47 protein-coding genes (2 of these 47 only partly in view) are annotated in these 57,671 nt (G+C 55.5%); 26 read left to right on the plus strand and 21 right to left on the minus strand.

Annotation, left to right across the window (positions count from 1 at the left end; translation table 11 throughout):
* The 3 genes from ACY1JZ_RS15200 to ACY1JZ_RS15210 form a co-directional block, all read right to left on the minus strand.
* Positions 1-436: the 5' portion of a carbohydrate ABC transporter permease gene (locus ACY1JZ_RS15200; RefSeq protein WP_270169502.1), read on the minus strand. It extends 398 nt beyond the left edge of the window; the window shows 436 of its 834 coding nt (coding positions 1-436); it begins with the start codon at positions 434-436; its stop codon lies off the left edge, out of view.
* Entirely contained in the window at positions 433-1,323 is an 891-nt protein-coding gene (locus tag ACY1JZ_RS15205; protein ID WP_462629910.1) for a carbohydrate ABC transporter permease, read from the minus strand. The genes ACY1JZ_RS15200 and ACY1JZ_RS15205 overlap by 4 nt, the downstream gene beginning before the upstream one ends.
* A 67-nt stretch (positions 1,324-1,390) precedes the next feature.
* Positions 1,391-2,767 carry a type 2 periplasmic-binding domain-containing protein gene (locus ACY1JZ_RS15210; RefSeq protein ID WP_462629911.1) on the minus strand — a complete coding sequence of 459 codons (1,377 nt, stop codon included), beginning with the start codon at positions 2,765-2,767 and terminating at the stop codon, positions 1,391-1,393.
* A 340-nt stretch (positions 2,768-3,107) separates the two neighbouring features.
* Here ACY1JZ_RS15210 and ACY1JZ_RS15215 point away from each other — a divergent pair, with 340 nt between their 5' ends.
* Positions 3,108-4,121: a LacI family DNA-binding transcriptional regulator gene (locus tag ACY1JZ_RS15215; protein ID WP_462629913.1), complete on the plus strand. Its 1,014-nt coding sequence runs from the start codon at positions 3,108-3,110 to the stop codon at positions 4,119-4,121.
* A 154-nt stretch (positions 4,122-4,275) separates the two neighbouring features.
* Here the strand turns inward: ACY1JZ_RS15215 and ACY1JZ_RS15220 are convergent, their stop codons facing one another.
* Both ACY1JZ_RS15220 and ACY1JZ_RS15225 read right to left on the minus strand, forming a co-directional pair.
* Positions 4,276-5,025, minus strand: a complete 750-nt coding sequence (locus ACY1JZ_RS15220; RefSeq protein ID WP_462629914.1) for a YwaF family protein — start codon at positions 5,023-5,025, stop codon at positions 4,276-4,278.
* 226 nt (positions 5,026-5,251) lie between these two features.
* Complete coding sequence (locus tag ACY1JZ_RS15225; RefSeq protein WP_270169525.1) at positions 5,252-5,569, minus strand: acetyl-CoA acetyltransferase; 318 nt, start codon at positions 5,567-5,569, stop codon at positions 5,252-5,254.
* Positions 5,570-5,878: 309 nt separating this feature from the next.
* Between ACY1JZ_RS15225 and ACY1JZ_RS15230 the strand changes: the two genes are divergently transcribed.
* Positions 5,879-6,643: an SDR family NAD(P)-dependent oxidoreductase gene (locus ACY1JZ_RS15230; protein ID WP_462629915.1), complete on the plus strand. Its 765-nt coding sequence runs from the start codon at positions 5,879-5,881 to the stop codon at positions 6,641-6,643.
* Positions 6,644-6,733: 90 nt separating this feature from the next.
* Here the strand turns inward: ACY1JZ_RS15230 and ACY1JZ_RS15235 are convergent, their stop codons facing one another.
* From ACY1JZ_RS15235 to pulA, 4 genes are all read right to left on the minus strand, one after another.
* Complete coding sequence (locus ACY1JZ_RS15235) at positions 6,734-7,387, minus strand: GntR family transcriptional regulator (RefSeq protein WP_270169529.1); 654 nt, start codon at positions 7,385-7,387, stop codon at positions 6,734-6,736.
* A 281-nt stretch (positions 7,388-7,668) separates the two neighbouring features.
* Positions 7,669-9,039: a hypothetical protein gene (locus tag ACY1JZ_RS15240; protein ID WP_462629916.1), complete on the minus strand. Its 1,371-nt coding sequence runs from the start codon at positions 9,037-9,039 to the stop codon at positions 7,669-7,671.
* A 65-nt stretch (positions 9,040-9,104) separates the two neighbouring features.
* Positions 9,105-9,242 carry a hypothetical protein gene (locus tag ACY1JZ_RS15245; RefSeq protein ID WP_462629917.1) on the minus strand — a complete coding sequence of 46 codons (138 nt, stop codon included), beginning with the start codon at positions 9,240-9,242 and terminating at the stop codon, positions 9,105-9,107.
* A gap of 126 nt (positions 9,243-9,368) precedes the next feature.
* Positions 9,369-11,330 carry a type I pullulanase gene (gene pulA / locus ACY1JZ_RS15250; RefSeq protein ID WP_462629918.1) on the minus strand — a complete coding sequence of 654 codons (1,962 nt, stop codon included), beginning with the start codon at positions 11,328-11,330 and terminating at the stop codon, positions 9,369-9,371.
* Positions 11,331-11,587: 257 nt separating this feature from the next.
* Here pulA and ACY1JZ_RS15255 point away from each other — a divergent pair, with 257 nt between their 5' ends.
* From ACY1JZ_RS15255 to ACY1JZ_RS15280, 6 genes are all read left to right on the plus strand, one after another.
* Positions 11,588-12,031, plus strand: a complete 444-nt coding sequence (locus tag ACY1JZ_RS15255) for a GntR family transcriptional regulator (RefSeq protein ID WP_462629919.1) — start codon at positions 11,588-11,590, stop codon at positions 12,029-12,031.
* The gene (locus tag ACY1JZ_RS15260) at positions 12,024-12,713 is read left to right on the plus strand and encodes an ATP-binding cassette domain-containing protein (RefSeq protein ID WP_462629920.1); all 690 of its coding nucleotides are present in this window, start codon (positions 12,024-12,026) and stop codon (positions 12,711-12,713) included. The genes ACY1JZ_RS15255 and ACY1JZ_RS15260 overlap by 8 nt, the downstream gene beginning before the upstream one ends.
* On the plus strand, positions 12,710-13,534 hold the full coding sequence (locus tag ACY1JZ_RS15265) for a hypothetical protein (RefSeq protein WP_462629921.1): 825 nt from the start codon (positions 12,710-12,712) through the stop codon (positions 13,532-13,534). The genes ACY1JZ_RS15260 and ACY1JZ_RS15265 overlap by 4 nt, the downstream gene beginning before the upstream one ends.
* A gap of 42 nt (positions 13,535-13,576) precedes the next feature.
* Positions 13,577-14,773 carry a hypothetical protein gene (locus ACY1JZ_RS15270; RefSeq protein ID WP_462629922.1) on the plus strand — a complete coding sequence of 399 codons (1,197 nt, stop codon included), beginning with the start codon at positions 13,577-13,579 and terminating at the stop codon, positions 14,771-14,773.
* Between the two features lie 62 nt (positions 14,774-14,835).
* Positions 14,836-16,098 (plus strand): hypothetical protein, encoded by a 1,263-nt coding sequence (locus tag ACY1JZ_RS15275; RefSeq protein WP_462629923.1) that lies wholly within the window; start codon positions 14,836-14,838, stop codon positions 16,096-16,098.
* A gap of 137 nt (positions 16,099-16,235) precedes the next feature.
* Complete coding sequence (locus ACY1JZ_RS15280; RefSeq protein ID WP_270169546.1) at positions 16,236-17,468, plus strand: hypothetical protein; 1,233 nt, start codon at positions 16,236-16,238, stop codon at positions 17,466-17,468.
* 166 nt (positions 17,469-17,634) lie between these two features.
* Here ACY1JZ_RS15280 and ACY1JZ_RS15285 read toward each other — a convergent pair whose 3' ends face one another.
* Positions 17,635-17,946 carry a hypothetical protein gene (locus tag ACY1JZ_RS15285; RefSeq protein WP_462629925.1) on the minus strand — a complete coding sequence of 104 codons (312 nt, stop codon included), beginning with the start codon at positions 17,944-17,946 and terminating at the stop codon, positions 17,635-17,637.
* A gap of 484 nt (positions 17,947-18,430) precedes the next feature.
* Between ACY1JZ_RS15285 and ACY1JZ_RS15290 the strand changes: the two genes are divergently transcribed.
* The 8 genes from ACY1JZ_RS15290 (at position 18,431) to ACY1JZ_RS15325 (ending at position 29,858) form a co-directional block, all read left to right on the plus strand.
* Entirely contained in the window at positions 18,431-19,582 is a 1,152-nt protein-coding gene (locus ACY1JZ_RS15290) for a vWA domain-containing protein (RefSeq protein WP_462629927.1), read from the plus strand.
* Between the two features lie 835 nt (positions 19,583-20,417).
* On the plus strand, positions 20,418-21,347 hold the full coding sequence (pxpB, locus tag ACY1JZ_RS15295; protein ID WP_462629929.1) for a 5-oxoprolinase subunit PxpB: 930 nt from the start codon (positions 20,418-20,420) through the stop codon (positions 21,345-21,347).
* Entirely contained in the window at positions 21,344-22,420 is a 1,077-nt protein-coding gene (locus ACY1JZ_RS15300) for a 5-oxoprolinase subunit C family protein (RefSeq protein ID WP_462629930.1), read from the plus strand. Before pxpB ends, ACY1JZ_RS15300 begins: the two co-directional genes overlap by 4 nt.
* A 321-nt stretch (positions 22,421-22,741) precedes the next feature.
* A complete protein-coding gene (locus ACY1JZ_RS15305) occupies positions 22,742-23,515 on the plus strand; it encodes a LamB/YcsF family protein (protein ID WP_462629931.1) in 774 nt (257 codons plus the stop codon).
* Positions 23,505-25,649: a putative bifunctional diguanylate cyclase/phosphodiesterase gene (locus tag ACY1JZ_RS15310; protein ID WP_462629932.1), complete on the plus strand. Its 2,145-nt coding sequence runs from the start codon at positions 23,505-23,507 to the stop codon at positions 25,647-25,649. Before ACY1JZ_RS15305 ends, ACY1JZ_RS15310 begins: the two co-directional genes overlap by 11 nt.
* Positions 25,650-25,779: 130 nt before the next feature.
* Complete coding sequence (locus ACY1JZ_RS15315) at positions 25,780-26,772, plus strand: phosphotransferase enzyme family protein (RefSeq protein ID WP_462629933.1); 993 nt, start codon at positions 25,780-25,782, stop codon at positions 26,770-26,772.
* 267 nt (positions 26,773-27,039) lie between these two features.
* A complete protein-coding gene (locus tag ACY1JZ_RS15320) occupies positions 27,040-29,106 on the plus strand; it encodes a methyl-accepting chemotaxis protein (RefSeq protein ID WP_462629934.1) in 2,067 nt (688 codons plus the stop codon).
* Between the two features lie 137 nt (positions 29,107-29,243).
* Positions 29,244-29,858 carry a hypothetical protein gene (locus ACY1JZ_RS15325; RefSeq protein WP_462629935.1) on the plus strand — a complete coding sequence of 205 codons (615 nt, stop codon included), beginning with the start codon at positions 29,244-29,246 and terminating at the stop codon, positions 29,856-29,858.
* A gap of 211 nt (positions 29,859-30,069) precedes the next feature.
* On the opposite strand, the gene fabI is transcribed toward ACY1JZ_RS15325, so the two are convergent.
* From fabI to ACY1JZ_RS15340, 3 genes are all read right to left on the minus strand, one after another.
* Entirely contained in the window at positions 30,070-30,864 is a 795-nt protein-coding gene (fabI, locus tag ACY1JZ_RS15330) for an enoyl-ACP reductase FabI (RefSeq protein WP_462629936.1), read from the minus strand.
* Between the two features lie 483 nt (positions 30,865-31,347).
* Entirely contained in the window at positions 31,348-32,385 is a 1,038-nt protein-coding gene (locus ACY1JZ_RS15335; RefSeq protein WP_270169567.1) for a ribonucleotide-diphosphate reductase subunit beta, read from the minus strand.
* Positions 32,386-32,407: 22 nt separating this feature from the next.
* Positions 32,408-34,633, minus strand: coding sequence for a ribonucleoside-diphosphate reductase subunit alpha (locus tag ACY1JZ_RS15340; RefSeq protein ID WP_462629938.1), 2,226 nt, complete (start codon positions 34,631-34,633; stop codon positions 32,408-32,410).
* 456 nt (positions 34,634-35,089) lie between these two features.
* On the opposite strand from ACY1JZ_RS15340, the gene ACY1JZ_RS15345 reads away from it, so the two are divergent.
* The 4 genes from ACY1JZ_RS15345 (at position 35,090) to ACY1JZ_RS15360 (ending at position 39,183) form a co-directional block, all read left to right on the plus strand.
* Positions 35,090-36,736 (plus strand): copper resistance CopC/CopD family protein, encoded by a 1,647-nt coding sequence (locus ACY1JZ_RS15345; protein ID WP_270169571.1) that lies wholly within the window; start codon positions 35,090-35,092, stop codon positions 36,734-36,736.
* 21 nt (positions 36,737-36,757) lie between these two features.
* The gene (locus tag ACY1JZ_RS15350; protein WP_462629939.1) at positions 36,758-37,651 is read left to right on the plus strand and encodes a sensor histidine kinase; all 894 of its coding nucleotides are present in this window, start codon (positions 36,758-36,760) and stop codon (positions 37,649-37,651) included.
* Entirely contained in the window at positions 37,641-38,366 is a 726-nt protein-coding gene (locus ACY1JZ_RS15355) for a response regulator (RefSeq protein ID WP_462629940.1), read from the plus strand. The genes ACY1JZ_RS15350 and ACY1JZ_RS15355 overlap by 11 nt, the downstream gene beginning before the upstream one ends.
* Positions 38,367-38,469: 103 nt before the next feature.
* Positions 38,470-39,183, plus strand: a complete 714-nt coding sequence (locus ACY1JZ_RS15360) for a YcnI family copper-binding membrane protein (protein ID WP_462629941.1) — start codon at positions 38,470-38,472, stop codon at positions 39,181-39,183.
* Between the two features lie 124 nt (positions 39,184-39,307).
* Here the strand turns inward: ACY1JZ_RS15360 and ACY1JZ_RS15365 are convergent, their stop codons facing one another.
* From ACY1JZ_RS15365 to ACY1JZ_RS15390, 6 genes are all read right to left on the minus strand, one after another.
* Complete coding sequence (locus ACY1JZ_RS15365; protein ID WP_462629942.1) at positions 39,308-40,261, minus strand: ABC transporter ATP-binding protein; 954 nt, start codon at positions 40,259-40,261, stop codon at positions 39,308-39,310.
* Positions 40,258-41,334 (minus strand): ABC transporter ATP-binding protein, encoded by a 1,077-nt coding sequence (locus ACY1JZ_RS15370; protein WP_462629985.1) that lies wholly within the window; start codon positions 41,332-41,334, stop codon positions 40,258-40,260. The genes ACY1JZ_RS15365 and ACY1JZ_RS15370 overlap by 4 nt, the downstream gene beginning before the upstream one ends.
* Positions 41,335-41,348: 14 nt before the next feature.
* Positions 41,349-42,266: an ABC transporter permease gene (locus tag ACY1JZ_RS15375; protein WP_270169583.1), complete on the minus strand. Its 918-nt coding sequence runs from the start codon at positions 42,264-42,266 to the stop codon at positions 41,349-41,351.
* Positions 42,266-43,204, minus strand: a complete 939-nt coding sequence (locus ACY1JZ_RS15380; protein WP_270172393.1) for an ABC transporter permease — start codon at positions 43,202-43,204, stop codon at positions 42,266-42,268. Before ACY1JZ_RS15380 ends, ACY1JZ_RS15375 begins: the two co-directional genes overlap by 1 nt.
* Before the next feature lie 234 nt (positions 43,205-43,438).
* The gene (locus ACY1JZ_RS15385) at positions 43,439-45,082 is read right to left on the minus strand and encodes a peptide ABC transporter substrate-binding protein (protein ID WP_462629943.1); all 1,644 of its coding nucleotides are present in this window, start codon (positions 45,080-45,082) and stop codon (positions 43,439-43,441) included.
* A gap of 501 nt (positions 45,083-45,583) precedes the next feature.
* Positions 45,584-46,066 carry a glutathione peroxidase gene (locus ACY1JZ_RS15390; RefSeq protein ID WP_462629944.1) on the minus strand — a complete coding sequence of 161 codons (483 nt, stop codon included), beginning with the start codon at positions 46,064-46,066 and terminating at the stop codon, positions 45,584-45,586.
* Positions 46,067-46,321: 255 nt separating this feature from the next.
* On the opposite strand from ACY1JZ_RS15390, the gene ACY1JZ_RS15395 reads away from it, so the two are divergent.
* The 6 genes from ACY1JZ_RS15395 to zapA all read left to right on the plus strand — a co-directional run bounded on the left by ACY1JZ_RS15395 (position 46,322) and on the right by zapA (position 56,798).
* On the plus strand, positions 46,322-46,774 hold the full coding sequence (locus ACY1JZ_RS15395; protein ID WP_462629945.1) for a MarR family winged helix-turn-helix transcriptional regulator: 453 nt from the start codon (positions 46,322-46,324) through the stop codon (positions 46,772-46,774).
* A gap of 78 nt (positions 46,775-46,852) precedes the next feature.
* On the plus strand, positions 46,853-47,956 hold the full coding sequence (gene hflK, locus ACY1JZ_RS15400) for an FtsH protease activity modulator HflK (protein ID WP_462629946.1): 1,104 nt from the start codon (positions 46,853-46,855) through the stop codon (positions 47,954-47,956).
* Positions 47,949-48,818, plus strand: coding sequence for a protease modulator HflC (gene hflC / locus ACY1JZ_RS15405; protein WP_462629948.1), 870 nt, complete (start codon positions 47,949-47,951; stop codon positions 48,816-48,818). Before hflK ends, hflC begins: the two co-directional genes overlap by 8 nt.
* 351 nt (positions 48,819-49,169) lie before the next feature.
* A complete protein-coding gene (gene pheS / locus ACY1JZ_RS15410; RefSeq protein ID WP_462629949.1) occupies positions 49,170-50,204 on the plus strand; it encodes a phenylalanine--tRNA ligase subunit alpha in 1,035 nt (344 codons plus the stop codon).
* Between the two features lie 46 nt (positions 50,205-50,250).
* On the plus strand, positions 50,251-52,692 hold the full coding sequence (gene pheT / locus ACY1JZ_RS15415) for a phenylalanine--tRNA ligase subunit beta (protein WP_462629950.1): 2,442 nt from the start codon (positions 50,251-50,253) through the stop codon (positions 52,690-52,692).
* A gap of 176 nt (positions 52,693-52,868) precedes the next feature.
* Entirely contained in the window at positions 52,869-56,798 is a 3,930-nt protein-coding gene (gene zapA / locus ACY1JZ_RS15420; protein WP_462629986.1) for a cell division protein ZapA, read from the plus strand.
* 184 nt (positions 56,799-56,982) lie between these two features.
* On the opposite strand, the gene ACY1JZ_RS15425 is transcribed toward zapA, so the two are convergent.
* Both ACY1JZ_RS15425 and ACY1JZ_RS15430 read right to left on the minus strand, forming a co-directional pair.
* Positions 56,983-57,363 (minus strand): cupredoxin domain-containing protein, encoded by a 381-nt coding sequence (locus ACY1JZ_RS15425; RefSeq protein WP_462629951.1) that lies wholly within the window; start codon positions 57,361-57,363, stop codon positions 56,983-56,985.
* A 260-nt stretch (positions 57,364-57,623) separates the two neighbouring features.
* Positions 57,624-57,671: the final stretch of a phage holin family protein gene (locus ACY1JZ_RS15430; RefSeq protein WP_462629952.1), read on the minus strand. 309 nt of this gene lie beyond the right edge of the window; the window shows 48 of its 357 coding nt (coding positions 310-357); its start codon lies off the right edge, out of view — the gene reads right to left on this strand; it ends in the stop codon at positions 57,624-57,626.

Here is a 57,671-nt window from a genome sequence, read left to right on the forward strand (position 1 = left end):
CCAGATAGCCGGGAATGGTATTAATCATGCCCAGCTCATTGACGACCAGGAACATCGGCAGGATGGTGGCCTCGATCGGCACGATCATCAGGGCGATAATGAACAGCAGGATGCTGTCCTTGAACGGGAAATTGAAGCGCCCGAGCGCGTAGCCTGCCAATGAATTAATCGTCAATCCGAAGATAACCGTCACGCTGGCGTAGATCAGGCTGTTCAGCAGATTGGTGAAAATATTGTAAAAGCCGAGCAGCTCCTTATACGATTGCAGCGACATATCCGAGAACTTCGGAACAATCGCATAGATGGTGCTCACATCCCGGTAGATGGCGCTGTCCAGCTTGAAGGAGGAGACGACCATCCAGACGAGCGGAATAAGAAACTGCAACGCCAGCGCGATCGCCAGCACATAAAATAATACCTTTCGAACGAGCTTCATGCGGTTCGCTCCTCCCTGAACAGTTTTTTGATCACAATCGAGATGAGAATCAGGAAGAGGGTGAAGGCCAGCGTGACTGCGCTCGCATACCCGATATTCCGGTGGCGGAAGCCATATTCATAGATGTATTGCAGTAGCGTCTGCGTGGAATTGTCCGGCCCGCCGCCCGTCATAACCATCGGCTGCACGATCAGCTTGAATGCCTGAATCGTAGTCGTGATGACCAGAAACATCGTGATCGGCTTCAAGGACGGGAGGGTGATTGACAGGAAGCGCTGCAATCCGCCTGCGCCGTCGATCTCCGCCGCTTCATACAATTGCGGATCGATGTTCTTGAGTCCGGCCAGGAAGATCATCATCTGGTAGCCGCACCCCGACCAGGCGGAGATGGCGACGATGGTCGGCATCGCTTGCCCGCTGCTCGTCAGAAACGGCTGCTTCGGCAGACCGATGGCGGCCAGCAGCTCGTTAATCAGCCCGGAGGTCGGATTCAGCATGACCGTCCACAGAATCGAGATGACGACGAGCGACAGCACAGCAGGCGAGAAGAAGGCGGTGCGGAAGAAGCCCACGCCCCGAATCTTCTTGTTGACGATCATCGCCAGCGCCAGCGCCAGCGATAGCTGCAGCGGTACGACGAGCACGACGAATTGCAAGGTATTGTAGAAGCTCTGGATCAGCACCTCATCGGTAGCCATACGAACGAAATTTTCCAGGCCGATGAATTGCTTCTGACCAGGCTTGAGCAAGTAATAGTCGGTAAAGCCATACGTGAAGGCCAGAATGATCGGCAGCAATATAAATACAACGGCCAGCAGAATAGCTGGCCCCAAAAATCCGTAGGCGGTTAGCAGATCGCTTTTTTTGTAGTGCTTGCGTTTAGTCACGGCTACACATCCTTTAGTTCATTGCGTAGGAGGCGAAGCTTGCCGCTTCGCCTTCAGTGCTCCATGATTATTTTTGATATTTCTTGAATTCCAGATTAATCTTCTTCACGGCGTCATCCAGATAGCCCTTGATGGCAGCGGCATCGGTGGTCTTGTTCTGCGCGATCTTCAAGATGATGTCCTTGGCGAACGTCTCGGACAGATACGGATAGCCAGGCGAGATCGGCCGCGCCTTGTTCGTGTTCTTGACCTCATGCTTCAGCACTTCCCACGCCTCGTTATGGTACGCATTCGGAGTGTTCGTGTCGATCGCATCAACAGCCTGGATTCGGCCTGGAATAGCACCATTGGCCTTGTAGTATTCCTTATGCGCCTCGTCGTTGTTCAACCATTCCATCACTTCCACCACCTGCTTGATCCGCGCCTCGTCCTCGATCTGTCCATTGCGGACAAAGGCCCAGCTACCGGAAGGCGTATACAGTCCGTTATAATCGCCATTCATCTTCGGATAGCGCACGGTGCGGAATTTCAAGTCCGGGTAGTTGTTGGTAATGTCGCTGATGAACCAGAAGCCGCTGATCGACAGCGCGGTCTTGCCGCTGTGAAATGCCTTTTGCGACTCCGATGCGCTAGCCAGCGGGTTACCGGCAAATAGCTGCGCGTATTGAGTGAGCGCCTCGACCGATTTGTCGCTATTCAGCACACCGTCCACCGTTACGCCGTCCTCTGCGACGATGTTCGCTTCATTCGCCCACAGTAGCGGCGTGAAGAAGTACGTTCCCAGCTCATATGCGCCGCCTGGAATCTCCCACAGCGACAGGCTGACAGCCGCTTCATAATCCTTGAAGGCAGGGGCGGTCGTTGTCTGGGCGTAATCGTCAATCTTTCTTGCCAGCTCGGTGAACTGGCCCCATGTCCAATCCTGATCCGATGCTGGCACCAGCGCCTTCACCTCATCCGGCAAAGCCTGGATCATATCCTCGTTGTACATCGCGACGACCCCGGAATCCTGATACCCCATCGCGTAAAATTTCCCGTCTACCGTCCCTTGCTTGATCATTGCTTCCGTGAAGCCATCATGAAAGCCGGGAGACATATAGCCGTCCAGTTCCCCGATAACGCCCGCCTCTACATAGGCTGCAACGTCTGGACCGTCCAGTGTGAAAATATCCGGCATGCTGTTGGAGGTGATCGCGGCATTCAGCTTGTCGATGTAGCCGGAGCCTGCCCCTGCTCTTGTAATATTCTGAATCTCAACCTGCGGCTGGTCGGGATGGGCTTCATTGTAGCGCTTGATCCGCTCGGCGAACATCTTGCCTTCCGGGTGATCGGCTGCTGCCTGAGTCCATACAACGATGCCGGCGTCTGACTCCTTGGAGGAGCTACAGCCTGCCAGGCCGAAGGCCAGAGTTGCAGCAGCAGCGATGGTTATTAATTTTTTCATTCGATGAGTACCCCCTTAGTTGAATGCGGTGAATGGAACGTGAATACGTATTCACTCTTTCTGGTTTTTATGTTATAATAGGAGCAGAGGAATTGTCAACCGGTTTTAAAACGGTTTCAAAAAAATTCACATTAGGCTATGAAATAAAGTATCGTAAGTGGAGGAAGGCCGGTTAGGCATGAATTCATAAGCGATAGGGCAGGCGGAGCGTGGCCAGTACACACGAAAGGCAACAATGTGCAGACATTGTGTGCAGGCATTGAATAGGAATCATCGATATAAATGATTAGAATAAATCGCGAATAGAGTGAATACGTATTCTGTATGTGGGGGTATTGTAATGGCGAAATGGACGATGAAGGAGATCGCCAAGCTGGCGAATGTGTCCCAGGCGACCGTCTCCCGGGTCATCAATGGCAATAAAGGTGTGAACGAAGAGGCGGCACGGCGTGTGCAGGAGGTCATCCAGAGCGTGGGCTTTGTGCCGAACAAGGCGGCGCAGACGCTGAAGCATAATCAATCCAATATTATCGGGCTGTCGGTTACAGAGACGTACAACCCGTATTTTATCGAGATTATCGACACGCTGGAGCTGGAGGCGCGCAAGAATGGCTACAGCATACTGCTGCATAATGCCAAGCATAATCCGATTACCGAATGGGACAATATCCAGAACTTCATTGCCCGTCAGGTAGACGGCATCATCATCGTGCCTACTGGCGACTACAACCTGCAGCGAATCAGCAAGCTTCCGGTTCCGGTCGTCGTGATGACGCAGAATCGGGAGATGTTCGACAGCATAGGACTGGATCATATGAAGGCGGGCAAGATTGCGGGAGAGACCTTCATCTATGCCGGGCACCAGAGATTCGGCTTCATTGGTACAACGCCGGATGATAAGTTTCTGGGCTACAAGAGTGCGCTATATGAGAATGGGTTTGAATTCGATCCAGCGAATTATATCCAGCTTGAGGAGAGCTCGAATACGAATTTCCTGATGCGGCGGGATATTGATGCCTATCTGAATCGGGTCGGGTCGTTCGATTTCACCTGTGTATTTACGGCGAATGATGTGATGGCGCTCGAATTCATCAAGGCGGCGCAGGAGCGGCAGATCCGTATTCCAGAGGAGATTAGCGTCATCGGCTTCGACGATACGTACCTGGCGAAAATGATGGAAATCTCCAGCATCCATCAGCCGATCGAGGACATGGTGAAGATGACGATCGAGATTATGCTGAATCGGATCGACCATGAAGCGTCGCCCGGCACCGAGAAGGTTCAGATCAAGCTTGATCCGGCGCTGATTGAGCGCCGCACCTCGAATCGGAAGAAAGCATCGGGCAGGGCTTGAGAGGTTCGATGGACAGTAATATGCTCGCGTGACATGCTGCCGCTATTAAAGCATGGTCACTGCACGCAGCTTGTACAACTGGCGCATGGCGCAAGCACAAGTCTGGAGCGAACAGGATCACTCACGGACTCGACGTGCCAGACCTGCTCTTGCTTCATGAGTCGCTGATTGCGCGCTGCCGCCTGCGGCGCAGGTCAGACAGGGCAAACGGCAGGTAGAGCAGCACGAACAGCACCAGCGCCACGGCCTCTAGCGACAGCAGGTACCAGGGGTAAGGGCCAAGCAGATCGAGCAGGGAAGCGGTCTCTGGCTTGCGGGCGACGAACATATAGTTGCCTCCGGTCAGAGCATTGACGCCGCTGACGATAATGAGCAGCACATTGAGGAAGCCCATCGTAATCAGGATCGATCGCCAGGTCGGACGCATGTCCTCGACCCATGTCATGTAGAGTGCGGACAAAATGATGAGCGCATGGGAGAGGAAGAAGACGATGAACCGGAAATGCGGAAATGGATAAGCGAGCACTGGAGTAAGCAGTGCTTGCAGTGCGCCGCCGATGCCGGTGAAGTAAGCGATCTGATACGCGGCATAGCTGCGACATAGCAGCATTATGATGCACAAATACAATGAGATGCTGCATAGCTCCAGCGGCAGTGTATCCTTGGCGCGGAATACACCTTGCGCGATATACCATATATTTAAGGACAGCTCGCAGCCGATCAGCAGCATGGCCAGGATGAAGCGACCAGCTATGCGGCGGCGTGGATGGGAGAGGTGTTGGCGCAGCAGGTATAGCATCAGCACAGCCAATACAAATAGAGCGAGTACGATGCGGTGCGAGGCGGAGAAGGCGATAAAGCCTCCGGGATGGCTTGCTGCGAACCAACTGGCGATCGTCTCCATTGCAATTCCTCCTTCGATACTCTGAACGGCAGGTGCAGAATCCATAGGGTGTCATTGACCGATGCCCATTGCACAACGAAGTGCAGTGGCGGGATGCGCAAGGACGCAGTCGATTGGCCGCGCCATCCAACTACGCGCTGTTGTAACTAGCATACAGCATGGGAGGCATCCTGCAAACAGCCCGCTCCAACATTGGAGCGGGCTGTTTGCATATAGGGCTCGCAGGCTATAGCAGCGAGATGACCAGCAGCTCATACAGGACGAGCGGCAAAATAACATTGTTGTAGTAGTAGTTCTGCGGAAAGAACGGATTGAATGCCCGACTGTCATAGGTGGGCTGGGCGGTCATCAGGTAGAGGCAGCCATTCTTCACCTCGGACACATAACCGTCGTAGGTGGCGCCGTCGATCGTCTGCACTCGGATCGGGCGATTGGAGCATTGCTGCAGTGCATCATAGATGCCCTGGCGATGCGCCCGGATTTGCTCTGCCATGTCGTGATGGCATTGATACACAATCGTACTTCCTTGATTCCGTTGGGTCATGGGAATACCTCCGCAATGAAATTGGGCCCAAGCTGGCCCGGCATCCTTCGGATGACTACACTTGTAATCCCAGCATATGCATATGCCTACTCCAGGGTGCGTAGGGAGGCGATCATATCTCATCCCGAAGCAGTCCAGTTCTATGCCAGACACATCCAGCCAGGCTACCTCAAGCGATGAAAGAAGGGGTCAGGATGTTAGAGTTCATCATGGACAAAGAAAAATATATTATATATAATTAACGAGAACAAATAATATATTATATATAATTTTGTTGACAATGCTTTACACATTCATGGAGGTGGCATCATGGGAAGATTAGCAGGCAAAGTAGCGATTATTACTGGCGCAGGCAGTGGTATGGGAGCTGAGCAAGCTCGTCTGTTTGCAAAAGAAGGGGCTAAAGTCGTTGGCGGTGATATGAACATAGAAGGTCTTCAAGCTGTCATTGATGAAATTAAAACAGACGGTGGAGATGCCATTGCTGTTAAATTAAACATTTCATCCTCTGAAGATTGGATACATGCTGTCCAGGCTGCTGTTGAAGCCTATGGCAAAGTTAATGTCCTAGTGAATACTGCTGGAGTGGCTGGTCCATTCATCGCGAAGGCGGCTGATCATGATCCAGATGAGTGGGATAAGCTCTTGGCCATTAACTTAAAAGGTGCCTTCCTAGGAAGCAAATATACGATTCCTGAAATGATTAAAGATGGTGGCGGTTCCATCGTAACGATATCCTCTATCGGTGGTCTAATCGGCGGACAAGGCGGCACAGGCTATGGGGCTGCAAAAGCCGGCCTAATCGGTATGTCTAGAAATATTGCTGTAGACTATGGCAAAGATAATGTACGTTCAAACGTTGTTTGCCCCGGTCAAATTAGAACTCCAATGTCTGCCGTACTTGAAAATGAAGATATGAAAGCAGCGAAACAGTACTATTTAAATAAAACACCACTAGGTCACTTTGGCGACCCTATTGATATTGCCTATGCTACACTATTCCTGGCATCAGACGAATCCAAATTCATTACGGGCACAGAATTAGTAGTTGATGGCGGCGTAATGGCTAACTAAGCAGACAAGCAAAAGAAAGACAGCTTCGGTGTGTTCATCCTCCTACATAGGGAATGGCACATGTAGCTGTCTCTTTCTTTTTGCTTTGTTCTATATATTTAGAGATTGTCTGGTCAAAATTTCAAAAGCTGCTTTTGCTTTCTCAAAATCCGATTGGACGATTGCATGAACCATCTCTTCTAAGTAGATGTAACGTTCCTTTGTTCGTTCAACATCTCCCCAGTTCATTTGAGAATAGGCATTTGTAATAAAAGTAAGGTCGGAGTAAAATTTCATAAATGCTATATTGCCAGCAACCTGAAATACATATCCGCATAGTCGATGAACATTAACTACATATTCTAAAATATTTCCTTGCAGAAGCTCATCCCTTGCTTCAACTAAATACTGTTTAAGAAGAGCATGCTTCTCATCATCCCATTTGGATTTGGAATACTCTATTCCTAGATCAAATAGTTCAACTAATGCATCTGTATAGTCATTCATCTCTTGTCTGGATATAGCTTTCACGCGAACGCCTTTTCTTGGCAATCGTTCTACAACCCCAGTATTTTGAAGAATATAGAACGACTCTCTGACAGGAATGTTACTCACATTCAATTCTTTCGCTATATTGGATTCAATGAGACGAGTACCTTGTACTAGTTCACCTTTAAATATTTTTCTCAATATGTGATTTGCTATTTGTTCCGGGATTGAATTGGTTTGATCTGCCATTATTGAAGAGAAATTAAAATGTTTCATTATCTACTCCATTTATCCCTTCTAGGAAATAATGTATAGCGATTAATTTTACACCACATCGCTCTCAAATTCAACCCGTCATAAGGGAGATCAAGCATCATGCTTTGCCATAGCTCACTCTCTCCCGCATTCTGATGATGATGTTATTGGTTCAACTCGCCAAGTATTCAGACGTAAAGGTCGGCAACGCCCAGGAGCCTGCCGCGGATCGCAGCAGGCTCCTGAAGAACGTTATCGGTTCGGGGAGATCATCATGGTGCAGGCAATAGCTGGTGTTACAGCTACAGCGACTCACCATTCAAGTAGTTGAAGAATGGAGCATCGACCCAGAAGGTGTAGGACTCCACCTTGACCGACGGATCGACCTTGGCGAAGCCGTCCTTCACGGCCTGTGCCTTACCCTCGAGTGAGAAGGATTGGGCATAGTAATGACCGTCCGCAATCTTGTTATTGGCAATGACCTTGTAATCGTCGAGCTTGGTCTGGGAATAGTAGAGCGGCTGCCACCACGAGCCGGCTATGAGGCCGGGCTGGTCTTTTTGATTCTTTTTGGCATAGGTCAATATAATGTCCTGGAAGGCTGCCTTATCGGCTGTGCTCTGGAACTCGAACTGCAGATCGTATTCCTTGGCATAGGTAATGTAATTGCCGTTATCGATCTGCACGACCTTGGCTGTCTCGCTCTCGTATGGCTCGCCCCATTCCTTGAGGTGGATGAAGGCAGACGTTTTCGGCTCGAGCTGAACCTTGGCATCCAGACCCTCGGAGCGCAGCAGCCCGATCAACTGGATCGCATGCTTGAGATCGGAGTGACCATAGGTAATAGACAGCGACTCGATAAAGTTGGCGTCATAGCGCGAATCCTTCAGGTTGTAGCCGGTCACGATGTTCTGCTTGAGTGCGGTGTCCACGACATTCTGCAGAGTAGGAATCTGAATGATGTTCGAGGTGCGGTAAGCATCCTGCAGCTTCGTATAAATATCGTGATCACCAATGGTGCCGATGTAATGCTTGTACTGGCCATTGAAGGAGACGATCTTGCCCAGCAGCACCTGCGCCAGCTCAGTCGATGCCGCTTGGCTCAGCGTCAGCTTGCTCCAATAGGACTCCGGCAGCAAGCCTGTATCGAGGGCGGCAGCCAGCTCCTGCTTCGTCTTCAGCGAGAAGGAGGCCGTATTCGCAGGCAGCTTGGCCAGCGCCTTGTCTGCCTTCGCCTCCGGGTAAGAATAGGCCAGCTCCTTCAGATCGGAGGCTCTGACCGCGATCAGAATGGCAGCCAGATTCGTCAGCGGCTGCTTCGCTTCGATCGCAGGCCCGTTCAGGATGCCCAGCTTGTATAGCTTCGATGCCGCGGTGTGCAGGCTGTCCGTGGCAGCCAGATCGCTGAAGGCAACAGCATTATCTGTCACTTCCTTCGCAGGCAGCACCGCGGCTACATCGCGAATGAAGTCGCCTCGGGTCAGTTGCTCGCCAATCTGGATACCGTACTTGTCTTGCAGGAAGGCAGAATATTCTGCCGCACTCGTCAGCTCATTGTATGCGGTGGTAGACAATGCGGCTACGGGCTGCGCTGCGAGCGGCTGGAGCAGCAAGGCTGCCCCCAGGGCAAGACTAAGCAGCAATTTGTGGGCGGGTGGTTGAAGTGGTTTCATGTTATTCTCCTTAATTCCTATGTATTTACTTGTGATTGGTGTTATGTATCGTACCATCCCTCTGGTCAACTGTCAATCTGATTATTGAAAAAAATCGATTCGCCTGCCTCATGATGGAGTGCTTCCGTCTCAGTCTGTCCTATGTCCACCCGACCGCCGCTGTCGCTTTCGTCCATCCGACCGTCGTTATCGCTTTCGTCCATCCGACCTCGTTCATTCGCCTTCGTGCATTCCGCTCATTCGACATGGCTGCTGCTCTATGATACAGGAGCACCCGCTCCCTATCCGCGGACGAAGCCGGGCGGGGGAGCGGGTGCAGACTGCTCTGTCTATCGGATATGAACGATCGTGCAGGAGCTGCCGGAGGCCTCCAGCAGCAGCCCGTGCTCATCTTGAGTTAATTGTCCATACGGGCACCAGAGGGCCTCCCACTGTCCAAGCTGCGGGAGCCGCAGGCTGATGGTATCTCGGCTGCCATTGTAGAGCACATACAGATGCTGCGAAGGGTCGCCCCCTGCATGATTGCGCAGCGTGTAGGCGATTGCCAGGGGCGGCGCATCCTCGAAGAACAGGCTTGCGCGGATCGCTTGTGCGGAACGCAGCCGGAAGGCGGGATGCTCCTTGCGCAGTGCGATCAGCCGCCGAATCTCCTCCACCTCCGCTTGGTAGCGGGCGCAGCGTTCCCAGTCCAGCCCATTGATCTCGTCTGGCGACTGGTAGCTATTCTCCACCCCTTGCTTGGTGCGTATAAATTCCTGTCCGGCATGGAGGAAGGGGATGCCCTGTGCAGTCAGCACGATAGCAGCGGCGAGCTGCTGCATGCGGACGCGAGCCGCTTCCTCCTGATCCGGGTTGGAGAGCGCCAGCTTATCCCAGAGCGTATGGTTATCATGACATTCGGCAAAGTTGAGGCATTGCGCCGGGCTGTCCGCATAGCCGCGAATAGGCTCGTCGTAGGTGATCGCCGCAGCTATGCCACTCTTCACGCGCTGTTCCATGCCATCCTGTCCGCTGATGAAGCCGCGGGCGGCAGGACTGAAGATGCTGCCCTTGAGCGCATCGCGCAGCCCGTCATTGAACTGGGCGATGCGCGGCAGTACGGCGGCGTAGCGCTGGTTGGCTCCAAGCTCGGGGTGGAGCGTGCTCCCCATAATCCAGCCTTCGCCTGTGATCAGCATGTGCGGATCAATCTGCTCCAGCCGGGCGCGCACAGCATTCATCGTCTCCAGGTCATGCAGCCCCATCAGATCGAAGCGGAAGCCGTCGATATGATATTCCTGTGCCCAGTAGGCGACCGACTCGACGATGAACTTGCGCATCATCGCCCGCTCCGATGCCGTCTCATTGCCGCAGCCTGAGCCGTCAGCCAGCTCCTGTCCATGCGGATCGGCATACCGGAAGTAATAGCCTGGCACAAGCTGGGTGAAGTTGCAGCGATACGCATCGTACATATGATTATAGACAACATCCATAATGACGCGCAGCCCCTTGGCATGGAGTGCCTGCACGAGCGACTTCAGCTCGCGGATGCGTGTTGCTGGATCATAAGGATCGGTAGCATAGCTTCCCTCTGGGACATTATAGTTCTTCGGATCGTAGCCCCAGTTATAGCTGGCGCGCGGATCGCTCTCGTCGACACTGTCCTCGCTATAGTCAAACACCGGCAATAGCTGCACATGGGTCACGCCGAGCGAGGCGATATGATCGAGTCCGGTCGGGATGCCGTCCGGCCCGCGCGTACCCGTCTGCGCGGCAGCGGCATAGCTCCCCGGGTGGTCAGCCCCGCTAAGCGGGTGGCTCGTCAGATCGCGCACATGCAGCTCATAGATTACAGCATCCTGCATATGGGCGAATGGGGGGCGTCGATCCTGCTCCCATCCGGTCGGATTCGTCCTGCCCAGATCGATCACGACGCCACGGCGTCCATTGATGGAGACAGCGCGCGCATACGGATCGGTGCCTTCATTCCACTGCTCGCCAACCTTGACGCGATAATTATACTGGCGGTCATCCAGGTCGCCGCTGACAGCGGTGCGCCATACGCCGCGCTCCTCCCGCATCATCGCTATCGTATGTCCCGCCATGTCATCGTCCCCGTGATACAGCACGACGAAGGCTTCCTCCGCCGTAGGCGCCCATAGCACAAATCGCGTCTGCTGCGGACTGTAGCTGCACCCCAGATCGTCCCCGCTATAAGCATAATGCGCATCGAATGCCGGTGAAAATACGGTGATGCCTGTAGAGGTTCTTCCATAATCGAGCGGGCGCTCCGGTTTCTTTTGTACAGCCATGGCATGCCCTCCGGTCTGATGTAGTGTGTAGTGTGCTGTATTAATTTAAGCAGGAAAGGGGCGTGATGTCCAACAATTGGACGGAAAAATAACCGTGTGGCGATCTGATTGCGAGCAGGAGGACAGCAGCAGACCGGGCAGGCTCTGTTATGATGCAAGCGGGAAGCAGATTGACAACTCAAGTGTATGAAGCATATAATACGCTTGTAGTGTATGAACTACTTAATACATACACTAAGAGGATGTGAGGAAGAGGTATGAAAACAGAGGGTGGCTGGGAGAATGTTGTGTTCAACAGCCGTGATCCGGTGTATTTGCAGGTTGTGCGGCATTTCAAGGAACAGATCGTTACCGGCCGTCTACGCGCCGGGCAAGTCATTCCATCGCGCCGGGAGCTGGGCGCTCTGCTCAAGATTAATCCCAATACGGCGCAGCGAGCGTACAAGGAGATGGAGGAGTGCCAATTGATAGTCACCGAAGGGAATTCGCCTAGCCGGATTACCTCAGAGGAAAACGTATTGCGGGCGATACGCACCGAGCTGCTGAGCGAAGCGGTGGAGGCGTTTGTAAGCTCGGTAGCGAAGATTGACGTTCCGCTTGATGAGCTCGTTGAGCTGGTGAAGAGCAAATATGAGCAGGCGCAGGCTAATCCGCGCACAGCGCCAATGAACACGGGAGAGGGAGGGAGTCCGCATGATTGAGATCCATCAGCTATGCAAGCACTATCGCAAGCGACCGGTGCTGCAGGAGGTAACATTTACCGTAGAGAAAGGGCAGATTACTTGCCTGATCGGCATGAATGGGGCAGGCAAATCAACGATCATGAAGGCAATTGCTGGATTGCTTCCGGTGACGAGCGGACATATCCGAATCGATGGGCAGCCGCTTCACCAATCGACCTATGAGAAGCTTGCCTTCATCCCGGATCATCTGACGATGCCCTCTGGCATGAAGCTGTCGGAGGGGCTGCAATTCATGGCGGATTTCTATGCGAGCTGGGATAGGGAGCGGGCAGGAGAACTGATGCGATTCTTTCGTCTGGAGGAGGGAGAGCGGGTCGGCAACTTGTCTAAAGGGACAGCCAGCAAGTACAATCTGGTGCTCGGGCTGGGGCAACAGACCGATTATGTGCTTATGGATGAGCCCTTCTCCGGCATCGACCTGTTCAGCCGCGAGCAGATTGCCGAGGTGTTCTCCAGCGAGCTGATCGAGGAGCGGGGCGTGCTGCTGACCACTCATGAGGTGAGCGAGATGGAGTATCTGATTGATAAGGCAGTCATTTTATTGGGAGGCAAGGTACATATGGAGTTGGACTGCGAGCAGATGCGCAGCGAGCAAGGAAAGTCTCTTGTCGATCTGATGAGGGAGGTGTATGCCTCATGAGTTATTATTGGAAGCTGGTTCATATGGAGATTCACCGCTTTCGTTATGTTCTTGTCAGTATGATGGGGCTGGTGGCGCTCGTCCAGCTTGGCGCGATAGCCTTATATACGCTGGATGAGGTTGCAATCCGGCAGGAGTATATCCGTCAGCATGGGATGTGGATTCGTCAGGAGTTGTCCTTCCCGCAAGCGATGGTTGACATTCAGCTCTGGCACACGTTGCCGGTGCTGCTGTGTGCCGCTATTCTTGCGCTCTATATGTTTATAATCTGGTACCGCGATTGGTTTGGCGGTCACACCTTCATATATCGGCTGCTCATGCTGCCCACTGCAAGAAGCCAGATCTATTGGGCGAAGCTGACCGCTATCCTCGTCTTTGCGCTGTCCTTGCTTGGCTTCCAGGTGCTGCTGATGTGGGTGGAGTATGGGCTGTTTATGGGGATGGTGCCGTCAGAGCTCGTCGCGCCTTCCTATATTGCGGAGGGGATTGAAGTCAACACGGTGCTCAATCTATTGCTGCCCCGGACATTCGAGCATTTCGTCTATCGCTGCGGACTAGGCGTTCTGATGCTGTTGATTGTGTTTAACGCGATATTGCTGGAACGAAGCTACCGGAGGCTGATCGGTATCGGCTATGCTGTAGGCTATGCCATCGTCTGCCTGCTGGTAACGTTGCTCCCGTTGTTATTCAAGCGACTGATTCGCTCGGACTATCTGTATCCGGAGGAATTCGTCATGCTGGAGTGGCTGGCCTGCCTGCTCGTTGCTGCCGGATCGGCATGGTTAGGTAGTCGACTGCTGAAGAAGAAAATAACTGTGTAAAGCGACAGATAGATAGGCAGGAATTGGAGAGGAGAGAGGAAGATGAAGCGTTACTTGTGGACATGGTTCCTTGGCGTCTTTACTGTGGTATCGCTCGGGAGCTATTACCTGTTGGAAGCTTCGGGAGGCCTGCCTGATTTTAAGCTGGAGAAGCTGGAGGGCGCTGTGTCAGAGGAGGAGCGGATGGTGTTTTATGGAAGTTACAGGGGTCTATCAAACCTTAACGGCCTGGGCAACTATAAAAGATTGTCGATTTCCTCACAGGGAACCAATTATTTCTTCCGCAGCTCATTTATTGAAAGAGATACCGTCCAAAATTATGATCAGCTTGACCTTCACGATGATTTGACAGCGCTGAAGCATCCATATCGTTCATTTATGAGAGAGAAGAGCAATGCCGAGGGCTTCTACAAGGATGAGCAGTGGCTCATCTATGCAGGTATAGCACTGCGCCAAGCTTCAAGTAAGGAGCAAGACTATGTATTGCAACTGGACATGCTTGACCTGGCGACCGGCGAGAGGAAGCAGTTGGAGCAGCGGTTGGCTGGCGGGCTGGAATACTCCTGGATGAATGTGCGCGATGTGCAGCTTCTGGATGATGAACTACATGTTATGGTGGATAGCCGGGGAAGTCAGGGCAACAGCTTCTATGAGTATATTTTTCATCTCACGGATGGAGCATTGCTCGACCAGCGCAAGCTGGAGTACGCGGAGGAGCTGCAAACCATAGTCAGGGGCAAGACACCATCCAAGCCCTCGGAATGGCTCCTGTTCACAACGACGAAGCAGGAGAGCGGCATCATGAGAAAGCAAGCCATTCTCTATTCCTATCGCACAGGCCAATTCATTGCCTTGCCGAAGACGGATCTGAGGAGCTACGATACGTTTTACCAGGACCACACCGATTATAGCTTGAATGAGCAATGGGTATCCTTCGCCTCCATAGACCATGAGGGGATCACCGTCCTCAGGTATGATTTGGCGAGCGGCAAGCCCTTGCCCGGTGAGCTTCGTCTGACCGCCGAAATGCTTGGGGGCAAATACATCGGCGCGATGGTCATAGAACAGCAGCGGGTCTATGCGATGATCTATGATGATATTCTGATGCCTGAACATAAGATGATCCTCGTAGCTGTCGATGCTGTCACCGGAGAGGTTCTCTACCGTGGAAAGCTTGTCCCTTCTGGCAGAGGGCAAGCGGATATGAATCGCCTGAATGTCAATCTGCGCCCTTATTGATCATACGATCTTTTGTGTAAAGCGACAGATAAATAGGCAGGGAATGGAGAGGAGAGAGGGAGATGAAGCGTTACCTGTGGACAGGGTTCCTTGGTGTCTTTGCTATGGTCTCAATCGTGGGCTATTACCTGTTCGGAGCGTCGGGGGGCCTGCCTGATTTTAAGCTGGTGAAGCTGGAGGGAGCCGTGTCAGAGGAGGAGCAGCGGATGAAGCTCCATGGGCAATATTTGGTTAGCTCTCGCACAGAATTTAAGTCGTTGTTCATTACCTCACAAGGTGCTGAATACTTCCTCCGCAGATTTTTTTCCAGTACAGGTACAGGTGGTGTGTCTGCCAGTTCACTTGACAGCTATGATGATCTGGCAGAGCTGAAGCGCCAATATCGTTCATTTATGAGGGCGAAACGCAATATCAACGGCTTCTACAAGGATGAACGATGGCTTATCTATGGAGATATAGATACGCCCGAAGCCTCAGACAAGGGGCAAGACCCTATGCTGCAACTGGAAGCGCTTGACCTGGCGACCGGCAAGACGAAACGATTGGAGCAGCGGCTGGTTGATCAGACAGAAGACGCCTCAATGGATGTTGAGGATGTGCAACTGCTGGAGGATGAACTGCATGTATTAACGAGAGAGGGAGGCCTCCTGAATGAGTACATTTTCGATTTCCCCGAGGGAGTATTAATCGGCCAGCGCAGGCTGGAGCATCCTGAGGGACTGCATACCATTGTAAGGGGCGAGACGCGCTCCAAGCCCTCGGAATGGCTCCTGTTCACTACGTCGGAGCGGGTAGCGGGGACAGCAGCCGTTCTCGAGTCACAGGAGCTGGATCGAATGAGAGAACAGATCGCCTTAGGGAATCACTCGGTCATGAGAAATCCAAGCACCACGAGAATGCAAGCCATTCTCTATTCCTATCGCACAGGTCAATTCGTTTCCCTGCCGAAGGTTTACCTGTACAATAAAGTACAGCAGGATAATGCCCAATATAGCTTAGATGAGGAAGGGGTAACCTTCGCTTCCGTTGACGATGGAGAAATAACGATCATCAGGTATGATCTTGCGAGCGGCAAGCCATTGACCGATGAGCTGCGTCTGCCTGCGGAGCGGCTTGGAGGCGAAGTTATCGGGCAGATCGCCATAGAACAGCAGCGAATCTACGCGTTGATCTACGATGCTGAACGGAAGCCAGAGCATAAGATCATCCTGGCGATGATCGATGCAGTCACCGGAGACGTTCTCTATCGCGGACAGGTTCTCCCGTCTGGCAGCGAGCAAGCGGACATGGAGCGCCTGGATGTCAAGCTCCGTCCTTACTATTAAACACAATCTCTCGTCAGATGCCAGCAAGATTCAAGACCGAATGGATAGGGTAAAAAATGGCATCCTAATGATGCGGGGAAGGGCTGTGGCAACACTGGAGTTCTTCCATGCTGCGCAACAGAAAGGGGCACTGACCGATGAGAAGGAAGTATAGCATGACCATGCTGACCATGTTGCTGCTTGTGTTGCTGCTTATGCTCACAGGCTGCCAGAATACGAAGCAGTCGGAGCTCGTAGAGGAAGCGGGCAGAGGCGGGGTGCCGCCAGCTTCATCGGAATCGGGGCAGCAGGGCGGCTCGGCGGCTGCGCCGGAGCAGGGGACAGCAACGGATGGTGGTGGGGCAGGCTATATGCCGACAGGCCGTGTAACGGCTTTGCGCCTCGCGGACGCGGATACAGGCTGGATCGGCGGGGAAGGCTGGATTGCGTGGACCGATGACAAAGGCAAGCAATGGCAGCGGCAATATGAAGGAAGCGGCACGGTTGCCCAGCTATTTGCCTTGAATGCCGAGCAAGCGTGGGCGACGCTCCGCACGAACGGCCAGGTAACGGGCGGCTCGCTGAAGCTGCTTCATACCTCGGATGGGGGAAAGAGCTGGCGGAATGCGGGAGAGGTTCCGAATGACGGGTTCTTGCATTTCGTCACTCCGGAGGAGGGGCTAAGCGGACGTGCTCATACGACAGACGGAGGCGCGACCTGGTCGGAGCTGTCGGTGCCGGAGGGCATCGCTGGAGACCCGTATTTCAATACGGCCAGCTATGGTTGGGCGGTGACGGTTCGCGGCGGGAACATGCAGATTATGCACACGGCGGACGGCGGTCGTACCTGGACAAGCTCATTGTCGCGCCAACTGGAGACTGACATTACGGCAACGATCATCCGCTCGGGAGGCACAGGCGATGCATGGGTGGAGCTGGTCGGCGATACCGGCATGACGCAGACATCGTATTCGCTGCTTCATACCGCAGATGGTGGGCAGACCTGGCGGACGGTAATCAACCAATCGACCGCTGGCGGCGGCCCGGCGCCGGGCGTGTCCGCTGAAGAGAAGGCTGCGGGACGTAATGAGGGCAATGCACCGGGGGCGCTCTACGTGGTGGATAGCCAAACTGCTTATATGGGCGGCGTGTGCATGGCATGTGATGAGCCGAATTCGGTCGGCTGGACGCAGGATGGCGGGCGGAGCTGGAGCAGTGGCAGCCAGCGGCTAGCTGGATACGGAGAGCAGTTGCTGGGCTTCGCTGATGCATCCCGAGGGTGGCTGATCACCAATGATGCACAGGCGCCATCGGTGCTGTATGTGACGGAGGATGGAGGCAGAACATGGACGCAAGCGACGAAGTTTGCTTCCGCCTCCGGCAGCTCATAGCCTCCAAGCAGGCATCACACGTAGCATCTGATCGGCACACCGACCACTCGGCTCCAGCGGAGGCACGTCGCAGGCGGTGTGCCGAGCGGAATAGATCTGCATGAACGCAGCGCCGTTCCCATCCTGCTTCGGCAGGGAGGGGGACGGCGCTGCTGTTGGTCGTGTCCTATGAAGGCTTCAGGCCGGCAAGCTCGCCATTGCCACGGATGGCGGCCGCCTGATGCTGTGGATTAGGGTGGAAGAAGCCTTCACCCGAGAAGGCTTTGCCGCCAACTGTAATGCCTTGCAGCGTCACTGCAATATCATCGCTGCGGCTGAAGTCGCTCAGCAGCTTCTGCTGGGTGATGCCATTGGCATCAATATACCATAGCCGCGACCCCATATCCGTCACGACGACCAGGCGGGCGGATGAGAAGTCCAGCTTCTCGCTTTTGCCATGCTGCTCGATTCGAAGCTCAATCAGCTCATATTGCTCCATCTTATATCCTCCCGGTTCAGTCATAATGCCGTTGATTGTGTATCGATTTCCTCAAAGGTCAGGCCAGCGTGTTCAACATGACATAGGGATGAACAGACCCGGCCCCCTGCTGCTTACACACGTATACTGATTGTAAAATGATGTCTGTATATTTGCAACTTATGTGCGGGTGGAAGCGTCTGGGAAATAACAAGAGATAAAGGGGGCTGTTCCAGTGAAGGGGAGAAGGTTAAGGGGTTCGATACATCAGGGCGCGGGGACGAAGGATCACGAAGGGAAAGCCGATTCAAGGCGAAGGCGTTACAATCACGGGGTCACTCATGCTAGCCGGAATCAACGGGTTCAGCATGGATGTGGATGGAGGCTGCTTGTTCTGCTCTGTCTACTCGCTATGGCTGCAGCGGGCTGCAGCTCTGGTGCCAGCGACACTGTGCCTCTATCCTCTCCCGCACGGGGAGAAATGTCCTCTAGTGCGTTACAGCGTGTGGAAACGAAAGCAGACGACTCCACACGCAATGAAGCTTCAGAGCCGATGCCAGCCGCAGACAAGGCCATACAAGGAGCAGTGGGAGGACAGCAGGGACCGGAGCCGCGAGCGGGGCAGCTGACCGCAGGGGAATGGACAGATGTGTTGAATTGGGGCGAGTGGCTAGACAAACTCAACGGCAAGGAAGGCGCGGATGCGTTGCAGGTATGGGGAATGTATCCGTTGCACCGGTTGGTCATTGAGGTGAAGTCAGGCGACAGCCCGGCCGCGGATGTCAAGGTGGCAGTGAAGCATCCCGATGGTGAGGTGATGTGGGAGAGCCGGACGGATCTGCAGGGTCGGGCATACGCTTATCCACTGCTATTCGAGCAGCCGGGCAGAAGCACGCCCAAGACGGCCTATCAGGTGGAGGCATTCGTGAACGGTCAGTCCGTTGCATCGGCTGCGGAGGTGGAGCTGTCCACAGGACAGCCGGTCGTGCTCGATATAGGCAGCACACCTGCGTTGTCCAACAAGGTTGATCTCATGCTGGTCGTCGATACAACCGGCTCGATGGCCGACGAGCTGCAGTATTTATCTGCCGAGCTGAAGGATGTCGTGACCCGTGCTGCCGAGCAGAGCGGCGACAGGCTCGCCTTCCGGCTGTCGGCCAATTTCTACCGGGATCATGAGGATGAGTACGTCGTGCGATCCTATCCCTTCACGGAGGAGGTCGATGAGGTCGTGCGCCAAATGTCGGCCCAGTCGGCGGCTGGCGGCGGCGACTACCCGGAGGCGGTGGATGAAGCGCTGCAGGATGCGCTCTACGGGCATGAATGGAGTGAGCAGGCCCGAGCACGTCTGCTGCTGCTGGTGCTGGACGCGCCACCGCATGATGATCGGAAATCGCTGTCCCGGATGAGGGAGCTGACAGCCGAAGCGGCTCGAATGGGAGTGAGGATCATCCCGGTTGCATCCAGCGGCGTGGACAAGAGCACAGAATATCTGCTGCGCACTCTGGCTGTAGCGACTGGCGGGAGCTATGTGTTTCTGACCAATGACAGCGGCATCGGCAACGACCATATCGAACCGGACATCGACCAGTATGAGGTCAGACCGCTTAACGATCTGCTCGTGGAGCTGATCCTGCGCAATACACAGCAACAGTAGCTTACCGTATCGGATCTTTCCAGACATCACGAATACGGACAGCATCACAGGTCATCTCGCCTTGCGTGGAGCATCCACGCAAGGTTTTTTGGCTGTCAGAGGACAAGCAAAACGTATCCGGTTGCCAGGTTCAAGCAACAGCCTATTCTACTTACAGGAGCTAGCAACAGCCTATTCGACTTACAGGAGATGTCAAGAGTGTATCTGGTTTCCATGTTCAAGCAACAGTCTATTTGACTGATAGGAGATGTCAAGAGTGTATCCGGTTTCCAGGTTCAAGCAACAGCGTATTTGACTGATAGGAGATGTCAAGAGTGTATCCGGTTTCCAGGTTCAAGCAACAGTCTATTTGACTGACAGTGGCTGGAAATAGTGTATTTTGTTGAAATGTTCAAGCAACAGCCTATTCGACTGACAGGGGCTGGCAAGAGTGTATTCGGCAGCCAGGGAGCGAGCAGCAGTGCTGAATAGGTGGATCAAGCGTCGTCATTGTACGGGTGTTAAGGAAAGGTTCAGGAGTATGTGTATACTTATAGGTATACCCACCATTAGATATACACCCCGTACATCCCATACATCGGAGTCGAAGCATGGGGCAAGCAGCGACATCCCTCCTGATTAGGCCGACTTGCAAACCACGAATTTCAATGACAGGTGAATTTCTCTGCGCAGGGCTGGACAAAGACATGGACCTTCCTCCAAACTATACAATAGAAACGATCAGCTTGGGGCTTTGAGACATCATGAGTTAGGAATCGGCTGTGGAGGGCGCACAGATGCTCGGGAAGCAGCCAATGGGCAATACATCGCAAAATGTATAGGGGAAGGGATTCATGTGAGCGGTCATATACAGGATGAATACGGCTGGAATACAGTCTGGGGAAGGCTTAAGGCCTCCCCGCTTGGCGACCGCGCCATCGTGCTGTCTGCAGCCTTCGAGGCAGAGGGACGCTCATGGGAGGCGCTGGCCAGGCTAGCGTATGCGATGCGTATGAGGAAGCCGTTATGGCTTGAGGATGTGGTGCCGGCCTATGACACGGTGACGCTGTACTATCATCCTTATAAGCTGCACCGTCAGGCTGCTGTGCTTCGCAGCGGTCATGAAGACGGTGACCGCGTGGATGGACGTGTAAGCGGTGCTGGATCAAGCGCGGAGGATCGGAGCAAGGAGCTGCTAGTGCAGGCCTCGATGTCATCGTATGCTGCGGGCGGGAAGTACGCTTCACCGGAAGGGGGCATGTCAGGGGGAATGGCGGAGCGTCCGTATGATCTGGTCGCGCAGTGGATCGGGCAACTTCTGGGCGACTGGACGGATCAGGAGGAGGGTGAAGCATCGCGCCTCGTCCTGATTCCGGTATGCTATGGCGGTGCGGAAGGGCCGGATCTTGAGGCGGCGGCGCAGCGGGCAGGACTGTCTGCAGCGGACTATGTGGAGCTGCACAGCAGCGCGGAATATACGGTAGCGATGATGGGATTCATGCCAGGCTTCCCGTATCTGGTCGGCTTGCCGCCGCAGCTTGCACAGCCGCGGCGGAGCGAGCCGCGCACGCGTGTGCCCGCAGGGTCGGTTGCCGTCGCTGCGGAGCAGACGGGCATCTATCCGGTGGATGCACCGGGCGGCTGGCAGTTGATTGGACGCACGCCCTTGAAGCTATTCGATGCATTGGCAGAGGACCCGGCCCTGTTGCGGACGGGTGATCGTGTTCGCTTTGTCCCGATCTCGCCGGAGCAATGGGCAGGTGCAGAAGGAGCGTGGGGCGGATGAGTCTGATGATCATCAAGCCCGGGCTGTATGCGACGGTGCAGGATACCGGCAGGCCGGGACTGCGGCATGCCGGTGTTGCCCATGGAGGGGCGATGGACAGCTACGCGCTCCAGGTGGCGAACCTGCTCGTCGGCAACGATCGCGCAGCGGCAGGACTGGAGCTGACGCTCGTCGGGCCGACGCTGCTGGCGGAGCAGGATCTGCTGCTGGCGCTGACGGGCGCCGATATGACGCCGAAGCTGGCGAGCGGCGAGAGCGTGCCGATGTGGCGGCCGGTATGGCTGGCCGCCGGAGAGACGCTGGTGCTGGGGCGCGCCGCCGCCGGCTGCCGCGCCTATGTGGCGGTGGCGGGCGGCATCCTCGCGCCGCCGCAGCTCGGCGGGCGCGGCACCGATGTGCGCGCCCGAGTGGGCGGCCTGGCTGGCCGCCCACTCGCCGCAGGCGATGCGCTCCCCTGCCTGGGTGCAGGGGAGCTGGCGCCGCCTGCGGCTGCGCTGGCCGCGATGCTCAGCCAGCGCGCCCGCAGCCAGGGCCGCCGCATGGGCATGGCGGCCCCGGCCTGGTATGCGCCGCCGCGAGCCTACGGCGGCGCCAGCGCGGACGGCATCGAGCTGCGCGCGATGCCGGGGGCGGAGCGCGGGCAATTCAGCGAAGCTGCCCGCGCCGCCTTTGAGCGGGAGCCGTTCACGGTGGCTCCCGCGTCCGATCGGATGGGGCTGCGGCTTAGCGGCCCCATCCTGGAGCGCCTGTCCCGTGCGGAGCTGCGCTCGCACGGGGTGGCGCCCGGCACGGTGCAGGTGCCGCCGGGCGGGAATCCCGTCGTACTGGCCGCGGATTGCCAGACGACCGGAGGCTACCCCAAGCTGGCGCAGATTGCCTCTGTGGATCTGCCGCTGCTCGGCCAGGCACGCCCTGGCGATCGTATCTGGTTCCGAACGATTGCGCTTGCACAGGCGCAGCGCCTTGACCTCGAGCGCGAGCGTGAGCTGGCACGGCTGGAGCAGGGCATACGCCTGGCAGCATCGCGGGGCGATAGCCAGATCCGGGACGTGCAGGAGGCGTACAGTCCTTAGGCTAGCCAGGTGTGAGGCGAAGCCAAGGAGACAGGAGTAGCCCGATGAGGCTGCCTGCCGCTTCCGGTGGTGTACCCGTAGCGCACAGCGGTACGCCGGGGAGTCGTCAACTTCCATCCTTGTGTAGTAATTAAGGTATTTTTGAAAATTAGTCTATATCATTTTGGCTGTGGTCGTTTATACTAGATGCAGTTGAGAAATATTTTCCACTGTAAGCGAAGCGAAGGAGCGCATCCGTTCAGATTGGCTGCAAATCAGGTGCGCCGAGGATGGCGGGCGTTCGCCTTAATATCCGCTCAGGGTGTAGAAGGGGTACGGAAGTTGAAAACAATCGATTTAAACTGTGATATGGGTGAAGGCTTTGGCGCTTATGCCTTCGGTCAAGATGATCGGCTGCTGCCTTACATTTCGTCGGCTAACATTGCCTGCGGCTTTCATGCGGGCGACCCGCATATTATGCGCGATACAGTGGAACGGTGCCTGGAGGCCGGGGTGGCTATAGGGGCTCACCCGGGACTGCCTGACCGTCTCGGCTTTGGACGACGGGAGCTGTCTATTACTGCGCGCGAGGCCTATGATTATCTGCTCTATCAGATCGGCGCTCTGGAGGCGTTCGTGCGCGCTGCCGGAGCGCGGCTGAACCACGTGAAGCCCCATGGCGCACTGTATCATATGGCAGGCCATCGGCCGGAGCTGGCCGACGCAGTCATTCAAGCCGTGCGTGCCGTGAACCCGCAGCTCATGCTGTATGCCCAGGCGGGCAGTTTGCTGCTGGAGCATGCCAAGGCAGCGGGGCTGACTGTTGCTGCGGAGGCATTTGCAGACCGCACCTATCAGCCTGGGGGCGGGCTTACGCCGCGTTCGCAGCCTGGGGCGCTCATCGTAGAGCCGGAGCAGGCGCTGCGTCAGGCGCTGTCCATCGCGCAGAGCGGCATGGCCTACACCCCGGAGGGTGTGCAGGTGGCGGTGCGAGCGGATACGATCTGTCTGCATGGCGACGGATCGGGAGCAGCCGAATTTGCCAGGCTTCTGCAGGAAGGGCTGCAATCGGCAGGAATTCGAATTACGCAGCCTGGAGGTTCCCATGAGCTCTAGCAGCCAGTCAATCCGAATGATGAGCCGCTCGGAGCTGAAGACGGTCGGCGCAGCCGCAGCGGCGGGAGCAAGCTTCCTGCTGTTATTGTTGCTGCGCAGGGATGTTTATACGGTTTTCGATGCCGAGTCTTATCTCATGATGCACATCATCATCAAGTTTTTCAGCTTTGCCATGTGCTTCTCTATTGTCTTTTTGGGAGCGATCTTCTTCGTCCATACGTTGTCCAGGCAGCGGCTCTATTCCGCCGCATTATTCCTCGTCGTCGGTATGATGGAGCTATGCGAGGCGCTCACCACATGGGGCGGGCTATCCATCCCGTTCGGCGAGCAGGGCGAGATATCCTTGTATAGCCTCGTTAGCGCATCCGGTCAATTGGTAATGGCGCTGGGCATCTTGCTTATATTTACACGGGAGGACAAGCAGCAGATGGCGCCCGTTCGACTGCTGCTGTTCTCGTCCGCGCTGGCGGGAGGCATAGCGCTGTGTGTGTTGGCTTCACAGGCTCCGCGCATGTTTCCGCTCGTGTTTGGCGGAGAGGGCTATATAATGATGCTCGAGACGTGCCAACTGATAACGATCGTGCTTCTGATACTTACAATTTTCATGATCATGTACCGCAACCGAGCCGATAAGCCGCAGGCGCTGCTGTTGATTGTCCAGGGGCTGCTGTTCTTTCTGTTCGCCAGTCTGCAATTCATGATCTCAAGCGCAGATGGAGACACGGACATGCTGGCCGGACAGTTATATAACTTGCTAGGCTACTATTATTTGCTGCGCGGCATCTATTACGTTACGCTTGAGGAGCCGCATCGACGCCATCGGCAGGCAGAGGAGCGCATCAACTTCCTTGCTTACCATGACGAGCTGACAGGCTTGTCCAACCGCAGACTATTCCAGGAGCGGCTAGGGGAAGAGCTGGTGCGCGCCCGCAGCAGCGGCAAAAAAATGGCGGTCATCCTCCTTGACATCGACCGCTTCAAGACCATTAACGATACACTTGGCCATTCCTTCGGGGATCAGATTCTGAGCGCGGTCGCTGGCAGGCTGCAGCGCATCGTTCCATACCCGAATTGCGTCTTTCGAATGGGGGGCGATGAGTTCACCATTATACTGCCTTATCTGCGCCTCCCCGAGGAGGCGATTCAGACGGCTGAGGCGCTGATGAGACTGTTTCATTCCCCGATTGCGATCGGCGAGGCGGAATACCACATTACCATCAGTCTGGGTATCTCGTTGTATCCCGATGATGGGGATAGCGTCGAGCAGTTGGTGAAGAACGCAGATGTTGCCATGTACAGTGCCAAGGCGCAGCGCAATGATTTCAAACGATTTACACCGCAAATGAACGAGCGCGCAGGCGAGCGGCTAGCGCTGGAGAATGATCTGCGGCGCGCGCTGGAGCACACCCAATTCAAGATGAACTATCAGCCGCTTGTTGAGCTGGAGACGGGTAGAGTGGTGGGCGTCGAAGCGCTCGTGAGATGGCAGCATCCGCAGCGCGGCATGATACCGCCGGGAGACTTCATCCCGCTCTCTGAGGAGACGGGCTTTATTCTGCCGCTTGGCGAATGGGTGCTTCGCGAGGCATGCCGTCAAAACAAGCAGTGGCAGGATGAGGGACTGCCGAAGATGATGATGTCGGTGAACCTGTCCATGCGCCAGTTTAAGCAGTACAAGCTAGTGGAGCGTGTAGCAGCTATATTGCGGGAAACAGGACTTGAAGCGCGCTATCTGGAGCTGGAAATTACGGAGAGTATGACGACTGAGGTGGATTATGCAGTGGAGACGCTAACCCGGCTGAAGGCGCTGGGTGTACGCATTAGCGTAGATGATTTCGGCACCGGGTATAGCTCGCTCATCTACCTCAAGCGACTGCCGATTGACAAGCTGAAGATCGACCGTTCCTTTGTCAGCGATGTGATGCATGACAGCAATGATGCCGCCATTGTGAGCACGATCGCAGCGATGGCCAAGCACTTGAAGCTCCGTATTACGGCGGAAGGCGTCGAGGATGCCGCTCAACTGGAATTTCTGCGCAGACAGCAATGCGAGGAAGCGCAAGGCTATTTCTTCGGGAGGCCGATGCCGCCCACCGATTTTGCCGCATGGCTGCAGCAGCATAAGCTAGTATAAGCCGAGGCTGGATGCATCCAACCGTGACAAGCGCTCCAGACCCTCTATGTAATGCACAAACGAGCACACCCAAGAATGCTATTGAAGAAGGCATTGTTGAGGTGTGTTTTTTATAGATAGGAGAATGAGGATGCTCAAATTAAAATATTTATTTCACAATGAGAGCCTGGCTAAGATGCTGCTGGGACACTGGGAATACGATGAGGAGTCGCTGGAGCTGTTCAAGTATTACCGCATCTCCTCAAACGCGGTCTATCCCTTTCGCTTCCAAGGGAGGACACAGTTGCTGAGATTTGCCCCTGCGCCGGAGAAGCGTCAGGAGAACGTGCTGGCCGAGCTGGAGTTCATCGCTTACTTGCGTTCACGAGGGTATGGTGCGCTTGAAACGGTGGAAGCGACGGATGGAGTGAAGCTGGTGGAAGCGCAGACTCCGTGGGGGAGTTACTACGCCTCCGTATTCAGACGGGTACCCGGAGTACAGCTCAGTCAGATCGAGCTGCGAGCGGACATCATCCATTGCTATGGGGCAGCGCTAGGTGAGCTCCACCGCTTGTCCAGCACGTATGAGCCTGCTGCCGCTGGCTGCAAGCGATGGTCATGGCAGGAGGCATTGGCCTGGATGCAGCAAGAGCTGGCGGCCTTCCCCATGGAGTCAGCCGCACTCGCGGAAGCGGAGCTGCTGCAGGACTGCCTATCCCGGATGCCTGCCTCATCAGCCGATTACGGTCTGATTCATTATGATTTTGAATGCGACAATGTGTTCTATGATGAACAGACACAGATGTGCCATGTCATCGATTTTGATGATGCCCTCTATCATTGGTATGTAATGGATATCGAGCAGGCGCTTGGCAGCCTGCAGGATGAGCTCCCTGCGGAACAGATCGAGCAGGCTAGACGGGCCTTCCTGGATGGCTATGCAACAACCTATGATCTGCCCGAGGAGAACATGGTGCTGGTGGCGGCCTGTAGACGGTTCGCGGGTCTCTACAGTTATGTTCGCTGTCTGCGAGCGCTGTCCGAGCAGTGGAACCATGAGCCGGAATGGATGACAGGGCTGCGTGCTCATCTGCAGCAGCGAATGGGAGGAATCGCCGACATTTTTGGTACAGAGATTCGGTGAGTGGAAAGTGGCCGCTGCGCTGAATAGGTATCTAAAGTCCCTGTTCTTTTGTCGAATCTTATCTTATTTTAGTTTTTTAGAACTATTAAAGCGAGATTTAATCGTGGTAAAGGTATCCACATTGATGTAAAATGATGTCATGCCATGCTGCGATTGGTGATGCAGGCTAACCTAGATCAAGAGAGTGCGGCTCTTGTCTATCTGCACGGTGGCAGGGCAGGAGTAACAACAGGGGCTTTTTACAAAAGTTAGAAGAGGTGCAGCCAGATGTTCGGAAAAGCTATATCGCTGAAGACGAAGCTCATCGCCGTTATTTCATTGTTTACCATGATGGTTGTTTGTGCAATCTCCGCGATGGATTACTATCAGTTGAAGCAAAGCATTATTGAAGAGGAATCAGTACAATACGAGTTAATTCAGGACCAGATTGTAGGCGCGGTAAAAAATATCGACCGGGTATACCGTGTCTTCGAGGAAGATATGGACCTGCAGATGAAGAAAGCGCTCGAGGAGATGGTCGCGAAGTACAAGAGTGAGCCTGATCTGGGGCAATGGGATTATGCCGCACTCAAGAACCGGTATAACGGGATGGACATCTATGTCATCGACCGCAGCATCAAGATCGCCTACTCGAATCTGGAGAAGGAGGTTGGGCTGGACTTCAGTGATGCGGGATCATTTACGGCACTGCTGAAGGAGCGCCTGGATGGCAAGTCGTTCACCGCTGACGGGATGGAGGTTTCCGTCAATACGGGGGAGATTCGCAAGTATGCCTACCTCCCGACGCCGGATAATCAGTATCTGCTGGAGGTTGGCATCAGCCTGCAGGACAGCAGTCTGTTCAACACCTTTAATTTCTTGGATGTATCCAAGGATATTTTGCAAAAGTATGATCTTGTGCGGGATATTACGGTCTATACACATGACGGGTATGCGCTAGGCAAGCAGGGGGCTGACGGCAAGGCATCGCAGCCTGCCGAGCAGATGAGAGCGCTATTCGACGAGTCCTTTAAGAATCAGGAGATTCGGGAGAAGACGGTCATGGTCGATGGCAAGGAGCTGCTCTATCGCTATGCTCCGTATCGGTTGGACGAGCAGTCTAACGATCTTAGCCGCTCGCGTGTCATCGAGATTGTATATGACAACACAGCGCTCCATGCGTTGCTTGCAGGCAAGCTGAAGGAATCGGTCATTAAGGTGCTGGTTGCCGTCGTGCTCGCAGTGCTGGTTGCAATTCTCATTGGCCGTCTGGTGACCAGACCCTTCGAGCGAATGAAGCAGCTTGTGGAGCGAACGGCGCAGTTCGACTTGCGTGATGAGCTGTCCTATAACGTGAGGACGAAGGACGAGATCGGGCAGATGGCGCAATCGATTCTGGAGATGCGCAGTCATCTGCGCGGAGTAGTGCAGCAGTTGCTCCAAGCATCGGGTTCCCTGGCAGAGAACGCCCAATCGATCCGCAGCTCGACTGCAGAGGTAAGCGGGCAATCCAAGGGAACGGCTGAGGCAGCCGAGCTATCGCTCAGACAGGTGCAGGAGACGATGGCGACGACGGAGGAGATGAATGCAACACTGAATGATATTCAGACGGTCATTCATTCGGTTGCGGAGCAGACGACGGAGGCTGCAGCGACTTCGGTTGAGGTTAGCCGCCGTGCGGACGGACTGAAGCACAGCTCCACAGAGGCCCAAGATACAGCCGCGCATATCTATATGGAAGTGAAGGAGGAGGTGGAGACGGCGATCTCACAATCCTCGTCTTCGATGGAGCAGATTCATCAGACTGTAGACGCGATCCTGAACATTGCGAAGCAGACGAATATGCTGGCGCTGAACGCAGCGATCGAAGCGTCGCGCGCTGGTGAGAGCGGCCGGGGCTTCTCCGTTGTGGCGGAGGAGATTCGCAGGCTGGCAACACACTCCTCTGAGCTGGTCGGCAATATTCAGGCGGTCATCCAGGTGGTGCGGGAGTCAGTTGATCATCTGTCCAGCAGCTCGACGAAGGTGCTTGATTTTATCGATCAGAAGGTGCGGGCAGACTATGCGACCTTGATCGACATCTCCTCGCAATACGATGGCGATGCGAAGTACTTCGGCTCGTTGCTCTCCGAGTTCAGCGCGGCGTTCGAGCAATTGAGCGCCTCAATTACCAGCACCGTCGATGCGGTAGAGCATATTACGGAATCTGTCGCTATGAATACCGAGCAGATTGAGACGATCTCGGAGCAATCTAGCCGGATCGCCGATAGCAATGATGAGATTGCTGACATCTCGCAGAAAAATTCCGAATACGCATCTCTTCTGCGTGAAATCGTGGAACGGTTCAAAGTATAGGACATCGGAGCCCCCGCTAAGCTCGAACAACATGAGTGGCGGGGGCAATAAAATCAGCATTATCGTGCTGCGGCAACCCTTCTATGGTACACTATTCCTAATAGGCTCTTAATGAGATGGAGAGGAAGGTTGTTGTTGTGAGATCGAAATTGGAACGTATCCTGCATAGGCTGGATGGGCGCGGGCAGCAGCATCCGCTCATGCCTGAGGCGATCTGGAGCCGCGAGGTGGATGCGCTTATCCGCGAGCTGGACTGGTGCGGGCATGAAGGTGAAACCGCTGTCATCGCTGTGATGGCAGGATTGCATCTGTGCAATGATCATCTGGATGTATCGCACAGCTTTGCGCAGTTGATCGAGCAGGATGCGACGGGTGCTTACTGGCATGGCATCATGCACCGGATGGAGGGTGATTTCTCCAACGGGAAGTACTGGTTCTATCAGGCAGGCAAGCACCCTGCCATGCAAGCCAGTGCGGAACGCATCGCCCTGGCGCTTCGCGATGAACTGAACCCGGAGGCGGCGCCGCCTGGCCGCATTCGCCAGCATATGCTGGATTTCAGGGATCAGAGCGCGTGGAGCCCGTCCGTATTTACCGATGTGGTGCAATGGCAGCAGGGACGGGCGCTTGATCCCGAATTCCGCAGCATGCTCGAACGAATACAGGCAATCGAAGCCCGCGTGCTGTTGAGCGAGACACTGAGGATGTGCAGCTCAATCATCGACAGTCTGACGGAGGATGCCCGGCGTTAAGTCTGGTGAGCGTCGGCATAACAGGGCACAAGTGCCCGGTTCATCTGCTAGGGCGTGTCTTCAAACTCCGACGGGAGCAGATTTCGCCGAATTTTCGTTCCGGGCAAGGCACGTGCTCGCAGGCGTAGTACGGGGTACGTCAAGAGAACGTAACGCAGTACTGGGCGAAAAGGCGGTGAACGATGCCCTTGAGCGGGTTTGAAGACACGCTCTAGAACCCCATCGCATGAAATCCAGCATCGACATGGAGCACCTCGCCGGTAATTCCGCGCGACAGGCGGCTGAGGAGAAACATCGTGGCATCGCCCACCTCATCCTGATCGACATTACGGCGCAGTGGAGCCTTGCTGTCCATGGCGGACAGAATATCGTTGAAGCCAGCAACTCCGCCTTTGGCTGACAGGGTGCGGATCGGGCCGGAGGAGACGGCATTGACCCGAATGCCCGCCTTGCCCAGATCCTCGGCGAGATAGCGCACGCTGGCCTCCAGAGCCGCCTTGGCTACTCCCATGACATTGTAGTTCCGCACCACCCGCTCAGCTCCCAGATAGCTTTGCGTGACGATGCTGCCGCCCTCTGTCATCAGATGGCGGCATTCTCGCGCCATCGCCACCAGGGAGTAGGCGCTCACATCATGCGCCAGCAGAAACGGCTCCCGCTCCGTATCCGCGAATTCACCCTGCAGGTCATCCTTCTCCGCATAGGCGATGCAATGCGCCAATCCATGAATAACGCCCACCTGATTCTTAATCGCTGCAAAGGCTGCAGCAATGCTCTCATCGCTGGCGACATCGCAGGGAACACAGAGCAGCGCCTCAATGTGCTGCTGCTCCAGGAGCTGCATTAGCTTCTGGCGAGAGCGCTCCTTGCGATAGGTGAAGATAAGCTGCGCACCGGCAGCATGCAAGGATTTGGCGATGCCCCAGGCAATACTCCGCTCATTGGCTACCCCTGTAACCACGACCGTCTGACCACTCATTATGCCTTTCTGTAACGATGTGCTCATGCTTGATTCCTCCTGCGATATATAGATTCATTCATAATTAATTTGGGCTCAAACCAGAAATCAGTGCTTGACTTGGGCCGAGCTGAGACGCTACGGGACAGAGGGTTCTTCCGATCGCTGTTAAAGCCCGATTCCTTTTATTTATTTGAGGACTATGGTGGGAATCGGTCTTTAAAGGCGAACACTGACGTTTCTCCAGAATCCCTCCGCCCCTCCGCTAAGCTCTGTTTTCTGTCAAGCACTGATTATTAGGTTGAGCCTTAATTTATGATAAGATATTAATACCTGGTACTAATTATCAGTGTAGCTAATCATACTCCCTGGAGCTGATTATTGCAAGAGCGATGGGGAAGTGGGCAGCGGAGTGTACGGTTTAAATGAGGCTGGTTGGATAACGCAACCAGCCCCCTGTCCATCATGGACAAGGGGCTGGTGCGTCTTAGCAGTTGCGATGGCCGTGCGATGGACATCAGTCGTATGTCCCTACAGATCGCCCCAGTTCAGGTTGGACGATTTGCTGTAGTTGGTCACCTTTTGCTCGAAGAAATCCGTCTTCATCCCGTTCATGTTGCTGAAGCTTTCGACCCATTTCATCGGATGCTCGGTCACTTCCGGGTAGAGAATGTCCAGCCCCAGCTTTCTCAGCCGCTCGTTGGAGAGGAACTTGATATACTGGTCGATGATCTCGTTCGTCAGTCCGGCGATCTGATTGTTCGTAATATATTGGCCCCAGGCAATCTCATGCTCGACCGCAGTACGCATCATCTGACGCAGCTCCTCAACCAGCACCGGCGTGAACAGCTCGGGATTCTCCTTGCGGACCTCACGGAAGATGCCCTGGAACAATGCCAGATGTGTCAGCTCGTCGCGCTGGATGTACTTGATCTCGGATACGGTGCCGAGCATCTTGCCTTGGCGTCCCAGTGCATAGAAGAAGCTGAAGCCGCTATAGAAGTAGATGCCTTCGAGAATATAGTTTGCCATGATCGTCTTGACGAGGTTCTGTGCGGACGGATCGGCAATGAAGTTCTCATACAGATCGGTGATGAACCGGTTGCGCTTGAGCAGATTTTTGTCCTCGCGCCACAGGTTATAGATCTGATCCCGCACCTCTGCGGAGCAGACGCTGTCGAGAATGTACGAGTAGCTCTGGCTATGCACCGCCTCCTGGAAGGTATGCACGGTCAGGATGAGATTGACCTCGGGTGCTGTAATATATTCGTTGATATTCGGCAGGTTCGCGGTCTGCAGCGAATCCAGAAAAATCAGGAAGCTAATAATCTTATCGTAGCTGTTGCGCTCGGAGAGGGACAGATTCTTGTAATCCTTGGCGTCCTGGGCGAGCGGAATCTCCTCGGGAATCCAGAAGTTATTCATCATCGTCCGGTACATCTTGGTGGCCCAGTCGTACTTGACGTTATTCAGCTCGATCAGGTTGGTCGTGTTGCCGCCAATCATGCGGCGCTTGCCCCAGTCCCGATCGCCGTCCTCGTTAAACAGCTTTTTGCGTTGAAGTTCCATTATTGTTCTGTTCCTCCTTCAATTAAGAGCTGCAGCTTACGCAATCCTCCACCTCAAGACTCTGGTTGCGGCAGTAGTAGACCGTCTTGAGCCCTTGCTGCCAGGCAGCCATATACAGCTCCAGAAACTCCTTGGCAGTATAGTTCGGCGTAATGTACAGGTTGAACGATTGCGCCTGGTCAATATGGCGCTGACGGCGTCCGGCCGCCTTGATGCTCCAATGCTGATCGATGTGATGCGCTTCTTTGTAGTACCAGAACGTCTCCTCGTTCAGATTCGGCGCCGTCTGCGGGATGACCGCATTCTTCTTCTCCTCGATGAAGAACTTGTTGAAGATCGGGTCGATCCCGGCCGTTGAGCCAGCAATTAGCGAGGTGGACGCAGTAGGTGCGATCGCGAACATCCAGGCGTTGCGCACGCCATGCTCGGCCACGGCCGCCTTCAGCTCCAGCCATTGCGGACTGGTATAGCCGCGCTGCTCGAAGTATGCGCCGCTCTGCCATTCGCTGCCCTCGTATGCCGGATAGGCTCCCTTGTCCTTGGAGATCTCCATCGACGCCTTGATCGCGCAGTAGTTGATCCACTCGTACAGCTCATCTACCCGATCCAGATGCTCCTCGCTCTCCCAGTTGATCTTGTTCAGCGCCAGCCACTGATGGTAGCCGCTTGTGCCAAGGCCGACCGCGCGGTATTTCTTATTCGTAATTTCCGCTTGCGGGATCGGGTAATGGTTCAGATCGATGACATTATCCATCATGCGCATCTGGCACGCCACGACCTCCGCAATCTCCTCCTTGGTGCGCGTGCGGCCCAGATTGAGGGAAGACAGGTTGCAGACCACATAGTCGCCGCTTTTTACCTGTGTCGTTATCATGCCATCCTCATGAGTGGTCGACACATATTCGGTCGGGCTCATATTCTGGCAAATTTCGGTACACAGATTTGAGCAATAGATGATGCCCTTGTGCTTGTTCGGATTGGCGCGATTAACCGTATCGCGGAAGAACACGAACGGCGTCCCGGTCTCGAAGGAGCTGGCGAGCACCCGCTTCATAATCTCGATCGCAGGCACCTCCTCCTTGGACAGCTCAGGGTGGTTCACGCACGCTTCGTAACGGCGCTCCCATTCCTCGCCCCATGCATCCTCCAGCGACCATCCCATCAGAGTGCGCACCTCATGCGGGTCGAACAGATACCACGACTCGCGCTCCTCTACCTTGCGCATGAACAGATCGGGGATACAGACGCCTGGGAAGATGTCATGCGCCTTCATCCGGTCGTCGCCGTTGTTGGTCTTGAGATTCAGGAAATCGAATATATCCTTATGCCATACGTCCAGATAGATGGCCACTGCGCCAGAGCGCACGCCAAGCTGATCGACGGCAATCGCCGTGTTATTGTAGTTCTTGATCCATGGCACAACACCGCCGGCGACACCCTTATAGCCCCGGATATTGGAGCCGCGGCTGCGCACCTTGCCGACATAGATGCCCATGCCGCCGCCGAACTTGGAGACCTGGGCGAAACTGGCATCGACATTGTAGATGCCCCACAGATTGTCCGGCACGGTGTCAATGAAGCAGCTTGACAGCTGATGGAACGGCTTGCGCGCATTGGCAAGCGTTGGTGTGGCAACGGTCATCTGCAGGCGGCTGAGCACATCATAGAACTTGCGGGCCCAGGCCAGCTTGTCCTGCTCCTTCATCGCCAGATGCATCGCTACGCCCATGAACAGCTCCTGTGGCAGCTCCAGCACCTCACCGCTGAAGCCCTTGATCAGATAGCGGTCGCTCAGTGTCTTCAGACCGACATAGTTGAACAGGTAGTCGCGCTCCGGCACGATGTAATTGCCCAGCTCGCGGATCTCCTCGCGCGTATAGTGCTCCAGAATATAGGAGCCATAGAAGCCCTTGTCTGTCAGGTACGTAATCAGAGAGTAGAAATCACCGTAGCCGAAGTAACCATATTTGCGATTAATTTGCGCTTCCTTGTACAGATCATACACGAGCAGCTTGGCAGCGACATATTGCCAGTTCGGCTCCTCGACACTTGTCTTCTCTACCGCAACCTGGATCAGTGTGCGTTGAACTTCCTTGGTCGTAATGTTGTTGCGGAAGTAAGGGAGCAGCGCCGTCTCCAGCTCCAGCGGGTCGCAGCCGGCAAAGCCGTCGCAGGCGAAGTCGATCACCTTCTTCAGCTTGGAGAAGATCAGCTCCTCCTTCTGTCCGTTCCGTTTAATAATATCCAAATGAATGTCACTCCTTCATGGAAAGTAAAAGCTCACAAAACACAATATATAGTTATTAAAATAGAAAATACCTCAATATACAGTGTTGGTCAAGAGCCTGTAGTCCTGGTGTGGCGACATGACTCAACAAAGCTCGCCGTTGACTGCACGCTGAAGCGCCATCCTATCTCGTCCAAGGAGACGCATGCTCCGCGCTCTGTCGGGCGTCCTGAATGTCGTGGATGGACAGCAGCATTCAAGTAGCTTGTCAAAGGCTCAGTATACTACAAATTGTGACGAACGGACAGGGGGGCGATGTTTTATTATGGCAAGCTTTCTGTTAGACTTACTCTAGATAATCAGCAGGGCGAGCGAAGAAGATAGACGGCGGCAATAGCCCTCTAGGGCTTGCATATACGCCCAGGATTTTCTGCGCCCGCTCCAGCGAGAAGAAGGAAAGAGAAGGTGTTTTGTAACGTGGTAAACAGACAAAAGAAGCTGCTGCGAGCTTTCATGCCGGTGGTGCTCGCCATGCTTGCAGCGATGCTGTGGGCCGTCTCGCCTGCGCAGGTTCTAGCACATGCGAGCGTGGAGTTGATGGCGCCTGAGCCGAATACGCAGATGAATGAGCCGCCTCAGCAGGTCGAGCTCAGGTTCAATGAGCCGATCGAGGCAGGCTTTGGCGGTGTGCAGGTGCTGGATTCGATGTCGAGGACAGTTACGGATCAGCAGCAAGAGGTGTCTGCTGATCGACGGACGATCACGCTGCCGCTGCCGAAGCTTGGAGAGGGTGTCTATACGGTATCCTACGGGGTTGTATCAGCGGATGGGCATCCGGTGTCTGGCTCTTATATATTCGTCGTCGGCAACCCGCCCAATGCGAAGGATGCCTCAAGCTTTGACCTGCACAAGCAGCTCGGCCACACTGGACATGGCTCCGCGACAGAGGTAAGCGCCGGCGAGCTGCTGCTCTATCTGTCGCGTGGGCTGTACTATGCCGCGCTGCTGCTGGTTGCGGGGCTGATGCTGTGGTACGGCCTGCTGCGGACGAAGACGGAGGTGCAGCGGACGCAATTTGACAAGTGGGGACTGTGGACGATGCGTGCCCTGCTCCTGACGAGCTTGTTCTATGTATTCGTCCATACTCGCGAGCTGATGGAGGGACAGCCCTCACCGGATTGGCTGCGGCTGTTCACGCGCACAGAGATTGGCATCTCCTGGCTCATCCTGCTCGCGCTGGCGCTGCTCGGGTTTCTCGTGCTCAAGTCCGGTGCGGTGGTTCGCATGCTGTGGGCAGTCGCGCTGCTCGTGCTGGAGAGCATAAGCGGCCATGCTGCGGCCTATGAGCCGAAGTGGTATTCGCTGCTGCTGGATAATGTGCATCTGCTTGCTTCAGCGATCTGGGCCGGGGGACTGGCATTCCTGTTTGTGCTCTGGCGGGTGGAGCGCAAGGATGCAGGGCGGTTCGCTGAGGCATTCTCACGGGCGGCATGGATCAGCATTGTCGTGCTGACGATCAGCGGTGTGCTGAGCACATTGTTGTTCCTGCCGGACTTTTCGTATCTGTTCTACACCTCCTGGGGGGTGCTGCTCGTTATCAAGACCGTGCTCGTGCTGCTCGTGATCGTGACCGGGGCGCTGCTACGCATCCGAGTGCGGCGCGGCGATCTGCCCCATAGCGGATTGCTCAAGCTGGATGTTGGGCTGATGGCGGCGATTGTCCTCGTCGTGGGCATCTTCACGTACATTAGCCCATTGCCTGCCAATGAGCCCTTCTCCAAGCATCTGATGGGCTCGGACAAGCATATTACGTTGCGCATTACGCCGAACGTGCCGGGTGAGAACAAGTTTATCGTTAAGGTATGGCTGCCGGAGAAGTCGGGAGAGCCGAAGCGTATCAAGCTGCTGCTGCGCTCGCTGGACAAGCCGGATATGGGAGCGATCGAGCTGCCGATTGAGCCTTATGAGGATCAGGAGGTAGATACCTTCGATGGATTTATCAAGTCTACCTACCGGGCGGAGGGGCCATACATCCCGTTCCCTGGTCAGTGGAAGGCGGAGATTCGCATCCTGACACAGGCGGATGATGAGATCGTCCATACCGAGACGTTCCGCAATTATTAACACGGCAAGGGGGGAGCGGCAGTGAGCTACAGGCAATTAAAAGGGTTGATTCTGTCCATACCGACGTTAACCATCGGCTTGTGGGAGTATCTGCGGCACACGCTGCTGCTCCCCTATCTGTCGATGGAGCTGGGCAATGTGCTGGCTCCATTCATCGTATTCTTCGTCACCATTACGTTGCTGCGCAAGCTGTTCGCTGTGCTGGAGCAGACGCAGGAATCGCTGCGGCGCGAGCAAGCGATCAAGGTGGGGATGGAGCAGCGCGAACAGCTTGCGCGCGAGCTGCATGACGGCATCTCGCAGTCGCTGTTCCTGCTGTCGGTCAAGCTCGACAAGCTGGAGCGGGCGCAGAGCACGCCGGAGGGCAAGCAGCAGACCGAGCAGATTCGGGAGACCGTGCGGCATGTATATGACGATGTGCGCCAATCCATCGCCGCGCTGCATAGCTCGCCGCTTATTACTGACAAGCCGTGGATTCAATCGATTCATCGGCTGCTGGAGGAGATCCGCGAGGATAGCGGTCTGGAGCTGACACTCGACTGGCAACTGACGGATGCGGTGCTATCGCCCAAGCAGAAGGTGGAGCTGCTGGCGATTATGCGCGAGGCTTTATTGAATGTACAGAAGCATGCCCGCGCCACAGCAGCAGTCGTCCGGTGCCTGCCGGAGATAGACGGGGAGGGCTTCGTCTGCACGATTACGGATGATGGGATCGGCTCAAGTGAACAGGACTGGAGCAAGAAGGGTTGCTACGGTGTGAAGTCGATGCGAAGCCGGGCGCAGGCGATGGGATGGAGCTTGACGATCGACCCGGCGGAGCAGGGGGCTGACGGCTCGGAGGCTGCATCTGCTCCTCGCTACGGCACGCGGGTAACGATTCGGAGTCAAGGAGGCTACGACAAGCATGGAGGATAATGGACGGTTTCGCGTCCTGTTGGTGGACGATCATCCGCATGGAAGAGAAGGGATGCGGACAGTCATGGAGATTGACCCGGTCTTTCAGGTTGTGGCGGAGGCCACAAGCGGCGAGCAGGCGGTGCAATTGGCAGAGGAGCTGATGCCTGACCTGATCCTGATGGACATTAACATGCCGGGCATCGGCGGCCTGGAAGCGACGCAGCGAATCAAGACGCGCTTGCCTGCGATCAAGATCGTCATGGTGACCGTATCTGATGACATCACTGACCTGTTTGAAGCGATTAAGCGCGGAGCACAGGGTTATCTGGTCAAGAACCTGAATCCGTCCTCCTGGCATGAATACTTGCGGGCGATAGCGGTGGATGAGGCGCCGATGTCCAAGGAGCTGGCCTTCCGTATTCTGCAGGAGTTTACGTCCCGCGCAGACGGGACGTCGCCGGCCAGGCCGCAGGATGAGCCAGGCAAGGCTGCGGCGCCTCCGCCCCGCCAGCCTGCTGCTTCTCCCCTGACACCGCGAGAAACTGAAATTCTGGAGCGAGTCGCCAAGGGAGAGTCGAACCGAGAGATCGCGGCGCTGTTCCATCTGTCCGAGCATACGGTCAAAAATCATCTCAAAAATATATTGCAAAAGCTACATCTGGACAATCGGGTGCAGTTGGCGCGCTATGCGCTGGAGCAAGGATTGGCTGGAGAGCGCCAGTCTGGCTATTAAGTCACAATTTGTTCACACAATACTAGCCCTTTTGAGCCATGCGGGACGGAGTGGGGAGTTTTATACTGATACAAGTAAAACTAACAGATAGGATGTGTAGAGGTTGAAAAAGTGGTTGAGTACGGCGATGGCTCTGATGGTCATGCTAATGTTCGCTTCTGTAGCAAGCGCGCATGTGACGGTGAAGCCAGTGGAGGTAAGTCAAGGCTCCTATGAAGTATTTACGGTGCGTGTTCCTAGCGAAAATAAAGGCACGACCACCCAGAGCATCGAGATTCGTGTACCGGAAGGTGTCGATATATTGCGCGTAGAGCCTAAGCCGGGCTGGACGTACACACTGAGCAAGGAAGGCGAGCGCATCACGAGCGTAGCCTGGAGTGCTGAGGGCGAGGGCTTGAAGGAGACCGAGTTCACAGAGTTCCGCTTCCAGGGCAAGGTGGGCGCTGATGCGACCGAGTTGAACTGGAAAGCATACCAAACCTATGCCGACGGAAGCAAGGCCGACTGGGTCGAAGCTGCGGACGGACAGTATCCGGCATCTGTAACTGCTGTAACGCCGGGTACAGGCGACGGCCATGGACATGGAGGACATGGCGCGGATAGCTCCGCAGGTCAGCCGGCTGCCTCAACGGATGCTGGTCAGCCTGCGGCCGATTCCAGTGCTGCGAGCGGTCATGCCGGCGAATCTGCCGCTGCCAGCCCTGCCGAGGCTGGAGCGACATCGAACGGACTGGATCGCGGCCTCGCGATCGCGGCACTTGCACTGGGCGTTATCGCCGTTATTATTGCGCTTGTCCGCAAGCCAGCAGCCAAATAGAAGCTTATCTATCACCACAGATGCCCCGCCATGGGTCTATTGCCCAGGGCGGGGCATCTGTGCGTCTATAGAGACTAAGCGATACTTGAGGCCTGGAGGCGTGGAGCGGCTTATGCCGGTGAAGTCAACCGGCTCCGCCAGCTATGACCTGTCGGCCAGCCAGCAGCTCCTCCAGCTCTCTCTCGGAGCAGTAGACGAAGTGGCCGGGCGTGACCTCATGCATCGATGGCTGCTCTAGCGCGGTATAACGGTGCGTGGTCGGATCGTACACCTCGCGGCGGCGAGTACGCTCGGACTCGGGGTCGGGCAGTGGAATCGCGGACAGCAGCGACCGTGTATACGGATGCAGCGGATTGCGATACAGCTCATCGGCAGGAGCCAGCTCGACCAGCTTGCCGAAGTACATGACACCGATCCGGTCGCTAATATATTTGACCATCGAGAGATCATGGGCGATGAACAGATAGGTCAGATCATTGTCGCGCTGTAGCTTCTTCATCAGATTGACGATCTGTGCTTGAATCGACACATCGAGCGCTGAGATCGGCTCGTCGGCAATGATGAATTCAGGCCCGACAGCGAGAGCGCGCGCGATGCCGATCCGCTGGCGCTGACCGCCAGAGGCCTCATGCGGATAGCGGCGGGCGAAGTCGCGATGCAATCCGACCTGATCCAGCAGCTCGATGACCTTGTCCATGCGCTCCCCGCGCGAGGAGGCCAGCTCATGAATGTCAAGGCCCTCAGCGATAATATCCGCGACAGTCATGCGGGGATTCAGCGACGCATACGGGTCCTGGAAGATCATCTGCATGCGGCGGTTCAACTGCTTGAGCTCGCGACGGCTTTTGCGAGCATGGACATCCACCCCATCGAACCATACCTGTCCGCCGGTCGCCTCATAGAGCCGGATGATGGCGCGCCCGGTCGTTGATTTGCCGCAGCCGGATTCCCCGACAAGTCCGAGTGTCTCCCCGCGGTAGATCGTGAAGCTGATGCCGTCTACCGCCTTGATCACTTGCTGCTTATCCAGCCGAAAGTGCTGCTTGAGATCCATGACCTCAACTAGCTTCTCCTTCACCTGTCCATGCCCCCCTTCACCGAGACCGGCTTGGCGTAGGCGTTCTCTAGCTGGCGCCTCCGCTGCATGACCACCGCTGGCGGCTCCACCTTGGGCGCATCAGGATGGAGCAGCCATGTCTTCGCATAGTGCGTATCGGATATTCGAAACATCGGCGGCTCCTCTTCAAAGTCAATCTTCAGCGCGTACCGATTGCGCGGCGCGAAGGCGTCACCCGCTGGCGGGTGAGCCAGATCAGGTGGCGTGCCAGGAATGTCCAGCAGCTCGCTCTCATCATCCTGATCGAGATGGGGCATGGAGGCGAGCAGCCCCCAGGTGTATGGGTGACGGGGGTCGTAGAAGATCTCATCCACTGTGCCGATCTCGACGATCTGCCCGGCATACATGACCGCTACCCGATCCGCCATATTGGCAACCACGCCCAGATCATGGGTGATCAGGATGATCGACATGCCGAAGCGGCTCTGCAGATCCTTCATCAGCTCCAGTATTTGCGCCTGAATCGTCACATCGAGCGCCGTCGTCGGCTCATCGGCGATCAACAGCCGCGGCTTGGCGGCGAGCGCCATCGCAATCATCGCCCGCTGGCGCATGCCGCCCGAGAATTCATGGGCATACTGATTAATCCGCTTCTCAGGGAAAGGGATGCCGACCAGCTTCAGCAGCTCCAGCACACGTGAGCGCGCAGCACTGGGAGACAGCTTCTGATGTCGGATCAGCGTCTCCGCAATCTGCTTGCCGATCCTCATCGTCGGGTTAAGCGAGGTCATCGGGTCCTGGAAGATCATGCCGATGTCGCTGCCGCGGACACTCTCCATCTGTTTATCGGTCATAGCTGTCAGCTCGGTGGCGCCGAGTGTGATGCGTCCCCCGCTGATGCGGCCGGGCGGAGAGGGGATGAGCTTCATGATCGCCTGTGCGCAGACGCTCTTGCCGGAGCCGGATTCTCCTACCACAGCGAGGGTCTCTCCCTCATATACCTCGAAGGAAATGCCGCGTACAGCCTGTACTTCTCCGGCATAGGTACGGAACGTTACACTCAGGTCGGATACTTCTAGCAGTTTGCTTCTCATCATTACTCGACTCCTTATTTGCGCAATTTCGGGTCCAGCGCATCGCGCAGACCATCACCGATAACATTGAAGGCGAAGATCGTCACACAGATGAAAAATGCCGGGAAGAACAGCCGCCACGGGTAGAAGCGCAGAGCCGGCAAGCCATCGGAGGCCATCGTGCCCCAACTGGCCAGCGGGGGCGTCAGTCCCAGCCCGAGATAGCTCAGGAAGGCTTCCACGAAGATCGCAGTCGGCACGGTGAGCGTCATCGTGACCAGAATCGGGCCGATCGTGTTCGGGATGAGATGCTTGCGCATAATATGCGGCATGCTGGCTCCCAGCGTCCGTGCTGCAAGGACATATTCGCGGTTCTTGAGCGACAGCACCTGACCGCGCACGATACGCGCCATATTGATCCAGCCGGTGATGGTCATGGCGAGGATCATCGTTCCCAGACCCTGACCGAGCACAACCATCAGCAGGATGACCATCAGCAGATAGGGAATGCCGTAGATGACGTCCGCGAACCGCATCATAATCTCATCGGTGCGTCCGCCTCGATAGGCGGCGATACCGCCCCACATGACACCGATCGCCAGATCGATCAGCGCGGCGGAGACGCCGATCAGCAGCGAGATGCGCGCGCCCTCCCAGGTGCGGGTGAATACATCGCGCCCCAGATCATCAGTGCCGAACCAGTGCTCAGCGGAAGGGGCGAGATTTTTGCTTGCCAGATTGTTCGTCCGATAATCATGATCGGTCATATGCGGGCCGAAGATGGCCATGATCACCATCAGCAGCAGCAGCACGGTTCCTGTGACAGCCAGTGCATTGCCGCAGAAGCGCCGCAGCACCTCCTTCCAGTAGGGCATGCTAGCGCGGGATACATTGTCCGCCTGTGCAGACTGTACACCGACAAGCTGGAGCCTGTCCTTCATCGTTGGTTGCATCAGCCAGCGCCTCCCTTCCGAGCAGTCAGCTTGATCCGCGGATCAATCAGCATGTAAGCGATGTCAACGAGCAAGATGCACAGCAGCAGCAAGATGCTGTAGAAGACGGTGACGCCCATGATGACGGTATAGTCGCGGTTGCTGATGCTCGTCACGAAGCTGGAGCCGAGTCCGGGAATGCCGAATATCTTCTCAATGACGAAGCTTCCTGTAATAATCGAGGCGCTCAGCGGACCCATATAGGAGACAACAGGGAGAATCGCGTTGCGAATCGTATGGCGCATAGTGATCGTCCAGTTGCTCAGTCCTTTGGCCTTGGCGGTCTTGATATAGTCATTGCCCAGCACCTCCAGCATGCTGGAGCGCGTGAGGCGGGCGATGAAGGCGGTCGGCGTCGAAGCGAGCGCGAGCGCAGGCAAGATCGTATACACGAACGACTCCCAACGGGCGACAGGGAATAGGCCAAGCTGAATAGCGAAGACGTACTGCAGGAAGGTCGCCATAATGAAAGAAGGTACAGAGATGCCGGCGACTGCCAGCACCATCGCTCCGTAATCCTGCCAGCGATTATGCTTCAGCGCAGCGATGACACCGAGCGTCACGCCGACAGCCAGGCTGATGAAGATCGCCTCCATGCCGAGCACAAGCGACACCCCGAAGCCATCGGCAATCAGGTCATTGACGGTCTGGCTTTTATACTTGAAGGATGGACCGAAATCCCACTTCGCAATATTCAGCAGGTAATCCCCGTACTGCGCGTACCAGGGCTTGTCCAGTCCGTAATGCGCCATCAGATTTTGCTCGATCTGAGCTGGCAGCTTCTTCTCTGAGGTGAATGGATTGCCGGGCGCAATGCGCATCAGGAAGAAGGTCGCTGTCACAATAAGCCATAGCGACAGTAAAATATAGCCCACACGCTTGGCGAGATAGTATAGCATCACAAAGGGGGCACCTCCTGTTGGTTGAATGGAGTGAACAGCCGGATAGATCGATCCGGTGTGTTAAGTCGTGCGAGCTTATCGCAGGCGGCTGCAGCGGCGCCTTAGGAGCCGATCCGCCGCAGCCTGTGGCGGATCGGCGTGCCAGTTGGTTGATGCACCCAAGGTCAGCCCTTGGGTTGTGATGGCCTTCAGGCAGCGGGAGTAGCCTGGTCGAGGCGCTAATTAACCCGCTTACTTATCAATATAGGCCCATTTGAAATGAATGTTGGACAGGCCGTCGATGAATACGTCATGGACATAATCCTTTTGCAGCCAGGTATTGGAATAGAAATAGATCGGGATAATCGGCATCTCATCCATCAGAATCTCCTCTGCGCTCTTGAGAAGCTGGCGCCGCTTCGCGGCATCCGACTCCATCGCCGATTGCTGCAGCAGCTTCTTGTATTCCTCGTTCTCCCAGCCGGTATTGTTGTTGCCGCCGTCATGGTCGCGCAGCGTCTCCAGGAAATTGACCGCATCATTGAAGTCAGCGACCCAGCCCAGCCGTCCGATCTGATAATCGCGGGTTTGAAGCTTCTCGATATAGACCTTCCATTCGGAATTGTCCAGAGTGACATCAATGCCCAGATTATTGATCCACATATCCTGGATCGCCTGGGCAATCTTCTGATGACCTTCGCTCGTGTTGTAGGAGAGGGTCAATGTTGGCAGTTCTGCTGCGCTTGCATAACCCAGTTCTTTCAGTGCCAGCTCCAAATATTGCTTGGCCTGGTCTACAGCATTATCTGCGAAATAGCCTGCGGTGTTGTCTTCAAAGATAGTAGGAGGTACAAAGGCCATAGCCGGCAGCTCGCCGCCTTGCGACACATTGTCAATCAGCGACTGGCGATTTATCGCGTAAGCCAGCGCTTTGCGTAGGTTGGTATTGTCGAGTGGGGGTTCATTGATGTTGAGATTGTAGAAATACGTTCCTGCAGAAGCTTGAGCGTTCAATACGCCAGCCTCGCGCAGTGAGGACAGAGTGTCGGTCGGCAGAGAATCAATCGGCTTGCCTGCCCAGTCCAGTTCATTACTCTCATACATAGCGAGGGCGGTGCTCTCGTCATTGACGATCGTCATCACAATCTGATCCAGCTTCACCGTATTTTTGTCCCAATAGTTGTCGTTCTTCTTGAGCAGCAGCTTACTGCTATGCTGCCATTCTGTCAGAACGAACGGGCCGTTCGAGGTATACGCATCACCGGCGTTCTCAGCCCACTTCGGCTGCTCGGCCGCGATCTTGCTGTTGATTGGAAAATAGGTGTAAAAGCTCGTCAGCTCCAGAAAATAGGGGGTCGGGTTAACCAGCTCGACCTCCAGTGTTTTGTCATTTAAGACCTTAATCCGAACATTATCCATCGAACCGCTGCTATTTGCTTCCTCGGCCCCTTGTATGTAATAGAGCTGGTAGGCATATTTGGACTCATTATTAGGATCGAGCACCCATTTCCAGGCATATTCGAAATCATGGGCTGTAACCGGGTCGCCATTGCTCCAGAGCGCATCGCGCAATGTGAAGGTATAGACCTTCTGATCCTCCGAAATATCGATCTTCTCAGCGGCCGCCGGTTCAGGGCTGCCGTCTCTGCCGATGCGGGTCAGTCCCTCAAAGGTCTGGTTCAGCACACCGCCGGACACGTTGTCGCTCGCCAGCCCTGGATGAAGCGCTGGCGGCTCGGAGTGCAGATTGATACGCATCTCGGCCACTGCGGCAGGCGCGTTATCGTCTCCTCTTGGGGCATCCGTGCTGGCAGGCGAATCAGGCTTGCTGCATGCTGACAGCAGCATGCTCGCTGTTAGAACAACAGCTAAAAGGATGGACCATTTTGTTCTCATCGTATTCCTCCCGTATCTTCATGGATTCAAATGGATAAAAAGAAGACGGCGGAATGGCGTCGTGGTTCGACCGACTGATTAGATGAGCTGCTTTCGTTATCAAAATGTATATTGTATTCAATGTAATATATATGTCACTATATTTAACAAAGTGACCTCTGTCGCTATCGATTCCCCCTCAACTCTTGCATAAAATACCCACCATATTGCAATTTATCCATTTGATAACTCATATTATAGCATCTAAAAAATATAATTCAATAAATTTGGTAATCAGGGAAATAAAATGTTAATTTATATGACATAAAGTGGGCATGAGAAAAAGAGGAGGGGCGCCATAAACTCTCACCCGTTTCCTCTATGTCCTGAGCCGTATGTTCCGACTTGATCGTTGAATATCTATCAGTATAATACAGAAACTCCGCAAAAAATGTCGAAATTTAGTCTAAATATATAAAATATTTAAATTATGAAATCGATTGTTTAAAATGGAAGCTAGAATTACTGCTCCAACAATTGCCGAACATGCTTCTCGATGCTTTCCGGCGTATCAGTTGGGGCAAAGCGCTTGACGACACGGCCGTCACGGTCGATGAGAAACTTGGTGAAGTTCCATTTGATCTGCTTGATGCCGAGTGCGCCCGGAGCTTCGGAGCTCAGATGCTGAAAGAGCGGATGAGCGTTCTTCCCATTGACGTCAATCTTGGAGAATAAGGGGAAGCTGACGCCGTGGTTCAACTCACACGCCTCTGCGATCTGGCTGTCTTCGCTAAGCTCCTGATTCATAAACTGGCTGCTCGGGAAGCCTAGCACCTGAAAGCCTTGATCCTTGTAGCTATCATGCAGCTTCTGGAGACCCTTGAATTGAGGCGCGAACCCGCATTTGGTTGCGGTATTGACGATCAGCAGCACCTGGCCTTTGTAGTCGTCCATGCCCTGCTCCTGGCCGCGGATCGTAGTGACTGAAATATCATAGAAGCTCATTGTTATTCCTCCTCTTAATAATTACGAAATGGTAGGCCGCTCGAAATATTAATTGTTTACAATTCGATTGTATAAAATTAAAATAAAGATGTCAACCTTCCTATTCCCCCTCCCCTGCAGCTTGATTGCATGCAATTCAATTGTATAATTGGTAGAGGCGGAGTCCTGCCATGCAGGCGACTCGCCAGGCGGGGGCTTAACCTTCGGCATGGAAGTGACGACTAGCGATAACGAATGAAGGGAGAGACCGCGCAGATGACAGATGAACTGTTTTTGAAGCTGGAGCAGCATCTATGCTTTGTAACTTACGCATGCTCCAAGGAGATCACGAGACGTTATCGCCCGATATTGGAACAATTCGGGCTCACCTATACGCAATATATTACACTGGTCGTTCTATGGGAGGTTGACCCGATCCCGATGAAGGAGCTGGGAGCGAGACTGTATCTTGACTCCGGTACGCTGACCCCGCTGCTCAAGAAGCTGGAGGCGATGGAGCTGATTATCCGTAAGCGGGACCTCGCCGATGAGCGGAGCGTGCTGGTTGCGTTGACCCCACAGGGCAGAGAGCTGAAGGCGCAGGTGAAGAATATCCCGCTGCGCCTGTTTGAGCAGAGCCGGGCATCTGCCGAGAAGCTGCAGCATATCCATACCCAGATGGCGGAGCTGCTGGAGATGCTGGAGCAAATGGAAGAGGCGGAGGGATAAATTTTTTGAAACGTCCGGGCTAATGCTGCGTATGGATAAGTATGCAGATTGCAGAATGATCAGAAAGGAAGTGAAGTGATGGAGGTTTACTCGGGGGGAAACACAGATCAGAGACAACCGGGCGGAAAGCCACAGTTGCCTAAGGGCATGGTGCCTAAGATTGTGGGCGGTGTCGCCATTGCTGCAGCCCTGCTGCTGGGATGGAGCTCATTTTACACGGTACAGGAGCAGGAGCAGGCAGCAATCATGACATTTGGGAAATATTCACACACGGAGGAGAGCTCCGGTCTTCATTTTAAGCTGCCTTATCCGATTCAGCAGGTCGTCATTGTTCCGGCCAAGCTGACCCAGCAGTTGCATATTGGCTATCGTGAGAGCAACGGACAGAATGTGTCGGTTGAGGAGGAGGCGCTCATGATTACGGGGGATGAGAACCTCGTGTCCGCCGATGCTGTTGTGGAGTGGAGAATATCAGACCTGCACAGCTATCTGTACAATATTGAGAATGCCGAGGTGTTTCTCCGCAACTCTGCCGTATCGGCGATTCGTTCCGTAATCGGCTCAACGAATCTCGACTATGCCATTACAGAAGGAAAGACCGTCATTCAGGGCGATGTGAAGAAGCGGCTGGAGGAGTTGATGGTGCAGTACAACACAGGCATCTATATTGTCGACTTGAAGTTCCAGGACATCGAGCCGCCTGAAGGAGCGGTGCAGCAGGCATTCCGCGAGGTGACCAATGCCCGTGAGGAGAAGAATACGAAGATCAATCAGGCGCAGAAATATGTGAATGACCGCCTGCCGAAGGCAAGAGGGGAAGCGCAGGCGCTGATTGAGCAGGCGGAGGCGGAGAAGCTCTCGCGCGTAGTGAACGCACAGGGTGACGTAGCCAAGTTCAACGCCGTCTATAACGAATATGTGAAGAACCCGAACATCACCTCCAACCGCCTCGTGCTGGAGACGCTGGAGAAGATTTTGCCGAATGCGAAGGTAATTATTACCGATGGCGGGGGAGATACAGTAAAGTATCTGCCGCTTAATGAGCTGCTTGGTTCGTCCCGTTCGGGATCGGCAACTCCGCCTGCACAGAACCAGACACCTAGCTCGTCGTCCAGCCAGCCGCAGGCTTCAACCTCGGCAGGAGCCGAGCAAGGCGCGGAAGGAGGGACAGCACGTGAATAAAAAAGGGATTATAGGTATCGCCGGCTTGATCGTCGTCGTGCTCCTGCTGTCCAACTCGCTGTTCATCGTGAATGAGGGAGAGTACAAGGTTGTGCTCCAGTTCGGCGAAGCGAAGAAGATTCATCAGGACCCTGGCATTAAGATGAAGATTCCGTTCATTGAGACGGTGACCTCGCTGCCGAAGTACCAGCAGGTGTACGAGAGCAACCCGACCCCGATCCTGACCAAGGATAAGAAGCCAATTAATGTGGATAATTATACGGTATGGCGCATTAAGGAGCCGCAGAAGTTTTTGCAGTCGCTCCGCACGGTAACGGCGGCTCAAGGCCGGATTGGAGATGCAGTGTATAACACCGTCCGCCGGAAGCTGTCCGAGGTGGAATACGGCAATATCATTAGTGAAAATACGGCGCGCGGCAACCTGAACGACGACATCACGCGCGAGGTATCCGAGATGTCGGAGCGGCAAAACTATGGCATCGAGATCGTCGATGTAAGAATCAAGCGCACCGATCTGCCGGAGGAGAACAAGGATAGCGTCTATAACCGGATGATCTCCGACCGTCAGTCGATAGCGGCAGGCTATCTGTCCGAGGGCGATGAGGAATCCCGTAAGATCACCTCGAACGCCGACCGTCAGGCACGCGAGCTGATCGCCAAGGCAGAGTCCGACGCGAAGAAGATTATTGCTGAAGGAGAGCAGGAGGCGGCGCGCATCTATAATGACGCGTATGGCAAGGATGCGAATTTCTACAAGCTGTATCGGACGCTGGAGAGCTATGTAACGACGATTCAGGGCGAGACCGTGATCATGCTGCCGATTGATTCGCCGTATACGCAGGTTCTGCTCGGAAACAAATAGCTGCGCCCCCTTGCATCAGGCGCAGGCTTTGCATATAATGTAGTAATCAAATGCTGTGATAGAGAAGAGTACGCAGTGCTTTCATACAGGGAGGAGACACCGGAGATTGAGAGTGTCTTCATGAAATCAGGCTGCCGAAGTTCGCTCTGGAGCAGGTCGTTGAACAGCGGCTCCGCCTAGGCAGGAGCGGCTCAGTAGATGAACCCGGCGCCGAACCGTTATTCGGATGAGGGATTATCAGTTTGCGCGAGCCTGCTGTTAATCCGAATTAGGGTGGTACCACGGCCTTTCCGTCCCTTACGGGGGAGGAAGGGCTTTTTTTTATTTTAAATGCGAAGGGGAGCTTTCACGATGAAGGAACGATTGGAAGCGTTGCGCCAGGCTGCGCTGGATGAGCTGAATCAGGTAGCCGATCCGGGTGTGCTTAATGAGCTGCGGATCAAATATTTGGGCAAAAAGGGGGCGCTGACCGAAATCCTGCGCGGGATGGGCGGCTTGAGCAATGAGGAGCGTCCGATTATCGGCCAGGTCGGCAATGAGGTGCGCGCGGCGATCGAGGCGGTAATTGAGCAGAAGCAAGAGCTGTTTATTCGCCAGGAGACCGAAAACCGACTGCGTCAGGAGACGATTGATGTCACACTCCCGGGCACGAAGCCAGAGACTGGCGCTGTGCATCCGCTGAACAAGGTTATTGAGGAGATCGAGGACATCTTCATCGGCATGGGCTATACGGTGGCCGAAGGGCCGGAGGTGGAGACGGATTACTACAACTTCGAGGCGCTGAACCTGCCTAAGAACCATCCGGCCCGCGATATGCAGGACTCGTTCTATATTACAGAGGAGCTGCTGATGCGGACACAGACCTCACCGGTGCAGGTGCGGACGATGAAGGCGATGAATGGCCAGACGCCCGTCAAAATTATTTGCCCGGGCAAGGTGTACCGCCGCGATGATGACGATGCGACCCACTCCTTCCAGTTCAATCAGATCGAGGGTCTGGTCATTGACAAGAATATCCGCATGAGCGATCTCAAGGGAACACTGCTGCAATTCGTGCAGCAGATCTTCGGCCCGCAGACGCAGATTCGCCTGCGTCCGAGCTTCTTTCCCTTCACTGAGCCAAGCGCAGAGGTGGATGTGACATGCGTTCAGTGCGGCGGACACGGCTGTCGGATGTGCAAGCAGAGCGGCTGGCTGGAAATACTCGGCTGCGGCATGGTGCATCCGCGCGTGCTGGAGATGGGCGGTTATGATCCGAATGAGGTGAGCGGGTTCGCCTTCGGGATGGGGGTAGAGCGGATCGCGCTGCTCAAATACGGCATTGACGATATTCGTCATTTCTATACGAACGATCTGCGCTTCCTGAGCCAGTTCGCCAGAATGTGACACGGAAAATCACCGATATGAGCGAAGAGGAAAGAAGGGGTATCCAATGAAGGTATCATACCAATGGTTGAAGCAATATGTGGATGTGTCCGGGTTCAGCGCCCAGGAGCTGGCAGAGAAGCTGACCCGCGGCGGCATTGAGGTGGACGGAGTCGAAGCCCGCAATCAGGGCGTTACTCAGGTCGTTGTAGGCTATGTGAAATCGAAGGAGAAGCACCCGGATGCCGATAAGCTGAACGTGTGCAAGGTGGATGTCGGCACGGGCGAGGAGCTGCAGATCGTCTGTGGCGCGCGCAATGTGGATGCTGGACAGCATGTCCCGGTCGCCGTCGTTGGTGCGAAGCTGCCAGGGGGCATGGCGATCAAGCGCGCCAAGCTGCGCGGAGTAGAGTCGCAGGGCATGATCTGCTCGGCTAAGGAGCTGGGCATCAATGACAAGCTGCTGCCCAAGGAGCAGCAGGAGGGTATCCTCGTGCTGCCTGAGGGGCTGACGCTGGGCACTCCGATTACGGAGGTGCTCGGGCTGGATGATGAGGTGCTCGATCTGGATCTGACGCCGAATCGCTCTGATGCGCTCAGCATGCTGGGCGTTGCCTATGAGATGGCTGCGCTGACTGGAGCGGATGTGAAGCTGCCGGATAATCAAGTCCAAGCCGCCTCGATCGAGGCTAAAGATTATATCTCGGTCAGCATCGCCGCGCCGGAGCAATGCCCGCATTATGCCGCCCGTTATATTAAAGGCATCAAGGTGGCTCCGTCCCCGCAATGGATGCAGAACAGGCTGATCGCAGCCGGTGTCCGTCCGATCAACAATGTTGTGGATATTACCAATTATGTCATGCTGGAATATGGTCAACCGCTGCATGCGTTCGATGCGGACAAGGTAGAGGGCGGTCAGATTCATGTTCGTCTTGCCCACGAAGGGGAGGAGCTGGAGACGCTGGACGGGCAAGTGCGCAAGCTGGAGCCGCAGATGCTGGTCATCGCTGACGCGTCTCGTGCGATCGCGCTTGCGGGTGTGATGGGCGGCGCCAACACCGAGGTATCCGGCGACACCGTGAACCTGCTGCTGGAGTCCGCTCGCTTCGATGGCGGCACAGTACGCAAGGCCTCCCGCAAGTTCGGCCTGCGCTCGGAAGCGAGCATTCGCTTCGAGAAGGAGGTTGATCCTGCTCGCGTGCTGGAGGCTCTGGATCGCGCCGCGGCTTTAATGGCGGAGCATGCGGAAGGACTGGTAGCGAACGGTATCGTGTCTGCCGGTTCGCCGGATAAGGAGCCGGTGCAGATTGCTGTGACGCGCAGCCGGATCAATGGCTATCTGGGCACAGAGCTGTCGGGACTGGAGGTCAAGACGATCTTTGGCCGCCTGAACCTGGACTATGAGGAGCCGTCTGCGGACAGCTATATTGTAACGGTGCCTTCGCGCCGCGGCGACTTTGCCCATGATGTCGATATTATCGAGGAAGTGGCTCGCTTGTACGGCTATGACAATATCCCGACGACGCCGATCGAAGGGGCGACGACGCCGGGTGCGCTGAATGGACCGCAAGCGGTTCGCCGCAAGCTGCGTCGCCGCCTGACGGATGCGGGGCTGCATGAGGTGATCAGCTATTCGTTCACCTCTCCAGAGCGTGCCGGTCTGCTGCCGCAATTGACCGGCAATCCGGTGCCGGTACGGCTGGCGATGCCGATGAGCGAGGACCGCAGCGTGCTGCGCACAAGCCTGATCGGCAATCTGCTGGACATTGCGGCATACAACCGCAACCGCAAGACAGATAATGTAGCGATCTTCGAGCTGGGCAGCGTGTTTGTAACGGATGAGGCTGAACTGACGCGCCAACCGCAGGAGGTGCAGAAGCTGGCTGCGCTGCTGACTGGCAGCCGCACTCGCGCCCAATGGAATGTGAAGCCGGCTGCAGTGGACTTCTATGATATGAAGGGCGTGCTGGAGGCTGTTGCCGAGCTGCTCGGGCTGTCTGCGAAGATCACGCTGAAGGCGGCAGCGCCGGAGCATATGCATCCGGGCCGCAGTGCCGAGGTGCTGCTGGCAACGCCGCGCGGCCAAGAGGTGATCGGCTATATCGGTCAGTTGCATCCTGATGTGCAGCGGGAGCTGGATCTGGCGGATACCTACATCATGGAGGTCAACCTGGAGGCGCTGTATGCAGAGGTCGATCTGTCGATCGTCTATCGCGCATTGCCGCGCTTCCCTGCCAGCTCGCGCGACATTGCCGTCGTCATCGACCGCAGCCAGGATGCGGGCAGCTTGACTGCTGCGATTGCAGAGACAGCCGGCGAGCTGCTGGAGTCAGTTGAGGTGTTCGACATCTATACCGGCGAGAAGCTCGGTGCAGATAAGAAGAGTGTGGCGCTTGCTCTCGTCTACCGTCATGCAGAGCGCACGCTGACGGACGAGGAAGTGTCCGAGCTGCATGCCAAGGTCGTCGAAAGATTAGAACAATCTTTTCAAGCAGAATTGAGAAAATAGCAGGAAACCGTCAAAGCCATATCGAATTAGTTCACTGGAACTTGTTCGATATGGTTTTTGCGTCTTCATAAGAACTTCGACATAAAGTCTGTTCAACATGCTTTCACTTACATCACCTTGGGCCAGGATGGCAAATAGGGCAAGCAGGTCTAGTAATTTCAGGAGGTACATATGTGATGGATGCGGAACGCACGAAGGTTACAGTTGATATATATGGACATCAATATAAATTAGTTGGGAATTCCAGTGTAGATTATATGAAGCGAGTGGCGCTGCTGGTGGATGAGAATATGCACAAGCTGGCAGCCGCTTACTCGCGGCTGGACATGCCGCGTATCGCAGTGCTGGCGGCAGTGCATATGGCGGATGAGGTCTATCGCCTGCGGGAGGACAAGGAGCTGCTTCGCGCAGAGAAGGACAAGAATAGGCAGCTTTCGCTTCAACTGGAGGAGCTGCAAGGCAAGCTGGCGGGTCTGAACGAGGAGCTGGCCGAGCAAGAGAATAAGCGCCAGATGGGACTGGATCAGCTTCGCGAGGAATGGAGCGGCAGGCTGGAGCAGAGCGAGGCGGAATGGAGCGGCAAGCAGGCGCTCGCGCTGGAAGAATTCGAGCGTCAGCGCCAGGAGCTGGAGCAGCAGTGGCAGCGGCGGCTTGCCGAGCATGAGGAGCAGCGGCTTGCAGACTTGGAGCAGCATGAGGAGCAGCTAGCTGAGCTGGAGCTGCAGCGCGAGGCAGCAGCAGGGCAGTACGAGGAGCGCATGGCGGAGCTGAGGCGTGAGGGTGAGGCAGCCAGAGAGCTGCATGCCGCTGAGCTCGCTGCACTGAGGCGCGAGCTTGAAGCGGCTGTGCAGCAGCATGAGCGGGCTGTTGCCGAGCTCGTTCAGGCGCATGAGCAGGCTTGCGAGCTGCAGGCGCTGCAATGGGCGGAGCAGCGCGAGCAGTTGGAGCAGGAGTATGCTGCGTTGCAGGAGAACTGGGAGCGTGAGCGCGAGGAGCTGGGAGCGAAGCATGCTGCCGAGCTTGAGGCGCGCGAGCAGAGCTGGCAGGCGGTTGCCCAGCAGCATCAGCAGAAGTGGCAGCGTGAACGCGAGCAGTTGCAGCAGCAAGCGGAACAGCGGCTCGCCGAGTTGGAACAGGAGCATGGACGCAGGCTGGAGGAGCTGCAGGGACAACTGGCCGAGCAGGAAGAGCAGCGGCTCACCGATCTTGTGCAGCATGAGGAGCAGCTTGCTGAGCTGGAGCGCGGCCGTCAGGCGCTGGCAGAGCGTCATGAGGAGCAGCTCGCGGGGCTGGCAAGCACCCATGCGCAGGCGCTGGCGGCACAGCAGGAGCAGCACGAGGAGCAGCGTCGTCTGTGGGAGCAGGAGCTTGCTGAGCTGAGCGCAGTCTGGGAGCAGGAGCGCCAGCAGCTCGAAGCAGAGCAAGCGGCTCATCTGGAGCGTCTGCAAGAGCGCGAGCAGCACTGGAACAATGCTGCGGAACAGTGGAAGCAGCAGTCGGCGCAAGAGCGTGAGCAGTTGCAGCAGCAATGGGAGCAGGAGCGAGCTGAGCTGGAGCAGGCGCAGGTGGCTGCGCTGGCTGAGCTTAGAGCAAGCGGCGAGTCGGAGCTGGAAGCAGCTCGCGCGGAGGCTGCGGCGATGGCAGAGCAACTTCGCACAGCATTTGCGAGCGAGCGTGAGCGACTGAATGCGCAATGGGAGCAGCAACTGGCCGAGCATGAGGAGCAGCGTGCCGCGGTGCAGCAGCAGTATGAGCAAGAGCTGGAAGCAGGCCAACAGCTACTGCAGGCCGCACGGGAGCAGCATGAGCAGGCGCTGGCAGAGCAGCAGCAATGGTCGGCTGCGCAACTGGCCGAGCGCGAAGCCGAGTGGGCTGCGGAGCGCGAGCAGCTCAAGCGCCAGGAGCAGCAGTTGCGCGAGAGCTTTGCGTTCCAGCGCGAGGAGCTGGAGCAGCAGTGGCAGCAGCGCATTGCCGAGCATGAGGAGCAGTTGGCTCAGCAGCAGCGCGAGCTGGAGGCGAAGCTTGCGGAGCGCGAGCAGCAATGGCAGGAGCAGAGGCAGCAGCTCGCACAGGAGCAAGAGGAGCTGCTTGCCGAGTTCGAACAGCATTGGAATGAGGAGCACGAGCGAATCCGTAAGGAGGCGGCGGAGCGCGAGCAGGCGCTTGTGCAAGCACATGCGGAGCAGCAGGCTGGCCTGGAACGGCAGCGCCTGGAGGAGCAGGAGCAGTTGGAGCAACTGTGGGTTGCTGAGCGCAAGCAGCTTCAGGAGCAGAAGGAAGCCGAGCTGTCCGAATGTGAGCAGTACTGGCGTTCAGAGTTTGAGCGGCTGGCAGAGAAGATGGCGGCAGAGCGCGAGGAGCTGGAGCAGCAGCATGTGCTTGAGCTGCAGCAGCGGGAGGAGCAATGGAATCGTGAGTTTGACGCCCGTGTAGAGGAATGGCAGGCTTATAAGCAGGCGCTGGAGCAGGAGAAGGAGACTGCACTGCAAGAATGGGAGCAATATTGGCAATCCGAGCTGGACGGAGCCAAGCAGCAGTTCGAGCAGGAGCGGCAGGAGCTGCTCGCCGAGCATAGTCGACAGCTTGCAGAGCGCGAGTCGGGCTGGCAGTCGCAGCTTGAGACGCAGCGCAGCCAGGCTGAACAGGAGAAGCTGCGACTGGTCGAGCAGCAGGATCAGTATTTGCTAGAGCGCGAGTCAAGCTGGCAGTCGGAGCTGGAGCGTCTGCACCAGCAATGGGAAGAGGAGAAGCAGTTGCTGGCGGCGGAGCAGAAGCAGCAGCTAGCAGAGCGTGAATCAAGCTGGCAGTCGGAGCTGGAGCGACTGCACCTGCAATGGGAAGAAGAGAAGCAGTTGCTGGCGGCGGAGCAGGAGCAGCAGCTAGCAGAGCGCGAGTCGAGCTGGCAGTCGGAGCTGGAGCGACTGCACTTGCAATGGGAAGAAGAGAAGCAGTTGCTGGCGGCGGAGCAGGAGCAGCAGCTAGCAGAGCGCGAGTCGAGCTGGCAATCAGAGCTTGCGGAGCTGCGGAAGCAATCATTGAAAGAACAGCAACAGCTTGCGGAGCGCTTGAAAGAGGAAGCCGATGCGATGCAACAGCGTGCTGTTAAGGAGCAATGGAAGGCGCAGCAGGAACGCGAGCAGTTCTGGGAGCAGGAGCGCGAGCGGCTGCTGGCAGAGGCGCAGGAGCGAGCAGCTCAGCTTATGCAAGAGCAAGAGCACCTGAAGCAGGAGCTGGAGAGCCAGTGGAATGGCAGACTGTCTGCGGCAGCAAGCCAGTGGGAGCAGGAGCGCGAGCAGATCGCTGCCACGGCAACGTCGGAGCGCAAGGAGGCTGAGGAAATCTGGCAAAGCAGCTTCGTCGAGCTTCGCAAGCAATATGAGCTGGATGTAAGCAAATGGCGTGAGCGTTGTGACGATGCCGAGCATCGCGCGCTTGAGCTGATGGAGCAGGAGGAGGAGCTGCGGGGAATGCTGGAGCAGCTTGAGGCCGATCTGGCTCGCCAGCGCGCTCGGAATGAAGAGAGTACGCAAACAGCACAGGAGTATGAGAGCAGAGAATCGGAATACCAGCTCCGCCTGGAGCAGCTTGAGGATCAGTTGTTCAAGCAGCGTGAACAACTGTCTGCGGCCTACAAGCTGGGTAACGAGCAAAAGGAGCAGCAGCGTGAGCTTCATGAGCAATTTGAACAACTGAAGGCAGAGCTAGACCGCTACAGTGGCCTGGAGCAGCAGCTTGCAGATCAACGGAAGCAACTGGAGGCTCAGATGGCCGAGGAGCGCAGTCAGTTCGAGGCGCAACTGCAAGAGGCGCTGGAGCAAGCTGAACTGGCGCAGGATGGAGAGTCGCAGCTACAGCAGCGCGAAGCCGAGTTCTCCCGGCAGATGGAGGAGCTTCGCCAGTTAGCCGAATCGGCGCGAGCCGAGAGCGAGCATCGGATAGGCGAGCTGGAGCGGCTGAAGGAAGAGCTTCAGTCGAAGGAGCAGCGTGAATCGACGCTTCAGCAGGAGCATGAGCTGCTCAAGGAAGAGCATGACAAGCTGCGGATTGAGTATGCGAAGCTCCAGACGGAATATAATGAGTGGATCGAGCTGATCGAGCAAAGCTAGCCGTGTCCCCTGAGGCTTGCACGATTACTCTAGGCAAGGAGGGCAGAGCAGTTCCATGTGAACTGCTCTGTTTTGCTGTCTGAGGGTCAAGTATGTTATCAGCAAGCTATACATAAAAAAACTCCACAAGCCAAGAAGAGTCGCCTCTTCACCTGGCTTGCAGAGCTCGCTGATCGTCTGCTGCTTATTCAACGATTAATGTAGCTTTCATCTCCGCGTGGCCGGTGCCACATGGAATGTTGCAGTGAATTTCATATTGGCCAGCATCATTGATGGTGACTGTCTCCGATTTGTTCTGCGTGACCTTGATGTCCAGATTGGAGATTTCAATGCCATGCATACCGGAATTGTTCTTGAGGCTGATCGTTACGGGCTCGCCCTTCTTCACTCGGTACTCCTGCTGGTCAAATTTGTAGTTGCTGGCTTGAATGACAAGAGATTGGCCATTAGCTTCAGCACCTCCTGTCGCCGTATTGTCAGCAGGCGCTTCGGTTTTGCCGCCACAAGCGGCAACGATAAGCAGCAATGTCAGAGCCATCGTTACTAGCAAAAATTTTCTATTCATTTACACATTCCCCTTTATCCGGATATTTGCTTGTTCAACAAGCATGCGATGATATTGTATCCCAAATATGGAATGACTGCAAAGTGACAAACTATTGAAGTTAATTTGAACAATTGTTGAACGGATGGAATCAGGCTAGTGCAGGGCAAAATGATGGAAGCCGGGTGTGAAGAGTATGAAGTATATGCAGTGTAGGATGAGTATGTAACCCCATAACGGCGGAAAGACTGGTGCAAGCAGTCGTATCCGCCGTCTTATGGTTATTTTTGTCTGCGTCCTGCCTCATATGGAGTACTGACCGGGATGAA

The organism is Paenibacillus sp. J5, from assembly GCF_054955055.1.

Excerpts from the sequence above, each read along its gene's own strand:
- ACY1JZ_RS15225 (WP_270169525.1), bottom strand. The coding sequence starts at position 5,569 with ATGACCCAACGGAATCAAGGAAGTACGATTGTGTATCAATGCCATCAC.
- zapA (WP_462629986.1), top strand. The coding sequence starts at position 52,869 with ATGGATGCGGAACGCACGAAGGTTACAGTTGATATATATGGACATCAA.
- ACY1JZ_RS15255 (WP_462629919.1), top strand. The coding sequence starts at position 11,588 with ATGAAAACAGAGGGTGGCTGGGAGAATGTTGTGTTCAACAGCCGTGAT.
- pulA (WP_462629918.1), bottom strand. The coding sequence starts at position 11,330 with ATGGCTGTACAAAAGAAACCGGAGCGCCCGCTCGATTATGGAAGAACC.
- ACY1JZ_RS15235 (WP_270169529.1), bottom strand. The coding sequence starts at position 7,387 with ATGAAACATTTTAATTTCTCTTCAATAATGGCAGATCAAACCAATTCA.
- ACY1JZ_RS15210 (WP_462629911.1), bottom strand. The coding sequence starts at position 2,767 with ATGAAAAAATTAATAACCATCGCTGCTGCTGCAACTCTGGCCTTCGGC.
- ACY1JZ_RS15275 (WP_462629923.1), top strand. The coding sequence starts at position 14,836 with ATGAAGCGTTACCTGTGGACAGGGTTCCTTGGTGTCTTTGCTATGGTC.
- ACY1JZ_RS15285 (WP_462629925.1), bottom strand. The coding sequence starts at position 17,946 with ATGGAGCAATATGAGCTGATTGAGCTTCGAATCGAGCAGCATGGCAAA.
- hflK (WP_462629946.1), top strand. The coding sequence starts at position 46,853 with ATGGAGGTTTACTCGGGGGGAAACACAGATCAGAGACAACCGGGCGGA.
- ACY1JZ_RS15385 (WP_462629943.1), bottom strand. The coding sequence starts at position 45,082 with ATGAGAACAAAATGGTCCATCCTTTTAGCTGTTGTTCTAACAGCGAGC.
- ACY1JZ_RS15240 (WP_462629916.1), bottom strand. The coding sequence starts at position 9,039 with ATGAAACCACTTCAACCACCCGCCCACAAATTGCTGCTTAGTCTTGCC.
- ACY1JZ_RS15375 (WP_270169583.1), bottom strand. The coding sequence starts at position 42,266 with ATGCAACCAACGATGAAGGACAGGCTCCAGCTTGTCGGTGTACAGTCT.
- pheT (WP_462629950.1), top strand. The coding sequence starts at position 50,251 with ATGAAGGTATCATACCAATGGTTGAAGCAATATGTGGATGTGTCCGGG.
- pheS (WP_462629949.1), top strand. The coding sequence starts at position 49,170 with ATGAAGGAACGATTGGAAGCGTTGCGCCAGGCTGCGCTGGATGAGCTG.
- ACY1JZ_RS15425 (WP_462629951.1), bottom strand. The coding sequence starts at position 57,363 with ATGAATAGAAAATTTTTGCTAGTAACGATGGCTCTGACATTGCTGCTT.
- ACY1JZ_RS15355 (WP_462629940.1), top strand. The coding sequence starts at position 37,641 with ATGGAGGATAATGGACGGTTTCGCGTCCTGTTGGTGGACGATCATCCG.
- ACY1JZ_RS15220 (WP_462629914.1), bottom strand. The coding sequence starts at position 5,025 with ATGGAGACGATCGCCAGTTGGTTCGCAGCAAGCCATCCCGGAGGCTTT.
- ACY1JZ_RS15300 (WP_462629930.1), top strand. The coding sequence starts at position 21,344 with ATGAGTCTGATGATCATCAAGCCCGGGCTGTATGCGACGGTGCAGGAT.
- ACY1JZ_RS15315 (WP_462629933.1), top strand. The coding sequence starts at position 25,780 with ATGCTCAAATTAAAATATTTATTTCACAATGAGAGCCTGGCTAAGATG.
- ACY1JZ_RS15215 (WP_462629913.1), top strand. The coding sequence starts at position 3,108 with ATGGCGAAATGGACGATGAAGGAGATCGCCAAGCTGGCGAATGTGTCC.
- ACY1JZ_RS15230 (WP_462629915.1), top strand. The coding sequence starts at position 5,879 with ATGGGAAGATTAGCAGGCAAAGTAGCGATTATTACTGGCGCAGGCAGT.
- ACY1JZ_RS15265 (WP_462629921.1), top strand. The coding sequence starts at position 12,710 with ATGAGTTATTATTGGAAGCTGGTTCATATGGAGATTCACCGCTTTCGT.
- ACY1JZ_RS15245 (WP_462629917.1), bottom strand. The coding sequence starts at position 9,242 with ATGGACGAAAGCGATAACGACGGTCGGATGGACGAAAGCGACAGCGGC.
- ACY1JZ_RS15335 (WP_270169567.1), bottom strand. The coding sequence starts at position 32,385 with ATGGAACTTCAACGCAAAAAGCTGTTTAACGAGGACGGCGATCGGGAC.
- ACY1JZ_RS15395 (WP_462629945.1), top strand. The coding sequence starts at position 46,322 with ATGACAGATGAACTGTTTTTGAAGCTGGAGCAGCATCTATGCTTTGTA.
- ACY1JZ_RS15270 (WP_462629922.1), top strand. The coding sequence starts at position 13,577 with ATGAAGCGTTACTTGTGGACATGGTTCCTTGGCGTCTTTACTGTGGTA.
- ACY1JZ_RS15320 (WP_462629934.1), top strand. The coding sequence starts at position 27,040 with ATGTTCGGAAAAGCTATATCGCTGAAGACGAAGCTCATCGCCGTTATT.
- ACY1JZ_RS15370 (WP_462629985.1), bottom strand. The coding sequence starts at position 41,334 with ATGAGAAGCAAACTGCTAGAAGTATCCGACCTGAGTGTAACGTTCCGT.
- ACY1JZ_RS15390 (WP_462629944.1), bottom strand. The coding sequence starts at position 46,066 with ATGAGCTTCTATGATATTTCAGTCACTACGATCCGCGGCCAGGAGCAG.
- ACY1JZ_RS15380 (WP_270172393.1), bottom strand. The coding sequence starts at position 43,204 with ATGCTATACTATCTCGCCAAGCGTGTGGGCTATATTTTACTGTCGCTA.
- fabI (WP_462629936.1), bottom strand. The coding sequence starts at position 30,864 with ATGAGCACATCGTTACAGAAAGGCATAATGAGTGGTCAGACGGTCGTG.
- ACY1JZ_RS15280 (WP_270169546.1), top strand. The coding sequence starts at position 16,236 with ATGAGAAGGAAGTATAGCATGACCATGCTGACCATGTTGCTGCTTGTG.
- ACY1JZ_RS15260 (WP_462629920.1), top strand. The coding sequence starts at position 12,024 with ATGATTGAGATCCATCAGCTATGCAAGCACTATCGCAAGCGACCGGTG.
- ACY1JZ_RS15310 (WP_462629932.1), top strand. The coding sequence starts at position 23,505 with ATGAGCTCTAGCAGCCAGTCAATCCGAATGATGAGCCGCTCGGAGCTG.